Source organism: Pseudoalteromonas sp. APC 3691 (assembly GCF_030408135.1).
Lineage (GTDB): Bacteria > Pseudomonadota > Gammaproteobacteria > Enterobacterales > Alteromonadaceae > Pseudoalteromonas.
Map to the genome: position 1 here is coordinate 1 of NZ_JASDCB010000007.1, position 57,671 is coordinate 57,671.

Annotated in this window: 51 protein-coding genes and 2 pseudogenes (1 of these 53 running past the window's edge); 20 read left to right on the forward strand and 33 right to left on the reverse strand. The window is 39.9% G+C overall.

Annotation, left to right across the window (positions count from 1 at the left end; genetic code table 11):
* Window positions 1-341 precede the first annotated feature (341 nt).
* From gcvP to QL998_RS03680, 4 genes are all read right to left on the reverse strand, one after another.
* Complete coding sequence (gcvP, locus tag QL998_RS03665) at window positions 342-3,233, reverse strand: aminomethyl-transferring glycine dehydrogenase (protein WP_290192166.1); 2,892 nt, start codon at window positions 3,231-3,233, stop codon at window positions 342-344.
* A gap of 175 nt (window positions 3,234-3,408) precedes the next feature.
* Window positions 3,409-3,798 (reverse strand): glycine cleavage system protein GcvH, encoded by a 390-nt coding sequence (gene gcvH / locus QL998_RS03670; RefSeq protein WP_002958029.1) that lies wholly within the window; start codon window positions 3,796-3,798, stop codon window positions 3,409-3,411.
* Between the two features lie 73 nt (window positions 3,799-3,871).
* Window positions 3,872-4,954, reverse strand: coding sequence for a glycine cleavage system aminomethyltransferase GcvT (gene gcvT / locus QL998_RS03675; RefSeq protein ID WP_024604021.1), 1,083 nt, complete (start codon window positions 4,952-4,954; stop codon window positions 3,872-3,874).
* A 117-nt stretch (window positions 4,955-5,071) separates the two neighbouring features.
* A complete protein-coding gene (locus QL998_RS03680) occupies window positions 5,072-5,671 on the reverse strand; it encodes a hypothetical protein (RefSeq protein WP_024604022.1) in 600 nt (199 codons plus the stop codon).
* Between the two features lie 126 nt (window positions 5,672-5,797).
* Here QL998_RS03680 and QL998_RS03685 point away from each other — a divergent pair, with 126 nt between their 5' ends.
* Both QL998_RS03685 and QL998_RS03690 read left to right on the forward strand, forming a co-directional pair.
* The gene (locus tag QL998_RS03685; RefSeq protein ID WP_002958025.1) at window positions 5,798-6,643 is read left to right on the forward strand and encodes a LysR family transcriptional regulator; all 846 of its coding nucleotides are present in this window, start codon (window positions 5,798-5,800) and stop codon (window positions 6,641-6,643) included.
* 212 nt (window positions 6,644-6,855) lie between these two features.
* A pseudogene (locus QL998_RS03690) lies at window positions 6,856-9,011 on the forward strand (TonB-dependent receptor).
* A gap of 248 nt (window positions 9,012-9,259) precedes the next feature.
* Here the strand turns inward: QL998_RS03690 and rlmB are convergent.
* The 6 genes and pseudogenes from rlmB to QL998_RS03720 form a co-directional block, all read right to left on the reverse strand.
* Window positions 9,260-10,003, reverse strand: a complete 744-nt coding sequence (gene rlmB / locus QL998_RS03695) for a 23S rRNA (guanosine(2251)-2'-O)-methyltransferase RlmB (protein ID WP_002958023.1) — start codon at window positions 10,001-10,003, stop codon at window positions 9,260-9,262.
* Window positions 10,000-12,495 (reverse strand): ribonuclease R, encoded by a 2,496-nt coding sequence (rnr, locus tag QL998_RS03700; protein WP_290192167.1) that lies wholly within the window; start codon window positions 12,493-12,495, stop codon window positions 10,000-10,002. The genes rlmB and rnr overlap by 4 nt, the downstream gene beginning before the upstream one ends.
* Window positions 12,496-12,696: 201 nt before the next feature.
* The gene (locus QL998_RS03705; protein WP_290192168.1) at window positions 12,697-13,431 is read right to left on the reverse strand and encodes an enoyl-CoA hydratase/isomerase family protein; all 735 of its coding nucleotides are present in this window, start codon (window positions 13,429-13,431) and stop codon (window positions 12,697-12,699) included.
* Between the two features lie 98 nt (window positions 13,432-13,529).
* The gene (locus QL998_RS03710; protein ID WP_024599310.1) at window positions 13,530-14,144 is read right to left on the reverse strand and encodes a response regulator transcription factor; all 615 of its coding nucleotides are present in this window, start codon (window positions 14,142-14,144) and stop codon (window positions 13,530-13,532) included.
* Window positions 14,144-15,245, reverse strand: a pseudogene (locus tag QL998_RS03715) (sensor histidine kinase). The gene QL998_RS03710 and the pseudogene QL998_RS03715 overlap by 1 nt, the downstream one beginning before the upstream one ends.
* Entirely contained in the window at window positions 15,242-15,412 is a 171-nt protein-coding gene (locus QL998_RS03720; protein ID WP_164487629.1) for a hypothetical protein, read from the reverse strand. The pseudogene QL998_RS03715 and the gene QL998_RS03720 overlap by 4 nt, the downstream one beginning before the upstream one ends.
* Window positions 15,413-15,571: 159 nt before the next feature.
* Here QL998_RS03720 and QL998_RS03725 point away from each other — a divergent pair, with 159 nt between their 5' ends.
* The 4 genes from QL998_RS03725 (at window position 15,572) to queG (ending at window position 19,605) form a co-directional block, all read left to right on the forward strand.
* The gene (locus QL998_RS03725) at window positions 15,572-16,438 is read left to right on the forward strand and encodes a DMT family transporter (RefSeq protein WP_024594632.1); all 867 of its coding nucleotides are present in this window, start codon (window positions 15,572-15,574) and stop codon (window positions 16,436-16,438) included.
* A complete protein-coding gene (locus QL998_RS03730; protein WP_290192169.1) occupies window positions 16,435-17,139 on the forward strand; it encodes a glycerophosphodiester phosphodiesterase family protein in 705 nt (234 codons plus the stop codon). Before QL998_RS03725 ends, QL998_RS03730 begins: the two co-directional genes overlap by 4 nt.
* Before the next feature lie 45 nt (window positions 17,140-17,184).
* Window positions 17,185-18,405 (forward strand): methyl-accepting chemotaxis protein, encoded by a 1,221-nt coding sequence (locus QL998_RS03735; RefSeq protein WP_182194714.1) that lies wholly within the window; start codon window positions 17,185-17,187, stop codon window positions 18,403-18,405.
* A 66-nt stretch (window positions 18,406-18,471) separates the two neighbouring features.
* On the forward strand, window positions 18,472-19,605 hold the full coding sequence (gene queG, locus QL998_RS03740; protein ID WP_290192170.1) for a tRNA epoxyqueuosine(34) reductase QueG: 1,134 nt from the start codon (window positions 18,472-18,474) through the stop codon (window positions 19,603-19,605).
* Between the two features lie 46 nt (window positions 19,606-19,651).
* Here queG and QL998_RS03745 read toward each other — a convergent pair whose 3' ends face one another.
* The 3 genes from QL998_RS03745 to QL998_RS03755 all read right to left on the reverse strand — a co-directional run bounded on the left by QL998_RS03745 (window position 19,652) and on the right by QL998_RS03755 (window position 23,434).
* A complete protein-coding gene (locus tag QL998_RS03745) occupies window positions 19,652-20,779 on the reverse strand; it encodes a response regulator (protein ID WP_290192171.1) in 1,128 nt (375 codons plus the stop codon).
* Window positions 20,780-20,833: 54 nt separating this feature from the next.
* Complete coding sequence (locus QL998_RS03750; RefSeq protein ID WP_182194708.1) at window positions 20,834-22,828, reverse strand: ATP-binding protein; 1,995 nt, start codon at window positions 22,826-22,828, stop codon at window positions 20,834-20,836.
* 117 nt (window positions 22,829-22,945) lie between these two features.
* Window positions 22,946-23,434, reverse strand: coding sequence for a GNAT family N-acetyltransferase (locus QL998_RS03755; RefSeq protein WP_182194705.1), 489 nt, complete (start codon window positions 23,432-23,434; stop codon window positions 22,946-22,948).
* Window positions 23,435-23,515: 81 nt separating this feature from the next.
* Between QL998_RS03755 and QL998_RS03760 the strand changes: the two genes are divergently transcribed.
* The 6 genes from QL998_RS03760 to QL998_RS03785 all read left to right on the forward strand — a co-directional run bounded on the left by QL998_RS03760 (window position 23,516) and on the right by QL998_RS03785 (window position 28,973).
* A complete protein-coding gene (locus QL998_RS03760; protein WP_290192172.1) occupies window positions 23,516-24,091 on the forward strand; it encodes a glutathione peroxidase in 576 nt (191 codons plus the stop codon).
* 86 nt (window positions 24,092-24,177) lie between these two features.
* On the forward strand, window positions 24,178-24,459 hold the full coding sequence (locus QL998_RS03765; protein ID WP_002958009.1) for a peptidylprolyl isomerase: 282 nt from the start codon (window positions 24,178-24,180) through the stop codon (window positions 24,457-24,459).
* A 64-nt stretch (window positions 24,460-24,523) separates the two neighbouring features.
* Window positions 24,524-25,102: a glutathione S-transferase family protein gene (locus QL998_RS03770; protein WP_024605976.1), complete on the forward strand. Its 579-nt coding sequence runs from the start codon at window positions 24,524-24,526 to the stop codon at window positions 25,100-25,102.
* Between the two features lie 17 nt (window positions 25,103-25,119).
* Window positions 25,120-25,470, forward strand: a complete 351-nt coding sequence (locus QL998_RS03775) for a DUF2750 domain-containing protein (RefSeq protein ID WP_002958007.1) — start codon at window positions 25,120-25,122, stop codon at window positions 25,468-25,470.
* A gap of 99 nt (window positions 25,471-25,569) precedes the next feature.
* Entirely contained in the window at window positions 25,570-26,250 is a 681-nt protein-coding gene (locus QL998_RS03780) for a hypothetical protein (protein WP_138488564.1), read from the forward strand.
* Window positions 26,251-26,399: 149 nt separating this feature from the next.
* The gene (locus tag QL998_RS03785) at window positions 26,400-28,973 is read left to right on the forward strand and encodes a M1 family metallopeptidase (protein WP_290192173.1); all 2,574 of its coding nucleotides are present in this window, start codon (window positions 26,400-26,402) and stop codon (window positions 28,971-28,973) included.
* Window positions 28,974-29,055: 82 nt separating this feature from the next.
* On the opposite strand, the gene QL998_RS03790 is transcribed toward QL998_RS03785, so the two are convergent.
* The gene (locus QL998_RS03790) at window positions 29,056-29,421 is read right to left on the reverse strand and encodes a hypothetical protein (RefSeq protein ID WP_007376965.1); all 366 of its coding nucleotides are present in this window, start codon (window positions 29,419-29,421) and stop codon (window positions 29,056-29,058) included.
* 75 nt (window positions 29,422-29,496) lie between these two features.
* A complete protein-coding gene (locus tag QL998_RS03795; protein ID WP_290192174.1) occupies window positions 29,497-30,372 on the reverse strand; it encodes a hypothetical protein in 876 nt (291 codons plus the stop codon).
* Window positions 30,373-30,529: 157 nt separating this feature from the next.
* Here QL998_RS03795 and QL998_RS03800 point away from each other — a divergent pair, with 157 nt between their 5' ends.
* The 3 genes from QL998_RS03800 to yjjG all read left to right on the forward strand — a co-directional run bounded on the left by QL998_RS03800 (window position 30,530) and on the right by yjjG (window position 32,725).
* Window positions 30,530-31,429 carry a phosphoribulokinase gene (locus tag QL998_RS03800; RefSeq protein ID WP_290192175.1) on the forward strand — a complete coding sequence of 300 codons (900 nt, stop codon included), beginning with the start codon at window positions 30,530-30,532 and terminating at the stop codon, window positions 31,427-31,429.
* A gap of 62 nt (window positions 31,430-31,491) precedes the next feature.
* On the forward strand, window positions 31,492-32,037 hold the full coding sequence (yjjX, locus tag QL998_RS03805) for an inosine/xanthosine triphosphatase (protein WP_007579903.1): 546 nt from the start codon (window positions 31,492-31,494) through the stop codon (window positions 32,035-32,037).
* A gap of 13 nt (window positions 32,038-32,050) precedes the next feature.
* Window positions 32,051-32,725: a pyrimidine 5'-nucleotidase gene (yjjG, locus tag QL998_RS03810; protein WP_010554302.1), complete on the forward strand. Its 675-nt coding sequence runs from the start codon at window positions 32,051-32,053 to the stop codon at window positions 32,723-32,725.
* Between the two features lie 92 nt (window positions 32,726-32,817).
* On the opposite strand, the gene lpxC is transcribed toward yjjG, so the two are convergent.
* The 16 genes from lpxC to mraZ form a co-directional block, all read right to left on the reverse strand.
* On the reverse strand, window positions 32,818-33,729 hold the full coding sequence (gene lpxC, locus QL998_RS03815) for a UDP-3-O-acyl-N-acetylglucosamine deacetylase (RefSeq protein ID WP_182194697.1): 912 nt from the start codon (window positions 33,727-33,729) through the stop codon (window positions 32,818-32,820).
* 106 nt (window positions 33,730-33,835) lie between these two features.
* Window positions 33,836-35,080 (reverse strand): cell division protein FtsZ, encoded by a 1,245-nt coding sequence (ftsZ, locus tag QL998_RS03820; protein WP_010554300.1) that lies wholly within the window; start codon window positions 35,078-35,080, stop codon window positions 33,836-33,838.
* Between the two features lie 21 nt (window positions 35,081-35,101).
* A complete protein-coding gene (gene ftsA, locus QL998_RS03825) occupies window positions 35,102-36,334 on the reverse strand; it encodes a cell division protein FtsA (protein ID WP_007582937.1) in 1,233 nt (410 codons plus the stop codon).
* Window positions 36,331-37,116: a cell division protein FtsQ/DivIB gene (locus tag QL998_RS03830; protein WP_182194691.1), complete on the reverse strand. Its 786-nt coding sequence runs from the start codon at window positions 37,114-37,116 to the stop codon at window positions 36,331-36,333. Before QL998_RS03830 ends, ftsA begins: the two co-directional genes overlap by 4 nt.
* 1 nt (window position 37,117) lies before the next feature.
* Window positions 37,118-38,038, reverse strand: a complete 921-nt coding sequence (locus QL998_RS03835; RefSeq protein WP_290192176.1) for a D-alanine--D-alanine ligase — start codon at window positions 38,036-38,038, stop codon at window positions 37,118-37,120.
* Window positions 38,035-39,486, reverse strand: coding sequence for a UDP-N-acetylmuramate--L-alanine ligase (gene murC / locus QL998_RS03840; protein ID WP_290192177.1), 1,452 nt, complete (start codon window positions 39,484-39,486; stop codon window positions 38,035-38,037). Before murC ends, QL998_RS03835 begins: the two co-directional genes overlap by 4 nt.
* Window positions 39,487-40,563, reverse strand: coding sequence for an undecaprenyldiphospho-muramoylpentapeptide beta-N-acetylglucosaminyltransferase (murG, locus tag QL998_RS03845; RefSeq protein WP_290192178.1), 1,077 nt, complete (start codon window positions 40,561-40,563; stop codon window positions 39,487-39,489).
* On the reverse strand, window positions 40,560-41,735 hold the full coding sequence (gene ftsW / locus QL998_RS03850) for a cell division protein FtsW (protein ID WP_024599289.1): 1,176 nt from the start codon (window positions 41,733-41,735) through the stop codon (window positions 40,560-40,562). Before ftsW ends, murG begins: the two co-directional genes overlap by 4 nt.
* The gene (gene murD / locus QL998_RS03855; protein ID WP_290192179.1) at window positions 41,732-43,066 is read right to left on the reverse strand and encodes a UDP-N-acetylmuramoyl-L-alanine--D-glutamate ligase; all 1,335 of its coding nucleotides are present in this window, start codon (window positions 43,064-43,066) and stop codon (window positions 41,732-41,734) included. The genes ftsW and murD overlap by 4 nt, the downstream gene beginning before the upstream one ends.
* Window positions 43,067-44,149, reverse strand: a complete 1,083-nt coding sequence (gene mraY, locus QL998_RS03860; RefSeq protein ID WP_024599287.1) for a phospho-N-acetylmuramoyl-pentapeptide-transferase — start codon at window positions 44,147-44,149, stop codon at window positions 43,067-43,069.
* Entirely contained in the window at window positions 44,149-45,531 is a 1,383-nt protein-coding gene (gene murF / locus QL998_RS03865; RefSeq protein WP_290192180.1) for a UDP-N-acetylmuramoyl-tripeptide--D-alanyl-D-alanine ligase, read from the reverse strand. Before murF ends, mraY begins: the two co-directional genes overlap by 1 nt.
* Window positions 45,528-47,006, reverse strand: coding sequence for a UDP-N-acetylmuramoyl-L-alanyl-D-glutamate--2,6-diaminopimelate ligase (gene murE / locus QL998_RS03870; RefSeq protein ID WP_024606336.1), 1,479 nt, complete (start codon window positions 47,004-47,006; stop codon window positions 45,528-45,530). Before murE ends, murF begins: the two co-directional genes overlap by 4 nt.
* Window positions 46,999-48,816 carry a penicillin-binding transpeptidase domain-containing protein gene (locus tag QL998_RS03875; RefSeq protein ID WP_290192181.1) on the reverse strand — a complete coding sequence of 606 codons (1,818 nt, stop codon included), beginning with the start codon at window positions 48,814-48,816 and terminating at the stop codon, window positions 46,999-47,001. The genes murE and QL998_RS03875 overlap by 8 nt, the downstream gene beginning before the upstream one ends.
* Complete coding sequence (gene ftsL / locus QL998_RS03880) at window positions 48,813-49,139, reverse strand: cell division protein FtsL (RefSeq protein WP_002957986.1); 327 nt, start codon at window positions 49,137-49,139, stop codon at window positions 48,813-48,815. Before ftsL ends, QL998_RS03875 begins: the two co-directional genes overlap by 4 nt.
* Window positions 49,136-50,074 (reverse strand): 16S rRNA (cytosine(1402)-N(4))-methyltransferase RsmH, encoded by a 939-nt coding sequence (gene rsmH / locus QL998_RS03885; protein ID WP_024606338.1) that lies wholly within the window; start codon window positions 50,072-50,074, stop codon window positions 49,136-49,138. Before rsmH ends, ftsL begins: the two co-directional genes overlap by 4 nt.
* A gap of 28 nt (window positions 50,075-50,102) precedes the next feature.
* Window positions 50,103-50,561, reverse strand: a complete 459-nt coding sequence (gene mraZ, locus QL998_RS03890) for a division/cell wall cluster transcriptional repressor MraZ (RefSeq protein ID WP_007582904.1) — start codon at window positions 50,559-50,561, stop codon at window positions 50,103-50,105.
* Window positions 50,562-51,060: 499 nt separating this feature from the next.
* Here mraZ and QL998_RS03895 point away from each other — a divergent pair, with 499 nt between their 5' ends.
* Genes QL998_RS03895 through QL998_RS03905 form a run of 3 tightly spaced genes read left to right on the forward strand, consistent with a single transcriptional unit; the run spans window position 51,061 to window position 52,105 of the window.
* The gene (locus tag QL998_RS03895) at window positions 51,061-51,399 is read left to right on the forward strand and encodes a DUF883 domain-containing protein (RefSeq protein ID WP_182194673.1); all 339 of its coding nucleotides are present in this window, start codon (window positions 51,061-51,063) and stop codon (window positions 51,397-51,399) included.
* A 6-nt stretch (window positions 51,400-51,405) separates the two neighbouring features.
* Window positions 51,406-51,852, forward strand: a complete 447-nt coding sequence (locus QL998_RS03900; RefSeq protein WP_182194670.1) for a hypothetical protein — start codon at window positions 51,406-51,408, stop codon at window positions 51,850-51,852.
* A 10-nt stretch (window positions 51,853-51,862) separates the two neighbouring features.
* The gene (locus QL998_RS03905; RefSeq protein WP_024596383.1) at window positions 51,863-52,105 is read left to right on the forward strand and encodes a hypothetical protein; all 243 of its coding nucleotides are present in this window, start codon (window positions 51,863-51,865) and stop codon (window positions 52,103-52,105) included.
* Window positions 52,106-52,108: 3 nt separating this feature from the next.
* Here the strand turns inward: QL998_RS03905 and QL998_RS03910 are convergent, their stop codons facing one another.
* Both QL998_RS03910 and QL998_RS03915 read right to left on the reverse strand, forming a co-directional pair.
* Window positions 52,109-53,083 (reverse strand): glutathione S-transferase family protein, encoded by a 975-nt coding sequence (locus tag QL998_RS03910; RefSeq protein WP_182711431.1) that lies wholly within the window; start codon window positions 53,081-53,083, stop codon window positions 52,109-52,111.
* Window positions 53,084-53,104: 21 nt separating this feature from the next.
* Window positions 53,105-53,947: a pirin family protein gene (locus QL998_RS03915; RefSeq protein WP_290192182.1), complete on the reverse strand. Its 843-nt coding sequence runs from the start codon at window positions 53,945-53,947 to the stop codon at window positions 53,105-53,107.
* Between the two features lie 201 nt (window positions 53,948-54,148).
* Here QL998_RS03915 and QL998_RS03920 point away from each other — a divergent pair, with 201 nt between their 5' ends.
* Window positions 54,149-57,253 carry an EAL domain-containing protein gene (locus QL998_RS03920; RefSeq protein ID WP_290192183.1) on the forward strand — a complete coding sequence of 1,035 codons (3,105 nt, stop codon included), beginning with the start codon at window positions 54,149-54,151 and terminating at the stop codon, window positions 57,251-57,253.
* Between the two features lie 89 nt (window positions 57,254-57,342).
* Window positions 57,343-57,671, forward strand: the 5' end (the start) of a protein-coding gene (locus tag QL998_RS03925) for a LysR family transcriptional regulator (RefSeq protein ID WP_290192184.1). It continues 559 nt past the right edge of the window; 329 of the gene's 888 nt are visible here — the first part of the coding sequence; the start codon lies at window positions 57,343-57,345; its stop codon lies off the right edge, out of view.

Sequence of the window (57,671 nt, forward strand, 5' to 3'; positions counted from 1 at the left end):
CCCACCCTCAAGCACAGTATTGGTCTGACTAAGTATAGGGCGTTGCGCTATTTTGCACGCTGACCCACCAATACTGCCGAAACAGGTTACGGTTAGTTGTGTACCTCTAACTTCTTATGGCTTCCTTCAGACCCCACCGTTGGCCAGTGACGCCCTTGCCATTCAGATTATCTTCCCCTTAGTCAGGGTAATAAGGCATCTTTCAGCCTATCGGGTTTGCCAGCTTCGCTGGGCAAACAAAAAAGCCGTTGCATTGCTGCAACGGCTTTTATAATTTTGATAAATTTTCAAACTATAATGGAACTTACTACCCATTAAAGTTCAAAAATTAGTCGCGGTTCTTAGTCGCGATAAGTCTCTACCGCTGGGCATGAACATACTAAGTTACGGTCGCCGTATACGTCATCAATTCGTGTAACGGTTGGCCAAAACTTGTTTTTAGTCACTGCAGGCACTGGGAATGCAGCGTAAAAACGGTCGTACGCGCGGTCCCATTCGTTACCTAACACGTCGCCTTGTGTATGCGGTGCAAACACTAGCGGGTTGTTTTCGATTGACCATTCGCCAGAGATTACTTTTTCAATTTCGCCTTTAATTGACACCATTGCTTCGATAAAGCGGTCAATCTCACCTTTTGATTCAGACTCAGTTGGCTCAATCATTAGTGTGCCAGCTACTGGGAACGACATAGTTGGTGAATGGAAGCCATAATCTTGCAAGCGCTTAGCTACGTCCATTTCAGTAATGCCTGATAGCTCTTTAAGCGGGCGTAAGTCAACAATACATTCGTGGGCAACACGGTTGTTACGACCACGGTATAAAATTGGAAAGTGCTTGCTTAGCTCATGCGTTAAGTAGTTAGCATTAACAATTGCCATTTCAGTGGCTTGCTTTAAGCCCTCGCTGCCCATCATGGTGATGTAAGCCCATGAAATAGGTAAAATAGCGGCTGAGCCGTAAGGCGCTGCCGATACCGCACCGTTACCGATGTTAGTACCTGGTACGTTAATTACGCTGTGGTTTGGCATAAATGGCGCTAGGTGCGATTTAACACCAATTGGGCCAACACCTGGACCACCGCCACCGTGTGGAATACAAAACGTTTTATGCAAGTTTAAGTGCGATACGTCTGAGCCAATAAAGCCTGGGCTTGTTACGCCAACTTGCGCGTTCATGTTTGCGCCGTCCATGTAAACTTGGCCGCCGTGCTCATGAATAATGTCACAAATTTCGCGAATTGTTTCTTCGTATACGCCATGCGTAGATGGGTATGTGATCATGATACACGATAAGTTTTCAGACACTTCCTCAGCTTTTGCTTTAAGGTCTGCCATGTCTACGTTACCGTTTTTATCGCAGTTAACTACCACAATTTTCATGCTCGCCATTTGCGCTGATGCCGGATTAGTACCGTGCGCAGAGCTTGGGATTAAACATACATTACGGTGTGCGTCGCCGCGTGACTCGTGGTATTTACGAATCGCGATTAAGCCTGCGTATTCACCTTGCGCGCCAGAGTTTGGCTGTAGTGATACTGCATCGTAACCGGTAATGTTTACTAGCCAGTCGTGAAGCTCGCCAATCATTATTTGGTAACCCTCTGCTTGATCAAGCGGGCAGAATGGGTGAAGGTTTGCAAACTCAGGCCACGTAATTGGGATCATCTCTGCGGTCGCGTTTAGTTTCATGGTACATGAGCCTAACGAGATCATTGAGTGATTAAGCGATAAGTCTTTGCTTTCTAGTCGCTTAATGTAGCGAAGCATGTCTGTTTCACTGTGGTAGCTGTTAAAGTTTGGATGCGTTAGTACTTCGTCATCACGTACTAAACTTGCAGGGATAGACTCGCTGCCATTTGCTTCAACGTCTGCTGCAATAGCGTCAACACTTAGGCCATGGCCTTCGCCTAAAATAATATCAAATAACTCAGTAATATCGGCACGTGTTGTAGTCTCTGATACCGAAATTGAGTACTCGCCTTCGTGGTTTGTTGCAAAGTTTACGCCTTTTGCAATTGCACGCGCTATTACGTCATCTTTGTTGTCGCTTACTACTGTAAGGGTATCAAACCAAGTGCTGTGCTTAAGTGCGATGCCTTTAGCTTTAAGGCCACTTGCTAAAATATCAGCAAAGCGATGTATACGCTGCGCGATAGTTTTTAAGCCTTGTGGGCCGTGGTACACCGCGTAAAACGCTGCCATGTTGGCAAGTAATACTTGTGCTGTACAAATGTTTGAGTTGGCCTTGTCGCGGCGAATGTGTTGTTCGCGCGTTTGCATTGCCATACGTAGTGCGTCGTTACCTAAACGGTCTTTAGATACACCAATAATACGACCTGGTAATGAACGTTTGTATGCGTCACGTGTTGCAAAAAATGCAGCGTGTGGACCGCCGTAACCCATAGGTACGCCAAAACGTTGAGCCGAACCAAGTACTACGTCTGCGCCTAGTTTACCCGGTGCTTTTAATAGTAATAAACTCATTATGTCGGCAGCAACACAGGCAATGGCCTTTTTGCTTTGTACGCCAGCAATTAAGTCAGTTATGTCTACCACTTCGCCTGATGTAGTTGGGTATTGGAACAATGCGCCAAAAATGTCGTGGTTTACGGCATCTTCTGCTTTACCTACAATTATTTCAAAACCAAACTGCTCAGCACGCGTTGTTACTACGTCGATTGTTTGTGTGTGTACGTCGTCGGCAATAAAAAAGGCATTGGCTTTTTTAGCTTTTGATACGCGTTTTGCAAGGCCCATAGCCTCTGCAGCCGCTGTTGATTCGTCAAGTAGTGATGCACTTGCTAAATCAAGACCGGTTAAATCTAGGGTCATAGTTTGGAAGTTTAATAATGATTCTAAACGCCCTTGAGCAATCTCTGGCTGATACGGTGTGTACGCTGTATACCAACCTGGATTTTCTAGTACGTTACGTAAAATTACGTGCGGTACGTTAGTTGGGTGGTAGCCTTGGCCAATGTACGATTTGAAAACTTTATTTTTGCTTGCTACTGATTTTAAGTAGCTTAGTGTTTCAACTTCAGTACGGCTTTGTCCAACTGTTAGCGGTTGCTCTAGACGAATGCTAGCCGGTACAGTTTGGTCAATGAGCTCTTGCACACTCGATACTTCTAAAGCACTTAGCATATCGCTTACTTGTGCTGGGCTTGGCCCAATATGGCGGCGAATAAAATCTTGCTTTTGCTCTAGTTCTTCAAGAGATTTGGCGTTTGACATGTGTCCAGATTCCTATGATCCAAAAAATGTGGCTACTGCTGATGGGTAAACAGCAATAACTTAAAATTCTTATGATTTAACAGCCTACTTTGTATGGAAAAGTTAACTGTAAAATCATAAAAGCCCCGATATCTAAATAAAACACGCGGGGCTTTTAGTTATCTACAAAGAATAATTATTCTTCGTCGATAGTGTGCGAGTAACCTTCAGCGTCTAATAAGTTGTCTAGCTCAGACTCGTCAGATGCTTTAATACGGAATAACCAACCGTCACCGTAAGCGTCGTTGTTTACTGTTTCTGGTGAGTCTTCAAGTTCTTCGTTAATAGCAACAATTTCGCCACTGATAGGTGCGTAAATGTCTGATGCTGCTTTAACTGACTCTGCTACTGCACAGTCTTCGCCAGCGTCTACTTCGTCGCCAACTTCTGGTAATTCAACAAATACCATGTCGCCAAGAAGTTCTTGTGCATGCTCAGAAATACCAACAGTAAATGTACCGTCGCCTTCGTTACGAACCCACTCGTGTGAAGGTGCGTATTTTAACTCGCTAGGAATGTTGCTCATTTTATTTGTCCTTTGGTTCATATTGGGAGGATATCAATCACTGTAATTACACTGATTGATATAACCAAATTATTTAAATTATTGATTTACCGTTACGTACAAAGCTAGGCTTTACTACTTTAACGTTTACTAATTTTTTACGCATTTCTACTTGAGCTGTATCGCCTGTTGAACGTGGTACACGTGCAAGGGCTACACTAAAACCAAGTGTTGGGGAGAAAGTACCAGAAGTAATAATACCTTCACCACCATCAACAATTACTTTTGAACCGCTACGCAAAACGCCTTTTTCTTCAAACACTAAGCCAACTAGTTTGTCAGTGCTTTTTTCTGCGCGTTGCTTAACAAGTACGTCACGGCCAATAAAGTCGCGATCTTCTGGTTCCCATGCAATGGTCCATGCCATGTTAGCTGCAAGTGGTGATACGCTTTCGTCCATATCTAGGCCGTAAAGGTTCATACCTGCTTCTAAACGTAGCGTGTCGCGTGCACCTAAACCAGCAGGCTTAACACCTGCGTCTAGCAGTTGTTGCCATAAATCGGCTGCTTGGTCGTTCGGTACTACTATTTCGTAACCGTCTTCGCCAGTATAACCCGTTGTGGCAATAAATAAATCACCTACTTGAACACCAAAAAATGGCTTCATACCTTCAACAGCTGCTTGTTGCTCAGCATTTAAAAGAGTGGCTGTTTTTGCTTTAGCGTTAGGGCCTTGTACTGCAATCATTGCAAACTCAGGGCGCTCTGTAACAGTTACGTCAAAGTCGCTCGATACGTTAGCTAAATGCGCTAGGTCTTTTTCGCGCGTTGCTGAGTTAACAACTAGGCGGTAAAAGGTTTCGCTAAAGAAATAAATAATTAAGTCGTCTATTACACCGCCTTGCTCGTTAAGCATGCCTGTGTAAAGCGCTTTACCTGGTACGGTTAATTTTGCAACGTCGTTAGCTACTAGCTTACGTAAAAATGCTTGTGCTTGAGGCCCTTTAATATCAACAATAGTCATGTGTGATACGTCAAACATACCTGCGTCGGTACGCACGCTATTGTGTTCTTCTATTTGTGAGCCGTAGTTGATTGGCATTTCCCAGCCATGAAAATCAACCATTTTAGCGCCCGCTTCTAGGTGCTTAGCATGTAGTACAGTTTTAGAAGTCATAACATTCCTTCACGTTTAAATTAACCCTGTTTAGGGCGTGGCTTAAATAGACTTTAATTGCTTAATCGCAATTAAAAACAGGTAAACATTGTTATGTTCACCTGTTGTTTGTATTCGTTATGCGGCTTCACTATGCATAAGTGCAAAACCTTGCGCTTGCATGTAGCTTTGCCATTTTTGTAATTCTTGTTGTTTAGCGACTAATACAAAGTGTTGTTCGTCGTTTTTATCAATGGCGGTAATAAATACATCACCACTTTGCGCACCGTAGCATAGTTGCGCATTTGATAAGCGCAAACCGGGTGTTAATTTAAAAGCATTTACTAGAGTATCAAACGCGTTGTCGCCACTTAAAATAAAGCTTGCTAGGTCGGTGCGTACTACATAATCAATATCAAAACGTAATTGCTGCTCGTTTATAAGCGCTTGTAGTTGAAGGCTTGCGTTGTGTGGTAGTACGAATCTAAAGGCAGTTTCGCTAAAGTAATAAACAGCAAAACTGTAGTCAGAATTATAGTCGCCATCAAGCGTGCCTTTTAAGCCTAAACCGCTGGCGGTAAGCTTAGTTAAATCAAGGCCTAAAATAGTGCTTAAAAATACACTGGTTTCGGTTCCGCTAAAATCCATTACAACGTGATTGTTGTTAGTTTGCAAAGCGTTAGTAACCGCACTACTTGCGTTGCTGTGGCGGGCAAACATTATTGGGTTAAAAGTCATAACAAACACCTGTGTATTTTCGATTATAAAAGTATATTGCCCACGTCTATCAACAACAAATTGTAATTATTTATCAATTGATAAATAATACTTATATATATGGCTATATAAATTGTAATTTTAAATATGAAAAACATATCAACAGACGGTTTACGTACTTTTGTAATGGTAGTTGAAATAGGTGGCTTTGCTAAAGCAGGCGATTTACTTGGCCTGTCGCAACCTGCTGTAAGTTTGCAAATCAAGCGCTTAGAAGACGTGCTTGGCTATAAACTATTTAAAAAACAAGGGCAGCGCCAAGTATTAAACCAGTACGGCGAGCTATTATTGCCTATGGCAAAACAAATGATGCAACACAACGATGCTATTTTGCAGCAGTTCACCTCAGAAAACATCGCAGGTAAAGTGCGCTTGGGTATTCCTAGCGAATTTGCAGCGCGCATACTACCTTCTATTATTGGCGACTTTGTGGCGCTCTACCCTGAGGTGTCGTTAGAGGTTAAGTCGCGTTTAAGTAAGCATTTGCTTTCGGCTTCTCGCCAAGATCAGTTTGATTTAGTACTTGCGCTAAATGAGCGACTCAACTCTGATAAGTTTCCTATTTTTATGCAAGACGAACTTGTGTGGGTGGGCGACCTGTCACTTGCGCATAATGAGGTGGTTACCCTAGTTACCGCACCAGAGGGGTGTATTTATCGTCGCCGTGCTACTGATGCATTAAAAAGTGCAGGCATTAAATACCGAATAGTTTATAGCAACGCCGATTTAACCGGCCTTATTGCTGCATTAAAAGAAGGCTTAGGTATTACGGTACTTGCCAAAAGTACAGTACCGAGTGAGCTTAACTATCAGGTTCAAACCAAGCATTTACCAGCTCTTGGTAATATTGGTATTAGCTTGGTTAAAAGTTCGGGTGAGTCGGAAAATGCGGTAGATAAACTCGCTGAATTTATAGCTCTACGCTTGGGCTAGCGCTTACGTAGCACATATAATTCGTTCAGCCTTTATAGTTAGTAAAGCAATTACAAAATAATACAAAAGAAACAATTTAGTTAATTAAGTTGCATAAGCAGGTGTTTTTAGTTCTATTAAACTGAATAATTAAATAGTTAATAACATTGATTCGTATTCGTTAACGTGTTCAAATTGCGCCAATTAAGATAATTGACATGATTAGGAACACAATGACCCCTAAGTTTTTAGTATCTACTTTGGCAACTGCGGTTGCTTTGTCTTTTAGTGCTACTGCAATAGCAAAAGACACCAGCAATAAAGAACAACGCTTTGAACAAATTACTGTTATTGGCTCTCAGCAAGCAATTAACGATATTCCTGGTTCGGCTACGTTTATTTCTGAAGAAGAACTTCAAAAATTCCAGTTTACCGATATTTCTCGCGTTTTAGCGTCTGTTCCGGGCGTTTACGTGCAAGAAGAAGACGGTTATGGCCTTCGTCCTAATATTGGTATGCGCGGTACAGGTACTGGCCGTAACGATAAAATATCAGTAATGGAAGACGGTGTATTAGTTGCACCAGCACCATATTCAGCACCTTCTGCATACTACTTCCCTACTATGGGTCGTATGGAATCTATTGAAGTATTAAAAGGCGCAGCCTCAGTTAAGTACGGCCCGCGTACTACAGGTGGTGTTTTAAACTTACTTTCGCGCAGCTTACCAACTGAGCCGATAGCTCAAAAGGTATGGTAGATGCAGCCCTTGGTAGCGACGGTTACTACAAAGGCCACGCTTACTTTGGTAAAGAAAAAAATAACACAGCGGGTTTAATTGAAGTATTTACTTACGGCGCAGACGGCTTTAAAGAGCTGCCAGTAGGCAATGACAACACCGGCTTTGAAAAAACAGATTTACTATTAAAGTTTGGCCATACGTTTGGTCAAAACGATGCGCATAATCTTGAGCTAAAAATTAAGTACTCTGACGAAACATCAGACGAAACATACATGGGCTTAACTGACGAAGACTATCAAGAAAGTCCTTACCGTCGTTATGCTGCATCGCAAAACGATGAAATGAATACGCGCCACAACGCATACCAACTTAACTACGCGTACCGTTTTGGTGATGGCTATGAGTTTTTAGCTACGGCTTACTTAAACGATTTTCATCGTAACTGGTATAAAGCCAGCAGCGTAGGCTTAAGTACTCTTGAGCAGTACAGCGATTTTGAAGCAAACCCTACAAGCGAAGGTATTGAAGGTATTGGCGTTAAAGCTAATAACCGCGACTACCAAGCTAAAGGTATTCAGTCTGAATTACATATTCCTGCAGGCGATCACTATGTGACTGTTGGCGTACGTTACCACGAAGACGAAATGGATCGTTTTCAGTGGGAAGACAAATACACACTTAATCAAGACCTAAGCTTAACGCTTACAGAGCAAGGCGCTCCGGGCTCTGATAGCAACCGCGTAGATAGTGCAGAAGCAAGCACCTTGTTTATTCAAGACGAGTGGACAATTGACGCATTAGTAGTAAGTGCAGGTCTTCGTTATGAAGACATTACTATTACTCGTGAAGAGTGGTCTAAATCAGATCCAACACGCAGCAACGGTTTAACTAAAGATGTGTCGAACGACACTGAAATTTTAGTGCCGTCACTAGGTGCTACTTACACACTTAACGAAAGCGTAACGCTACTTGCGGGCATTCAAAAAGGGTATGCACCAGCAGCACCTGGTAATGCTGACCAAGAAGAAGAAGAAAGTGTAAACATTGAGTTTGGCTCTCGCTTTAATATGGATGGCTTTAGCGGTGAAGTAATTGCCTTTTACTCAGACTACGACAACATGCACGGTAACTGTACTGCAGCGGTTGGTTGTAGCAACGACAACATTGGCGACCAATACAACTACGGTGAAGTAGAAGTAGAGGGCTTTGAATTTAGTGCAGCACGTACGTTTGCAACTGATACAGCTATGTTCCCAGTTAAATTAACGTACACCTACACAGACTCTGAGTTTAAAAACGATTTTGATTCAGAAATTTGGGGCGCGGTAGAAAAAGGCGATGCAATGCCTTACGTACCAGAAAACCAAGTAGCGTTATCGTTAGGTGCTGAGTTTTCTGCGTTTGTAGTTAACAGCCAAATACGTTACGTATCTGATGCGCATGCTAACTTAACGCAGTCAGGCTTAAACGCAATTGATAGCCGCGTAGTATGGGATTTAGCCGCTAAATACTTAATCGATGAAAATCAAAAAGTATACCTAAACGTTGATAACTTGTTTGATAAAACATACGTTGCTAACCGTTCAAACGGTGGCATTCAGCCAGGTAAGCCACGTACGGTGCAGATGGGCTACACTTATAGCTTTTAAGCTTAAAGCACTACACATCTAAATTATTGCCTTGTTATTAAACCGTTTACCTGCGCTTTGTATAGGAGAATGTTTCACTAACAGCGTTGATAATTTTTTATGTAAGATCACTACACATCTAAATTATTGCCTTGTTTTAAACCGTTTACCAAAGCTTACAAAGTTAAAGCGTAAATTACAGACACAAAAAAGCCGAGATTGAATTTCAATCTCGGCTTTTTAATACATAAAACTTATCGTTTTATATATTAGTTATTTGCGTTACGTTGGCGTAATACTTCAAACAAACAAATACCCGTGGCTACCGATACGTTTAAGCTTGAAACAGTACCCGCCATTGGGATTTTAACAAGCATATCGCAATGCTCACGCGTTAAGCGTCGCATGCCCTCGCCTTCTGCGCCCATAACAATAGCCATTGGCCCTGTTAAGCTTGCGTCAAATACGTGGTTATCAGTTTCGCCAGCGGTACCTACAACCCATACGCCTGCATCTTTAATTTCGCGAAGCGTACGCGCAAGGTTAGTCACTTGAATAAGCGGAACTGTTTCGGCTGCGCCACAGGCCACTTTACGTGCGGTACCGTTAAGCTTAGCCGACTTATCTTTAGGTACAATCACAGCGTGAACACCTGCCGCGTCTGCACTACGTAGGCATGCGCCTAAGTTATGCGGATCGGTAATACCATCAAGCACAAGTAAAAACGGTGTGTCTTCACGAGCGATTATCGCATCAAGATCTTTTTCATTAAACGTTGGCGCTGCTTTTACGTTAGCAATAATACCTTGATGCTGCTCACCTTTTGATTTGCTATCAAGGGCTTTACGCTGCATAAACTGTACTGAAATACCAAATTTACGTGCTTCATCAATAATCGGAGTTGAGCGTTTGTCGTCACGACCTTTAAGGGCGTAAATTTCTACAAAGCGCTCTGGTTCGCTTTCTAAAATTGCTTCAACAGAATGAAAGCCAAAAATTAATTCATTACTCACGTATTGTCTGCTCCTGGGCTAGTACGTTTGCGGGCATTTTTGCCTGCTCTTTTAGGCTTTTTAACGGCCTTCTTCTTTGGTTTTTTCTTTACGGCAGAGTCTGCTGCTTTTTTATCTGCAGGTTTTGTTGCAGACTTATTTGCAGGCTTGCCTTTATCTTTATTTGCTGGCTTTTTTTTACCTTTTGGTTTGTCATCGCTGTGCGACTTTTTACCTGGTACTTTGCCTGCTTTTAATTGCGAACGCACACTTGCTGGCGCATGCTCAGACTTACCTGAACCTTTTTTTGGTGCACGACGACGTGAGTATCTGTCTTGTGCAACATCGCCTTTAAGCGTTAAGTTTATACGGCGATCGTCTAAACTAACCGACGCAACTTCAACTGTTACTTTATCGCCAAGGCGATAAACTTTGTGAGAGTGCTCACCTATTAGGGTGTGTTTTGCAGCATCATGCGCAAAAAACTCGTCGCCTAAATTAGTAACGTGTATAAGCCCATCAATTTGTAAATCGTCTAAACGAATAAACAAACCAAAATTGGTAACCGATGAAATAACACCATCAAACTCTTCACCTACATGGTCTTGCATAAACTCACATTTAAGCCAATCAGCTACTTCGCGAGTTGCATCATCGGCGCGGCGCTCTGTTGTAGAACACTGCTCACCTAGTTGATCAACTTCATCGTCGGTGTAAGCATATTCGCCAGACGTTTGCTGACCTTGTGCTTTTATTACTGCTTTAATAGCACGATGCACTACTAAATCTGGGTAACGGCGTATTGGCGATGTAAAATGCGCGTAAGCCGATAACGCTAAACCAAAGTGACCAATGTTATCTGGCTGATATACAGCTTGTTTCATTGAACGCAGTAACATAGTTTGAATAAGTTCAGCTTCTGGGCGGTCACCTAGTCGCGCTAATACTTGCGTTATTTCTTTTGGTGTTGGCTCGTCGCTTAATGTGCTTTCAATACCTAACTCGCCTAAAAACTTAGTAAAGTTACCTAGTTTTTCTTGGTCTGGTTCGTCATGCACACGATAAAGCGCGCTTGCTTCGTGCTTTTCAAGAATTTTAGCCGCTGATACGTTGGCTAAAATCATACATTCTTCAATGAGTTTGTGCGCGTCGTTACGAATAACAGGCACTATTGATTCTATTTTACGCTGAGCGTTAAATACAAAACGTGTTTCTAGGGTTTCAAACTCTATGGCACCACGGTCTTGGCGTGCTGCTTTAAGTGCCATGTACATTTGCTGTAAATCAGTTAAATGTGGCACAACGGCTGAGTATTCTTCGCGTAGTTTTTCGTCGTTTTGTAAGATGGCATTTACTTTGGTGTAAGTTAAACGTGCATGCGAGTTCATTATCGCTTCGTAAAACTTATAACCCAAAAGTTTACCCGCGCTCGACACGGTCATTTCGGCAACCATACATAAGCGATCTACTTTTGGATTAAGTGAACATAATCCGTTAGAAAGCACTTTTGGTAGCATCGGAATTACTTGCTCAGGAAAATACACTGAGTTACCACGCAAAATTGCTTCTTTGTTAAGCGGCGTGTTCATTCCTACGTAATGCGATACATCGGCAATAGCAACCCATAAGCGCCAGCCACCTGATTTTTTAGGTTCACAATATACGGCGTCATCAAAGTCGCGTGCATCTTCGCCATCAATAGTTACAAGTGGTAAATCACGTAAATCTACGCGACCTTGTTTGTCAGCTTCTTCAACAAATTCACCTAGATGAGCAACTTGTGCTTCAACTTCTTCTGGCCATACATGTGGAATATCGTGATTGCGCAGTGCAACTTCAATTTCCATACCTGGGGCTAAATGCTCACCAAGTACATCTATAACTTTGCCTACCGCGTTCATGTTACGGCTTGGGTTTTGCGTAATTTTAACCTGCACCATTTGGTTATGGCGGGCACCGTTTTCGTTGCCTGGTAAAATCATTATATCTTGCGTTATGCGCGGGTCTTCAGCGACTACAACAGCAACACCGTGCTCAACAAAGTAACGGCCAACAATTGGCGCGCGCTCGTTAGTAAGCACTTTTATAATACGTGCATCGCATTTTGAGCCAGAACCACGTTTAGTGCCTTTAGCTAGTACAATGTCGCCATGTAACACCATATTCATTTGGTGCTTAGCAATAAACCAATCTTTACTCTCGCCTTCAACTTCTAAAAAGCCGAAACCGTCTCTGTGGCCTATTACTTTGCCTTTGGTTAAACCGGCTTCGTCAATTAGGGCGTAGCATTTAAATTTATTGAAATACAGCTGTCCGTCACGCTCCATAGCGCGAAGGCGGCGTTTAAATGCTATTTGGCGTTCGTCATCGTTTACTGCTAGTTCTTCACATAATTGCGCGTAGTTAGCAGGCTTTGAACGCTCTTGAAGGTGAGTAAGTATAAACTCACGACTAGGGACTGGGTTTTCGTACTTTTCTTGTTCTCGACTGAGATTTGGATCTTGGTTTGACATTCACTATCTTGTTAGTTGGTTATGTAGGTATTTTAACCCATATAGTTATAATGAGACAGGTAAAAGCTATTAAACTTTTAAGAAAGCACTTTTACCTTGCTGTTTACCTTGCTGTATAGTTTAAAAATCTAGCGCAATGAGGCTTAACGATCCCTTAACTGCAAGGTGTTTAGTCATCTCGTAGCAATGCTAAAACCTATACTATTTTTTTTGTAGGTTTTTCCACAGCAGTTTACTTATATTATCAATAAAGCTTGGGTCTTCTTCTTTCATCGTAAGTAAAATCTGCTTATTCATTTGTGTTTTATTTTGAGCGTAAATCCAACGATTTTTATTAAACTGCTGGGCAAACTCAAGTACACCCGCTTGTAGTTCGTCGTTATTTGCAAACACAGCTTCAACTACTTTGTTCTCTAGCAACTGCTGTGCACCAACCCGCTCTCCTGACATAGCTAGACGATTAAAGAAGGTTTGCGAAATAGCCTTATTAATTATAGGAAACATCGACGGAAAAAATGGCACCATTACATCCACTTCAGGAAAACAAAAAAAGCCTTTGTCTGATTTTATAAATCTAAAGTCGCACGCACACGCAAGTACAGAACCATTACCATAGGTATGCCCGTTTAACGCAGCAATAATAGGCATAGGAAAAGTAACTATGCGTTTAAATAAGTCACTTATTTGAATCATAAAGTCTGAAATTGCTGCAGGTAAAATACTTGGATTAGACATCCATTGGAGGTCGATACCCAATGACCAGTTTTTATCACTTGAAGACGTTAAAATAACTGACTTAATATTTTGTTCTGCTTCAATGTGGTCTAGGTGTAAATTAAACTCAGCCAAAAACGCTGGGTTGTGGCGGTTTTCAGCGGTATTCATGGTGAGTATAGCGATATTATTTTTAGTTGTTAGTTCTATTAAATTTGCCATTAAAACCTCTTTTAGCGCTTTTTAAGCTAATTTTAAGCGCTGTTCGTTACTTTTACATATCATAGTAATACTTTGCTTATAATTTATAAACCCACTAATTAAAGCCACCCTTTTTGTTTAGCTATACGCGCAGCATCTATGCGGTTAGTGGCGTTTAATTTTGCAATGGCGTCCGATAGGTAGTTACGCGTAGTCCCTTCGCTAATAAATAGCTGCTTGGCTATGTCGCTTGTTTTAAGGCCATCGCTTGCAAGTTTAAGGGCTTTTCGTTCTTTATCCGTAAGTGGATCTGCGTCGTCTAATGCATTAATAGCAAGCTCTGGGTCAATTACCTTTTGTCCCTGCATTACTTTTTTAAGCGCATTTATTAACTCTTCACTTGGTGCTTCTTTTAAAATAAAACCTTTTACGCCAGTCGTAAGCGCTCGCCTAATATAACCCGCACGAGAAAATGTAGTCATAATAACCATTTTTATAGCAGGAAATTTAGCGGCTATTTTTTCGCTAAGCTCTATACCATTCATGGTTGGCATTTCTATATCGGTTAAAATTATATCGGGATGCAAATCACTATCAAGCGCCTCAATTGCATTAAGTGCATCTTGCCCGTTACTTGCTTGACCAATAATCTCAATATTAAAATCAAGCCCTAACAATGCTGCTACTGCGTCGCGTACAAGCGCCTGATCTTCCACTAAATATACTCTGATCATTATAAATCCTTAGCTGTAATTGGAAGCACTACTTTTAAAGTAAAATTATCGCCACAGGCAAATACTGCACTGCCATTTAGTTGCTCTGCTCGCTCTTTAATACCATTTAGGCCATTGCCCGAATTCAATGTACTGCACGGACCATGGTCAATTACGGTTATAAGTAACTGCTGCGCTGTTTGTTCTATATTTATTTCGCAATTTTTTGTATTGCTATGGCGTAATAAGTTAGTAACTGCCTCTTTAATTACAAGGCCTGCTATACCCTCTACTTTAGCGGGCAGAGCATTTAAAACCACATTAAATGAAACGTTAAATCCTTGCTCTATTAACCTTTGCTTTAACTGTGCTACTTGGCTGACAAGATTAAGCTGTTTTAAATCACTTACGGCGCTTCTTACATCGCTAAGTAACTGCCTTGCCAAATCGGCCACTTGTGCAATTTCGCTATTTGCTTGAGCGTAGCGCTCTCCTTGGTTTAATTTATTAGCAAGCTCAGCTTTTAAAGCAATAGATGAAAGTGAATGACCTAAAATATCATGCAAGTCGCGAGCTATTCGTTCTCGCTCTGCAATAGCTGCTAATTGCTCTAGTTGGTTAGCGCTTTCTTGTTCGCGCTTTTTGTATAAGCTTTCTCTTTTTTGCTGCAATACCGTAACTAAATAATGTGGCGCATAGAATCAAAGCAACGCCTAAAAAGTATTGAACCTTACCTATATCTCCAATATATGTGCTTAATAAAACCGTGAATATAATTGCGATCGCAGCATAAATCCTTTGACGGGAGCTGTAAGAGTAGCCTGCTATATAGGCTACGAAACCAAATAAAGTAGGCGTACCTGTGGTGTAAAAAGTAGCGCAAAAACAAATTAAGAGCATGGCTACAAATAACTTAGTCACCCCTGCGCTTTTACAGTTTATTGCTTTTACATACAAAAGAATAAAAGCAATATAGAAGGCTAAAGACATAACAATTTGGTTAACTGTAAAGCTCGAAAAATTAATTATTAGCGGGAGTAAATAAAAGCCGGTAAAAATTAAATGTCCATATTTCCAAAAACCTTTATCGCTTTGTTGAGAAAAGCTGCTTAACGAGCTCATACTAATACCTCTGGCATATTATTTTTACTTATAGCACTATTTTTATTAATAAATATAAATAACATAAAAATGCATACCAGCATAAAGCAATCTGCGTACGTAATAGTAAAACTTAACGCCTCTAGCACTTCATTAATAGTTAAGCTGATTAAAATTAAAGAATTCATAATTACCTCCTGTTGAGTAAGGTAACTATGCCCGCGTACAAAAATAATAAGAGTGTGAAGTGTCATCAACTTTAATGACTTTTGTCATGCGGTAAAAAATTCATCTTAAGAATTTTTAAGCAATGTTAATATATTCAAAAAGTACAACAAGGAAACTAAATGCAGCCTCAGCAACAAAGTTTAATTTATTTACACATAGCGGTATTACTTTTTGGCGGGACCGCTCTATTTGCCAAACTTATTGGTTTAAATGCTTTAGATATTACCGTTTACAGAACTGCAATTGCAGGAATGGCTATTTTAGCCATGCTTTATTTTCAAAAAAAACAAATTAAACTAAACAAGCCTAAAGACTACCTTATTGCATTATTTTTAGGTGTTGCTGTGGGTATTCACTGGGTTACCTATTTTGCTGGTATGCAAATGGCCGGTATAACTATTGGAATGCTGGCATTTTTTAGCTATCCCGTAATGACAGTGTTTTTAGAACCCTTATTTAATAAAAGCAGGCCAAAAGCAAAAGATATAATAAGTGCAGCGGTGGTTGTTTTAGGTATTTACTTATTAGTACCAAGTGCAAACTTAGGCGACGATGTAACCTTGGGTGTAATAACTGGTGTGATATCGGCATTGTTTTTTTCAATAAGAAACATTACTCATAAGCGCTACTTTAGCCAATATGGCGGGCCGCAAACGATGTTTTATCAAACCTTAGTGGCAAGCATTATGTTGTGTGCATTTATAGAAGTACCAGTGTATGAGGTTAGTAATCACGACCTGATTTTAATTGCTGTAGCGGGTGTTATATTTACAGCTACACCGCACTCGTTATTTGCAGCAAGTTTAAAGCATTTATCAGCGGCAACTGCGGGGTTAATTTCTTGCTTGCAGCCACTTTATGGCACCATACTGGCTATAGTAATTATTCATGAACGTCCTACTGTTATGACGTTAGTTGGTGGAGCACTCATAGTGAGTGCCGCTTGTTTTGAAACGTGGTCAATCACTAAAAAGGCTCGACAATGAAAGTATTTGCACACCGTGGTGCCAGTGGGGATTTTCCTGAAAACACCAAAAGCGCTATTTTAGAAGCGTTAAAAGTAGGTGTTGATGGTATTGAAGTAGATATTCAAAGTTCCTTAGATGATTACATGGTAATACACGACTCATGGCTTGATAGAACCACCAGCGGTAAAGGTAGGGTGAGTAACTTTACCGCTCATGAGCTCTCTAAGCTTGATGCTGGAAATGGTGAAAAAATCCCTACTCTTCAGCAGCTGTTTGATTGGAATAACAATAAATCTTTATTAAATATTGAGCTTAAACACACGTTTGCACTAGAAAGGTTTGTGGCTCAATTAGAACAAAACATTGAAGCTAAAAAAATATCGAAAGCCAATATTTTAGTATCATCGTTTGATCATCATCAACTACAGTGGCTTAAAAACAAGCTACCATGGCTTAAAATAGGCGCCCTTACTTCTTCTATTCCAATTAACTATGCAAAGTTTGCTAGTGATTTAAACGCTTATAGCGTACATGCAGATAAAACCTTTATAAATAAGGCCTTTGCAGAGGATGCAAAAAAAAGAGGCCTAAAGATTTATGCTTATACGGTCGATAGAGAACAAGATATAGCGCTAATGCTTGAGTATGGCATAGACGGAATTTTTACAAATTACCCAGCGCGAACCAAAGCTTACTTGTTGTCGTTACAAAAAGGCTAACTTACATTCCCCTCACTTAAATAACAATCGTAGGGCTTGAGCATAATGAGTGGTTTCATGAAAATTTATAACTATATAGAGCAAACATTCTTTTTTACGTTAACCCGTAAAATAGTCGGTAATTTAAGTTTTGTATTATTGTTCCAAGCAATTACGTTACTTTGGCTGCATCAGAGTTTAAGCGAACAACAGCAAAGTACAGGGCTATTTTGGCTGCTTACGCTTGTGATTATATCTGGTTTTATTTTTACTCTTTTTTATATGCGTTTTTTAATTGTTCGCCCTGTTACTGCTATGCGCGATACTTTGATAGAAATAAACCAACAAGATGCAAATTTAGCAGCAAAACTTCCCCACTTTTCGTATGACGAATTTAAAGATTTAAGTTCACAATACAATATATTTACTGCCCATTTAAGTGAGTTACTCAGCACAACATATAACAGTGCTCAAGCGAGTGCACACAGCAATACACAAGTCACTGAATCAATGAAAAATACTGAGCAATCAAGTGAGCAACAAATACAGTTAAGCCACAGTATTATTAATGCCAGTATGCAAATAACCCAAAGCTTACAAGACATAGTAAATAATACAGATAGCGTACATAACGTTAATAATGAACACCTTAACTTTGTAAAACTATCTGCGTCAGAACTCGCTGCTTTAGTAGAGCAGGTAAAACTGATTACTAATATGCTAGGTAGCTTTTCAAATACAATTGCGGGACTAAAAGAGAACAGTGAAAACATTCGTAGTATTTTAAAAATGGTTGAAGAGTTTTCTGATCAAACTAATTTGTTAGCCCTCAACGCCGCAATAGAAGCAGCTAGAGCGGGTGAAGCTGGCAGAGGATTTGCCGTAGTTGCAGACGAAGTACGCACGCTTTCAATAAAAGTGAGTGGCGCAACTAGGCAAATAAGTGACTTTATTACTCAAATGAATGATTTAGTAAACGAGACGAATAAAGAGTCAGAGCAATTAATTACCCACTCCAATAATGCACAAAGCTCAATTAGTGCAACCTGTGATGGCTTTACTAAAATGCTGAGTGAATTTGAGCACAACCAACAACAGTTACAACAAATAGCTAACGCGGTGCATATGCTTGAAGATACTCAAACCGATACTCACCAATCGGTAGAACAAATTGTAGCGCTAGGTGAGCAAGCTAAACAGCAAATAGATACAGCCCTTAGCGATTGCCAACAATCTCAACAGTTAAGCTTACAAACCCAACAACAGTTAAAGCGCTTTGTCCGCTAAGAAGCGTTTTCGGGCTCAGAGAAATATGGTAAATTACGCAGCTATTAATTTAAGTGTGTGAAGTGTGTGAGCAACCCTACCCCAGACTATGAAAAATTAGCCCTGCAAATAAAAACCTGGGGGCAAGAGCTTGGTTTTAGCGAAGTAGGTATTACTGATATTGACCTATCTAAGCACGAAGCCCAACTGCAACGCTGGCTTGATGCTGGCTACCACGGCTCGATGGGTTACATGGCTACTCACGGCATGAAACGCGCTCGCCCTGCTGAATTAGTACCTGGTACACAGCGTGTTATATCTGTAAAAATGAACTATCTCCCTCCCGATGCTGGCTTTGCAAAAACCTTAAAAAATAAAGAAAAAGCATACATCAGCCGCTATGCACTGGGTCGTGATTACCATAAATTAATGCGTAATCGTTTAAAAAAACTAGGTCAAAAAATAGAACAAGAAATTGGCGAATATGGCTTTAGGCCCTTTGTAGATTCAGCTCCTGTACTTGAACGTCAACTCGCCGAAAAAGCCGGTTTAGGTTGGCGTGGTAAGCATTCTTTATTAATTAATCAAGAAGCAGGATCGTGGTTTTTTTTAGGCGAGCTATTTATTGATTTACCCCTACCAATAGATGCAGAGAACACCTTTGAGGGATGCGGTAAATGCGTTGCTTGTATTACGCTTTGCCCAACAGGTGCAATTGTAGAGCCTTACGTTGTTGATGCACGTAAATGCATATCGTACTTAACGATAGAACACCAAGGACCCATACCCGAACAATACCGAACTTTATTAGGCAACCGCATTTATGGCTGTGATGATTGCCAGTTGGTATGCCCTTGGAATCGTTATGGACAAATAACGGATGAAAATGACTTTCATCCCCGTACTCAATTAAAAAATAAAGATTTACTTGCGCTGTTTGCTTGGGATGAGCCTACATTTTTAAAAAATACCGAAGGCAGCCCTATTCGTCGCATAGGTCACGAACGTTGGTTACGTAATATAGCGGTCGGTTTAGGTAATGCAGAGTTTAGTCCGGCTATTATTCATGCCTTACAGGATAAAAGCCAAATATGCAGCGAGCTTGTTTTAGAACATATTGAATGGGCGCTTACTCAACAAAACGATAAGCAACGATTACAAGTTCGTAAAACAGCCAGATTAATCAGAATAGTAGAAAAAGGCTTACCCAGAGATGCATAATGCAGTTGGTGTAAGCCTTAAAGTAACATTATTTAATTAAGTATATTTAGCTCTTTAAAAGCAATGACAGATCTTGCTCAATTTCAGCAAAAGCTGCTTTTACCTGTACAACAGACTCCTCTCTGGCTACTGAGTTTTGGATAGTTTCATCTACTTTTTTATAAATAAACACCTCCTGGTCTTCATCTAATCCCATTGTTGGGATACGCTCTTCAAGCTCTTCTTGTAACTGTTTAAACACTTTTTCGTTGTTTTGACGGTTGTCATTCAATAAGCTAATTAAGCCATGAAACTTACTATGGACTGTACTTGCTACGGCATTAAGTTTTGCTTGTTGTGCTTCAAGCATTTTCTTAGTCGTGATGGCGCGTAGCTGCTGCTCGGTTACACTAACAATAAAACACACGTGATCGCGTATACGCCCGTGCTTATCAGGGTCGTGATCAGGCATATTTAAAATAAGTAAGCTAATCAATTCATAGTTAACTAAAATTCGATGCGAAAATTCATGTAAGCGACCTTTGTTTTTAAGCATTTCAAATAGCTCCACCACAATAGGTGAGCACAAGCCATTTAGCGCAAAATGACTAATTTCATTACTTTCTCTAAACTCAACATTACTTTGTAAATCAAAAGACTGCAGGCAATCAATCAACGCTTTGCCTAGTTCTTGAGGGTCATTAATAAAGCCTATATTTTCAACGTAGTTAACTATTTGCCCCATCTCACTGCTGTTAGCCATGGCATTAAATGCAGTAGATGTAGCATCTTCAACTTGCTTTTCAAGGCTTTGTTTTTCAACGAGTACTTGGTTTAAATTTTTAAGCTTTGACTTGAGTTCATCATGGCCAAAGGGTTTTACAATATAGTCTTCTGCACCAACCGAGTAGCCTTCCATTCGCTCTTCAACTGTGCCCCGAGCCGATACAAACACAACAATTATGTGTGCTGTATTTTGATTTGCTTTAAGTGCCTTACATACTTCATAGCCGTTCATTTGCGGCATACTTACGTCGAGCAATATAACCTGAGGCATATAGCCTTCAACCATGTTTAAACACTCAGGACCACTCGTTGCTACTTGTAATTCAAAATCAAGCTCCTCTAAAATTTCTTCAATTATCTCAAGGTTAAAAGGCTCGTCATCGACGGCAAGAATTTTAGTTAAGGCCATAATTTATCATCCATTCAAATTCTCAAAAAAGTTACTTGGCTTGCCAAAAAACAATTAATTACTGTGCTGTATTAGCTGTTCTTCAGCTAAACGCTCGTCTAGATTTATTTCTAATGGCACTTGTATAAATATAGTTGCACCACCATTTTCGTTGTTACGTGCAGTGATCTCACCTTGGTGTAAAGATACAAACTCTCGACACAAAGCAAGACCGAGCCCTGTACCACCAGCACCGCTATTTGTTTTACTGCTTTGTACAAACTTAGTAAAAATATGCTCTAGTTCATCTTCTGGTATACCGACCCCATTATCGGTAACCTTTATGGTGGCAAGTTTATTATCTGACTCTAAATTTACCTGTATTTTACTTTTTGGTTCACTAAATTTAAGTGCATTACCCAATACGTTTCGAAGTAGCTGGTTTATTTGCTCTTCATCACATTGCGCAATTACAGGTAATAGCTGTGCGGTAAATACAATCTCAATTTCTTTTTCCATTGCCGTACCAGATACATCATCAATACTTGTTTTAATGATGTTAGCTAGATTATACGGACGAGGATTAAATGGAAACTTACCCACATCTAACTTAGATAGATCGAGTAAATTATTTAGTAACGACAGTAAACGCTCACCACTACTCTCTATTCGCGATAGATACTTAATGAGTTTTTCTTTTGCAAAATCTCCAGCTTCTAATTTAGTTAAACCAAAACGCGAAAAGCTTAAAATAGAGTGCATAGGTGTTCGAAGTTCATGCGACATGTTTGCTAAAAATTCTGATTTACTTAAGTTTGCAGCCTCAGCCACATTTTTAGCATGCTCGAGTTGTGAAGTACGCGCTCTTACTTGCTCTTCAAGAACATCTTTTGCTTCAAGTAATAAATCCTCTTTTTGCTTAAGATGGGTTACATTTTTAAATATGACCGCAAGTGCTATTTCGCCATGGTGATCTATCTCATTAAAAGAGCCAACTAAAGGTATATAACCTCCTGCTGTTTTAGATAAACGTAAATCGCAGCTAAATTGTCGATTACTATTTAATGTCGAAATCTTATCTTTAATACCTAAAATTGAATCATCATCTAAAAAATCAAATACTGATTTACCTTCGAGTTCATTAAACGGTAAGTTAAATAGTCTCAAGCAAGCATCATTAGCTTCTATCACTCTACCGCACTTTTCAAATAACATAATTGCATCGGGCGTATGTTTATAAATAACCTGAAGTAGGCTGTCTTTTTCAATCAGTGCATCAACCGTATCTTGTAGCCTTTCTACAAGCTCTGCGTTATGACGTTTTAATAACTCTGTTTGCCATAATTTATGTATTGATTGTAATAATGAGCTATCGTTTAAAGGTTTAATAAGTACGTCTTCTACGCCTTGACGAATTGCGTCGATCATTGAAACTTGATCAGGGCGTGAGGTAAATAACAAACAACGACAATGCGGTTGGGTTACTTTTAAATTTGAAAAAATTCCTAAACCTGTTCCGTCATCTAAAATAAAATCGCTTATCAGTATATCTATTTGCTTTTCTTTACTAATTTCTAAAGCTTCTGCGGAGGTTGTTGCAGTATGAGTCTCGATATGAGCACCGATTAAGCTATTTTTCATTTTTTCGAGACGTTCAGGAACATGATCGACGAGTAAAATAGTAGGTAATTGCAAAATATGGTTAGAGCCTAATTCTAATAGGCTCTCTAAAAGAGAAGTCATTTCTTTATTAGAAAAAAATGGGTAGACCACGGTTGCGTCAGGCGCAATATGATTTAGCTCGCTAAACGCAGTTAGTTGTTCACCGCTTTGTGCTTTTGGCGCAAGCAGCATAAAGCGCTCTTGCGCTACTTCGCTTACAAGCGGTTTTATAGAATCAACAGGCACACCATGGGCAACAACAACTAAGTCGTAATCGCCTATATTGGTATACATGTCTAGCATGCTGAAATGAATTAATTCGACCTCACACCCTATTAATTCTAAAAGCACTTTCACACGCATCGCGATGACACTACTACTATCAATAATTAATATTTTTCGAATCATCAAGCCACACTTCAAATTAATAAACTTAATATCCTAACAGCGTAGTCTATTTTTATTTAATTGACATAAAGCCCTATTTTTTTTGTAAAAAAATATTACAAGGTTTCATAAAACAGTTTATTTAAGATGCTTTCCAAAAATAGTCAGGCTGTAGGGCTTGTTATCCATTATGGCAACGCTTGGTAGCTCGCCCCATATTTCAAAATCAAAATGCTTAAACAATTTAACACTGGGTAAATTATGACTAAAAATAAAACCAAGCAATACTTTAATATTTAATTGCTTAGCTTGTGTTTGAGCAAATATCATTAGCTTTTTACCAAGCCCTTTACCTTGTGCTTTACGGGTAATGTAAATGCTCATCTCTACTGTGCCATCGTAAGCAGGACGCCCATAAAACGATTTATAACTTACCCAAGCAAGTACTTGGTTATTTTCGCAGTAAACATAAATAGGCCTTTTATCGTTATGGCTATTAAACCAGTCACGCTTTTCGTCAACAGTAACTTCTTCGGTATCTGCAGTTACCATTCGACCTGCAATGGTTTCGTTATAAATGGCTACAATTTCATTAAGATCATTAATAGTTGCTAAACGGATTGTCATAGGTCATTTGGGGGTTGATCAATTTGTTCCATATTAGCGTATGATTATCCAATCAAACAATCGTAAATTTTAGGTAATGTAATGCTAAAAAAAATTATAATAGGATTAATGGCTTTATTTATTAATACTTCACTCCAAGCTGAAACATCATCAACTATTAACCAAACTTCTGCCCAAAACTGTCAAGATTTTACTAATGTAGATATGCGAAAGCTTCGCTCAAAAGAATCTATTAACTTGTGCAAATTCAAAAATAAGCCTTTATTAATAGTAAACACGGCGAGTAATTGTGGGTTTACACCTCAATTTAAAGGCCTTGAGGCATTATATCAACAATACAAAGATCAAGGTTTAGTCGTATTAGGGTTCCCATCTGATGACTTTTTTCAAGAAGAAGATAATGAAAAAGAAACAGCAAAAGTATGCTTTGTAAATTATGGTGTAACTTTTCCTATGTTTGCTACCAGCAAAGTTCGTGGTAGCGAAGCAAATCCAATTTTTAAATATTTGAATGAGCAAACTAGCTCTCCAAATTGGAACTTTTATAAATACTTAGTGTCTGCTGATCGTAAAACAATTTTACGGTTTAACAGTAAAGTGGCACCTAATTCAGAGCAAATGATTACTGCAATTGAAACTGTGTTTTCTAATAAATAAGTTTATACTGGTACAATTAGTTGAAACTAACTAGAATGACATTTCAATTCGGTTAAAAAAACACCACATTATATTCGGGAGATTTTATGACAGTAGCAAGCGCACGACACATACTTGTAGACAGTGAAGCACAATGCTTAGACTTAAAAACAAAAATTGAGCAAGGCGAAGACTTTGCTGAATTAGCAAAAGCACATTCTAATTGTCCTTCAGGTCAGGATGGCGGTGCTCTTGGTGAGTTTGGTCCTGGTATGATGGTTCCAGAGTTTGATAAAGTTGTGTTTTCAGCTCCAATTAACCAAGTACAAGGCCCTGTGCAAACTCAATTTGGTTATCATTTACTTGAAGTTACTAGCCGTTCAGAATAAATTTAACTGTATCGTAAGTAACGTTTTATAAAAGCCGCTTATGCGGCTTTTTTATGGAGTAATTATGCAATTAATTGGTTCTGTACCTTCACCTTACGTGCGCCGAATTAGAATTTGGGCACAACAAAACAACTGTAAACTAGAGCTTGTGAGTCTTGATATATTTTCTGAGCAAGATCGCCCTACTATGGCCAGTAAAAATCCAGCTCGAAAGATTCCTATTCTGGTAGATGGCGACTTAACACTTAGTGACTCTAATTCTATATTGCGCTATTTACTTGAAAAAACAGGTCAACCAAAACTAACGTGGCCGCAAGAGCACTTACTTACGACTATAAATGCCTGTAACGATTCGCTAGTAGAAATGCTGCTATGTGAACGCTCTGGATTTGACACCAAAAGCGATAAACTCTTTTTTAATTTGCAAAACGAACGAATTGAACAAACATTAAGCTTTTTAAATACCCATTTAAGCGATGAAGAATTTAAAAGCTGTGAATACCTCAACATCAGTTTATACTGCCTGCTTGATTGGATTTGCTTTCGTGAATTAACTGACTTTAGTCAGTATTCAGAGCTTGTTGCTTTTCATAAGCAATATGGCAAGCGTCAAGCAGCAATAGATACTAATCCTCGTCACTAATTTAAAAAGGTAAACACATGAGCGATATCGAAATTGAATCACAACTAGTTAACTTTGTAGAAAAAGTACGTGTTAGCGAAGTAATTTGGGCACTTGGTGCAGAAGATAATGGCTTTGTAGTGTGCGATTCTAACCAATTTGACGAAACTGACGTACTACTGCTTTGGGAAAGTGAAGAAGCAGCTAAAGCGCAATGTAAAGAAGAGTGGAAAGACTACAGCCCTGTAGAAATAAATCTTGATGAATTTTTAGATGCATGGGTTGAAGATTTAAATGAAGATAACGCACTTGTTGGCATTAACTGGAATGATGACCAAGTATGTACAGAGATTGAACCTACTGGTTTAGCTCGCGCATTAAGTGAATAATACTTTATACGCTTTATTTTAAGAGCGGATAAAACCCGACTAGCATCTACTGCTAGTTGGGTATAAAATAAAACACATCATTATTTTCAAGGTATTACGTTGAAAACCCATCTTGGTCGCCGGCCCTTTTCAGCCATGGAACTGCACACTCTTTATAATGGATATATATACGGTGATTTTAAAGTTGCACGTGAGCAACCAAAACACTGGCATTTTTGGCTTCCTCTAATTGCATACTACAGTGGTGCATATAGCGATGAAATTGGCTATCTAACGCTTGATGATCTGTCCCTTGAAAAAGATGTCTTATGTTTTAATTTTCATACTCACGGTAAGATAAAACCTCGCTTAGTTCCAGTGCATCAGGCACTTATAGATGCCGGGTTTAATGAATATTTAGCATTCATAAAATCACAAAATCAACAACGATTAATGTTCGACTTACCCGCTAAAACTGGCAGATACAGTGAAAAAGTCCGTATTTGGTTTTCAGGTGAAGGTGAGCGAGCCGGCTATTTACAAAAGTGTGATATACCAAACGTTGATCAACTCGGTATGAAAACAGCCATAAGCAGCCTTCGTCTTAACTTTGAGCAACAAGTGCGTATACATGCTCTGCAAGCCAACTCTAAAGACGCCTTTAATTATCTCATGGGATTTAACGAATACCCACATAATGAATTTAAGGACGTGCTTTTATTAAATAACGTGATCCAAAAAATACGTATTATTAACTCACACCTGCATTGGCAGCGTTTTATAACACGCGAAAGCCACTGACAAACTTTGTTACTATTTCCCCTTAAAGTCATCGTTATAATCAATTACTCTATTAAAAAAAACTGTTAGGATATCTAACCCCCCTAATAATATGAGCATAAAAAAGCCTATTTAGGGTAGTTTCTAACAACAACAATCTAGGGATCACTATGTTTCTTAAAAGCCTCTTAACAGTGAGCGTTGCTTTGGCAATGGGTACTGCAAACGCTAACGAATTCGTTATTGAAAAACTCGCAAAACCAAGTTCACAACAGGTATCGTTAACACTCGATCCGAGCCAAGATACATTCACAGGGATGACTGAGATTTCCCTAGAAGTACTAAAACCAACAAAATACATTGAATTAAATGGCGTAGCTTACGCTGTTAAAATGGCGCAACTGCTTGGCGACGAAAACTGTGACTTAAACAACGAAATGCTTAAAACAGGTAAAGTTAAATTTAGCTGTGATGAGCAAATTCAACCAGGTAAATACACCCTTAAAGTTGATTTTTCAGCGCCATATAACCGTCAAAGTGTTGGTTTATACAAAACGTTAGACCAAGGCACACCTTACTTATTTACTCAATTTGAAATGAGTGATGCACGCCGTGCATTTCCTGTTTTTGATGAGCCAAGTTACAAAATTCCATTTCAGTTAACGATTACCGCGCCTACATCACAAAAAGTATATTCAAATACGCCAGAACTAAAAACAACGGTTGATGGCGATATGACCACACACTTTTTTGATAAAACGCCGCCAATTCCTTCATACTTAGTCGCGATGGCTGTTGGCCCATTTGAAGAATTAGATATTAAAGGCATGCCAATTCCTGGTCGTGTAATTACCCCTCAAGGTAAAATTCACTTAGCCCAATACGCAAAAGAAAACATGCCAAAAGTACTGGGCGCACTTGAAGCGTATTTTGGTATTCCTTACGTTTACAAAAAATTAGACTCAGTAGCGGTACCAGAGTTTCCATTTGGCGCAATGGAAAACTCAGGCTTAGTAACCTACCGAGAAGATATTTTATTAGTTGATTTAGCTGCAGCAACACGCAGTAAAAAACAGCGTAATGTATCAATTATTGCTCATGAACTTGCTCACCAATGGTACGGTAATTTAGTAACCATGAAATGGTGGAACGACTTATGGTTAAACGAAGCATTTGCTAGCTGGATGGCTGCAAAAATTACTAAACAGCTTAACCCTGAGTTTGAATCGCACTTAGACCTGCCACAAAACAACGTAATGGCACTTGATGCACGCCTAAGCACCAAGCCTATTCGTAAGCCAATTAAAACTGAAGCCGACATTATGGACGGTTTAGGTCTTGCTTACAGTAAAGGCAGCTCAGTACTTGCTATGGTTGAAAACTGGATTGGCGAAGATGCATTTCAAAAAGGTATTCAAAGTTATTTAAAAGAGTTTTCATATAAAAATGCAGAAGCGGCCGACTTATGGGAAGCACTTGGTAAAGCATCAAATAAAGACGTAGCGAGTGTTTTAAAATCGTTTATTGAGCAATCTTCTTTCCCACTAGTTAAAGTAACTCAACAAGGTAGCAAAGTAACTATTTCACAAAGCCGCTTTGTAAACGCAGGCGTTGATGCGCCAGAGCAGCTATGGAATGTACCTGTTGCAATTAAATATGGTGCTGGCGATAAAGTAAAAACAGCAAACGTATTACTTAATAAACAAAGCCAAACACTAGATTTAGACTTTGAACCAGAGTGGATTTATCCTGACCAAGGTGCATTAGGCTACTACCGCTGGGTAATGGATGATGCACAATTTAGCGCACTTGTTAAAAAGGCGCCAAGCGTACTGAGTGACCGTGAACGCTTAGCGTTACTATCTGCTACTGATGCGCTACTTGATGCTGGTGTTATATCTGCTACTAAGTTAATGCAAACACTTGAAGTGTTCGTAAGCGATAGCCACCCTCGCGTAGCAAATACCGCACTAGGTTACTTAGTGTCGCAACAGCGCACTTTTAAAGACGATAGCAATAAAGACCTATGGCCTGAATTTATTCGCGGTGCAGTAACGCCTGCTGCTAAAAAATATGGTTTAGAAGCAAAAGCGGGTGAAGATGGTGCTATTGCACAACTTCGTGCAGCCGTTGTATCACGCTTAGGTTTTGATGGTGAAGATCAAAACGTCATCAATAAAGCCAAAGAACAAACGCAGGTTTATTTAAATGATCCACAAAAAGTAGACCCATACTTAGCGGGTACGTACTTAACTCTTGCTGCTTTTCATGGTGACAAAGCGCTGCTTGATCAATTCATGACAACGTTTAAAACGACTAAAGATCCGCAAGTACGCACAAACATGCTTGCAGCTATGGGCTTTTTTGGTAAACCTGAGTTACAAAAAGCGGTATTAGCTTATAGCTTAACGGATAAAGTAACGGCATCTGACATGCGTACTATTTTGTCAGGTCAAAGTTACACAGATGAGCGCCAAGCATTATTTATTGATTGGGTTTACAGTAACTACGATAAAGTAACAGCAAGCTTACCGCCGTTCTTTATACCTAACTTGCCGTACTTTACAACTGCAAGCTGTGATGCAGAAAGTTTAGCGACAACAAAAACCTTCTTTAACGAAAAAGTAGCTGATGTAGCTGGTTACGCTCGTACATTAAGTAAGCTTGAAGAAAGCACAAACGATTGTATCGCGCTTAAAACACGTGAACTTGAATCGGTTAATAGCTTTTTAAAAAGTAAGTAATTATTAGGTTTATTGAGCTATAAAAATACAAAAGCCGCTGAAAATAAATTCAGCGGCTTTTTACGTTTATATTTTTGCTTTATTAATTACCAATAATCATAGTTAGCTTGGCTATAAAATCTTTGGCTGCTTGCTCAGAATTTATTTTAAACGCAACACCGTAGTGAATAGGTTGAGCGCTTTTAAAAATGCGCGTAGGAAAGCGTGTCATCTCACTGCTATGGAAGTACCCTTGCGCACGCGTCACGCCATCAATATCATTAAAATCATCGCTAAACACTTCAAATGCTGGGCGAATTACTATTTTACCCTTGCCGCTTTCGCTGTGGGTATAAAATGCTTCTTTAGAGTTTACTAACATGTACTCTGCAATATTTTTAATCTTAAAATTACTTCTGCACTGTAATTTAATGAGCTGTTCTGTCAGCTCGTCTGCACTATAAGCCACGTGTAATCCCTATTAGTTAATTTGCGTATTAGATTAACGCATACACACAATAAAATCTGAATTTATTTGTCTGCTTCACTTTGTTATATCACATACAAAAGCGAGTTTTTCATTGTTGTAACTCATTCTTGTTATATTTGTTTCGCAGTAGGTGCTTAAATTAAGCCATTGCGATACTTCATCACTTCCATCAAGTTTACGCTGATAAACGCGGTTTTTAATAGCATAAGCAATGGTCGCATTATCTTTTAAAATAAAATCTTGAACTTGAGCCGGTAACCTTAATAGGTCTTCAACTTGTTTATCTTGTGGATTAAAACTCGCTAAAATGTGTTGCTCGTTTTTAGTGTAACTAAATAAAAATGCAGCCATTGAGTTGTTATAAATAAACGTTCGGCCAATATTACTGGCAGCTATTTCCCCCTTCGCTTGTGCAACAGAAGTATATTGAAGCGTGTGAGGCTTTCCTAAAATAAACATCACTAAATCATTTTGGACACCCCATGCATGGTATCCAACAGGTTCAATCCAATCAAAAATACGACGTGGCGCATCTTCATTTTTGAGTGGGTATTGCCACAATTTTTGCTTACCGTCAGCTTCTACAACAATCGCTGATATCGCATCACCACTTGGCATAACTGTTGGTGAGTATTCGCTTACGGGAGAGTTAGTTATATTGGTAACTTTTTTTGACGTGAAATCATAATAAGCAATATCAGTTTGGCTTTGCCCTTTATTAATTACTTCATGAGTAAAGTATAAACCTGTACTTGTTAAGTGCGGTTGGTTGTTATAACTATTTTTATCGCTCACAATACTAACTTGTACCCCGAAAGGTGTATTTAAATCAGCAAGTAATACTTGGCTTTTTGGCATGCTAGCCTGCACCACTATTGGGCTCAGCGCTGCTATAGAAAATAATCCAAGTAATGGTTTAATAAGTTTCATGCTTTCTCTCGTTTTAATTTTAAGCACCTCATGATAACGTTATTTGCTGATGGCGTCACTTGAGCTAAGTCAGTCAACTCTTAAGATACCCAAACGACTTAAAATAATGTTAAGTTTAGTCTGGTTATAAAACCTGGTCCTAAAAAAGAGAATTAACATGTCAGCTAAAAATCCTATTATTGCGATTACGGGTTCATCTGGTGCGGGTACAACCACCACAACGAATGCAATTAAACATATTTTCCGTAGCCTTAATATTCAAGCGGCTTTTGTCGAAGGAGATAGCTTTCATCGTTACACTCGCCCCGAAATGGATAAAAAAGTTCGAGAAGCACAACAAGAAGGTAAACATATTAGTTACTTTGGCCGAGAGGCCAATGACTTTGGCGCTTTAAAAACGTTGTTTGATAACTATAGCGAAACAGGTCAAGGAAAGTTACGCCGCTACTTACATACCTTTGATGAAGCCGTTCCGTACAATCAATTACCAGGTACATTTACACCTTGGCAAGATCTTGACCATAATACTGACATTTTGTTTTATGAAGGGTTACACGGTGGTGTAGTTGATCAAGATGTAGACGTTGCAAAGCATGTCGATTTATTAATAGGCATGGTTCCAATTATTAACCTTGAATGGATTCAAAAATTAATACGCGATACATCCGAACGAGGCCATTCTCGCGAAGCGGTTATGGGCTCTATTGTGCGCAGTATGGATGATTATATAAATCATATTACCCCACAGTTTTCTCGTACCCATATTAATTTTCAACGCGTGCCTACTGTTGATACATCAAACCCATTTAGCGCCAAAGATATTCCATCTCTTGATGAAAGCTTTGTAGTTATTCGCTTTAGGGGGATTGATGATGTTGATTTTCCTTATTATTTACGGATGATCGAAGGCAGTTTTATGTCTCGTATAAATACACTTGTAGTACCGGGGGGTAAAATGGGCTTAGCTATGGAACTTGTGCTTACCCCATTAATTAAAGATATTATTTTGAAAAAGCGTGCACTGGAAAACCTAGCACCACTCGATTTACCTATTTAACTCCTCTTCTAAGATTGGGCTCTCTCACGTACACTGCTGATTTTGCTCAAGGTGAGATCAGCATGTCACAACAATTAAAAATTATTGTCGGTTCTAAAAATCCTGTAAAAATAAATGCCGCTAAACATATTTTTACTATGTATTTTCCAGAATGTATCATTGACTGTGAAGGTGTGAATGCTCCCTCAGGCGTGCCCGATCAGCCTATTGGCGAAGACGAAACACGTATTGGCGCGCAAAACCGTGTTAATTATTGCAAAAAGCACCACCAAGCTCACTATTACGTTGCAATGGAAGGCGGTGCAGAGCAATTTAGCTATGGTGCAGCAACCTTTGCTTACGTTGTTATTGATAATGCCTTAAATCAAGTTGTAGGGCGTAGCAGCAACCTTCCTCTACCCCAAGTACTTTATAATGCATTACTTAAAGGTGAAGAACTTGGCGATGTAATGGACAAAGCATTTAATACCACCAACGTTAAACAAAAAGGGGGCGCTATTGGGTTACTTACCAACAATCATGCCACGCGCGAAAGTACCTATACACAAGCACTCACTTTAGCTATGGCGCCTTTTTTACACCCTGAGCTATACGGCCAAACAAATTAATTTAGGAAGTTTAATGAAGTACAACTATGTATTGTTTGATGCAGACGAAACCTTATTTAGGTTTGATATTTTAGCGGGCATGACTCGCATGTTTAAAGCTTACAATGTAGATTTTAGCCAAGACGATTATATTCATTATCAAAAAACCAATAAGCAGCTGTGGGTTGATTATCAAAATGGCACTATTAGCGCGGATTACTTACAAGTAACACGCTTTAATGAGTGGGCTTCAAAACTTAATGTGCCAGCAAAAGAACTAAACGATGCTTTTTTAGATTCTATGGCGCAAATTTGCGAGCCATTACCTGGTGCTATTGAGCTTTTAAATAAACTTAAGCCAAATGCTAGATTAGGTATTATTACTAACGGATTTGCCCGCTTACAAACCGTACGCCTTGAGCATACTGGTTTAAAAGATATGTTTGAATGGTTAGTTATATCTGAACTTGTAGGTATAGCAAAACCAAATAAAGCTATTTTTGAGCACACATTTGAGCTAATGGGTAACCCAGATAAAAGCGAGATACTTATGGTGGGTGATACTGCTGCAAGTGACATACTTGGCGGCAACAATGCAGGTATTGATACTTGCTGGTTACAACACCCTGGTGAACAATTAGCCGACGGAATAAAGCCAACCTATACCGTAGCTAGTTTAAATCAGTTACAAGCTCTTTTGGAGTTATAATAAAGTATAGAGCTATTAAATTTCACGCAAAAAAATGACGCTAAATAGCGTCATTTTTTATAACTGTTTTTCGAGCTGCTCTTTTACTGCTTTTAGGCTGGAGCTAACTCAAGACCGGGTGCAGGCATCGTCACAGGTGTTTCAAATGTTGCCCACTCCCATGCTGACTCCGTAGCCATAATTTTACGAAGTAATTTATTATTTAAATCATGACCTGACTTAAATGCAGTTACTTTGCCTAAAAGGTTATGGCCTGTCATAAACATGTCACCAACACAGTCTAATATCTTGTGCTTAACGAACTCGTCGCTATAACGTAAACCGTTAGGATTTAGAACTTTGAACTCATCAAGTACCACAGCACTATCCATGCTACCACCTAGCGCTAGGTTGTTTGCATGCATGTATTCAATATCTTTCATAAATCCAAAAGTACGCGCACGGCTAATTTCTTCAATAAAGCTTTGCGTTGTTATGTCCAACCCAATACGTTGGCGACTTTCATTGATAGCTGGGTGGTTAAATGCAATCTCAAAGTCGATATGAAAACCATCATATGGTTCAACTTCAGCCCACTTACCATCTTCTTCAATGCGTACTTTTTCTTTAATACGGATAAAGCGTTTAGCAACGTTTTGCTCTTCAATTCCGCCTTTTTGTAACAGATATATGAATGGTAATGCACTACCATCCATAATAGGCACTTCTGAGCTATCTAATTCTACAATTAGATTATCAATTCCCATTGCAGCAACGGCTGCAATAAGATGCTCAGTAGTCGATAAGCGAACACCATCTTTGTTAATTAAACAGGTACACAGCTGCGTATCACCAACGGCTTCAGGTGTTGTTTCAAAATCAACAACCGGATCAAGGTCGACACGACGAAATACAATCCCAGTATTTGCGCTCGCAGGTCGGAGAGTTATTGTGACCTTCTCACCTTTATGAAGTCCAATTCCTATGGCTTTGACTACTTCTGCAATCGTACGCTGTTTAATCATAGGTATGCTCACTTTTAAATCAGTTACAGTTATATGGCGGAGTTTAACATAAATCCTTTTGCCTTTCAATATTTGTACGTATTTCAAACAAAAGTATTATTAAATGTTAATCTGCCTGCTTACGTAAAAAAGCGGGGATATCAAAATAATCACCACCTTCTGATTTATCCGCTTTTTTACTGTTTTGCGCTGAAGAACTTGAACTGCTTGAACTAGTTGAAGGCGCTTTTTCTTTGCTTTCAGCTTGTGCTTTTGCAGTGTTTTCTTCAGTGTTTGTATCTTGGCTTGCAAAGCTTGGTACGTACATACTGCTCGTTTGGTTTGATGTGCTTGCAACATCAGAACCTGATGCTTTTTTAAAGCCGTTATCAACGATACCAAACTGTGGACGACGATCGCCGCCTAAGCCAGTTGCAACAACCGTTACACGTAGCTCATCAGTCATTTCAGGGTCGATTACCGCACCAACAACAACCGTTGCGTTTTCTGACGCAAGTGCTTTAACGTGATTACCAACAATTTCAAATTCTTCAATCGCAATGTCCATACCTGCGGTGATATTAACTAAGATACCTTTAGCACCTGTTAAATCAACGTCTTCTAGTAGTGGGCTTGAGATAGCCGCTTCTGCTGCTTCTTGTGCACGATCAGGACCTGACGCAGACGCCGTTCCCATCATGGCTGTACCCATTGCAGACATTACAGTTCTAACATCGGCGAAATCCACGTTAATTAAACCAGAACGTGTAATTAGCTCTGCTATACCTTGTACCGCACCAAATAATACGTCATTAGCTTTAGCGAAGGCATCTAGAAGTGTAGTCCCTTTTCCTAAAACTTTAAGCAATTTATTGTTAGGAATTGTAATAAGTGAATCTACAATTTCTGACAATTCATTAATGCCTTGTTCAGCGGCTGCTGCACGTTTTTTACCTTCAAAATCAAAAGGACGTGTTACAACTGCAACGGTTAAAATACCGAGCTCTTTAGCAATTTTAGCAACTACAGGTGCTGCACCAGTACCTGTACCACCGCCCATACCGGCTGCAATAAATACCATATCGGCGCCTTCAAGGCTGGCACGAATTGTATCTGCATCTTCTTCAGCCGACTTACGGCCTACTTCAGGGTTTGCGCCCGCACCCAACCCAGAGGTTATTTGCGTACCTAGTTGAACTGTAATATCGGCAGCAGAGTTACGTAATGCTTGCGCATCGGTATTAGCGGCTATAAAACGCACGCCTTCTATTTGTTGTTTTACCATGTGCTCAACAGCGTTACCGCCACCACCGCCCACGCCAATTACTTTTATTACAGCTTCTTCGCTGTGTTGTTCCATTATATCAAACATGTTTACTCTCCGACTTGAGTCTTAAAACTCGCCTTGGAACCATTTAGTAATGCGGTTCCACCAATTATTGTTATCCTCTGCTTTCGACTTTTGTGCATTCATCGATTGCATGGTACGTCCGTATTGTAACAAACCAACAGCGGTTGCGTACGAAGGATCGTCTACGTAGTCTGTCAAACCAACCATCCCGATTGGTTTGCCTATTCTTACTGGCATTTGGAAGATGTCTTCTGCCACTTCCATCGCGCCAGTCATTTTAGCAGTTCCGCCTGTAATAACGAGACCTGCCGCAATTTGGTCTTCTAAGCCTGAACGACGAATTTCTTCCATCGCAAGCTCAAATAATTCTCTAAAACGAGGCTCTACCACCTCAGACAATGTATGGCGCGACATTAACCTTGCTGGTCGCCCGCCTACACTTGGTACTTCAATTGTGTCTTCGCTACTTGCCATTTGGCTACTAGCACATGCGTATTGTACTTTGAGTGACTCTGCATGTGATATAGGTGTACGAAATATTTTTGCAATATCACCAGTAACTTGGTTACCAGCTACAGGTATAACGGCAGAGTGACGAAGCGCACCATTAATATAAATGGTTATATCCATAGTGCCGCCGCCAATATCAAGTACAGCTACACCTAGCTCTTTTTCATCATCTGTAAGCACTGAATAACAAGACGCTAATGCAGTGAAGATAAGCTGATCGACTTCAAGACCACAGCGCTCTACACATTTTTCGATATTTTTTGCCATATCGTTTGAGCACGTAATAATGTGTGCACGCGCTTCCATACGAACACCACTCATACCAAGTGGGTTTTTAATGCCCTCTTGCATGTCGATACTGTATTCTTGCGGCAATGCATGCAGCATTTTACGCTCTGCCGAAATAGGCACAGAACGCGCAATATGAATTACATTTTCAATGTCTTCGTCAGTGACTTCGGTATTATTAATTGCCACCACGCCACTTTCGTTTTGGCACTGTATATGTTTGCCAGAAATACCCAAATACACAGAGCTAATACGACAATCAGCCATTAACTCAGCTTCGTCTATTGCTCGGCGAATAGACTCAGACACTAAGTTTAAATCGTTAACGCCGCCTTTATCCATACCATGAGATACTTGGCTGCCCACACCAACAATGCTGAGCTTGTTATCTGCGGTGATTTCACCTACCGTGGCAACCACTTTCGAGGTGCCAACGTCTAACCCTATTACTAGGTTTCTTTCTGCTGACTTAGTCATGCCTTACTCTTATTTTGTAATTGTTCTTCTTGCACTGGCTTAAAGCTTACTGCAAGGCCGGTATCATACCGTAAATCTATTGTATCTACTTGTGCATCTGCACGTTGTTCCATTCGTGGGTAGACGTCTATAAAACGTTGTACACGCTTGGCTTTATCTTTACGTCCTAAATTTAAACGTATTCCGTTATCTAGCCATAATTGCCACGAAAAGCGCTCCGACAATGCCAAACTTGTTAACGTTAAACCGTTAACTTTTAGCATTTCATCAAATTGCTTAAAAGCAATCCACGCCTCTTCTTCGCTGCCTTCTGGGCCATATAACTGCGGTAAGTTATCATCTAACTTATCGCTGCTGGCTTGAAATGCTTGGCCACTTTGGTTGAGCAACAAGTCGCTATTCCAGTGAGCAACTACTTCATGTTCAACTACATACACCTGTATAGTATCAGGCCATTGTTTACGTACCGAAGCGGTAGCAACCCAAGGTAAATCTTGAACTAGTTGCTGCACGTGCTTAACATCAAGTTCAAAAAAACTACTTAAATCGGCTTTTTTAATTGCTTTTATAATTGCCGTTTCATCTGTGTATTTGGGATGTCCTTGCACTGTAAGGTGCTTAATTTGAGCATCTTTATTTTCAACTAACCAATCAGATACACCTGTGGTTATTTGTACTAAGCCTATAACCACAACCAGAAAAAAACTCACTCCAAAAATCAGCGACCAATTAAAGTTAAGTTGCTGTTTTAGTTGTTGAGCTTTTTCTAAAAGGGGATGCATATTAAAGCGTTTGCTCTAAAATGCGAACAACTAATTGCTCAAAAGTTGCCCCGTTCGCTTTTGCAGCCATCGGTACTAGTGACTTTTCAGTCATGCCTGGTACTGTATTTACTTCAAGGAGATAAAAATTACCTTGCTCGTCTTGCATCGCATCAACACGGCCCCAGCCGCTTGCGCCCACTAAATCAAAAGCATCTAGTGATATAGCCTGTAAGTACTTAGTATCTTGCTCTGACAAATCTGCAGGGCAATGATACTGCGTAGTATTTGATTGATACTTAGCTTGGTAGTCGTAAAAGCCATTTGGTGTAGTCATTTCAATGACTGGTTGTACTTCGTCGCCAAGCACTGTGATTGTAAACTCACGACCAGTGATCCACTGCTCTACAAGCACTTGGTTATCAAACTTAAATGCATTAGCTAATGCATCTTCAAGTTCTTGTACTGTATTCGCTTGTGCCATACCTATGCTTGAGCCTTCGTGCGATGGCTTAACCATTACCTTTTTAAACTCACCCATAATAGCTGCAGCATCAAAGCCTTTTTTGGCATCAACTACGGCATAAGGTGCGGTGCTTAATCCCGCTGATTTAAATAAGTGTTTACAACGTACTTTATCCATAGCAAGTGCTGAACCCAGTACATTACTGCCCGTGTAAGGCAAGTTCATAAATTCAAGCGCACCTTGTACAGTTCCGTCTTCGCCACCACGCCCATGCAAAGCAATAAAAACACGCTCTACATTTAATTCTTTTAATTCCCACAAAGAACGACTTTGTGGGTCAAATGCAATTGCATCAATACCACTATTTTGCAGTGCATTTAAAACAGCTTGACCCGATCGTAAAGACACTTCACGTTCTGCTGAGTTACCACCTAGCAGTACCGCTACTTTACCAAATTGTGTGCTTACCTGAGTCATACTTCACCTTGCTTAAGTTTTTCTATCGACATACCCGTTGCAGCTAATGTTTTAACTAACTGACCTATATTACCAGCGCCTTGAGTTAATACTAAATCATTATTTTGTAAATTTGCGGCCAAAACACCTGCAAGTTCTGCATTTGTTGCCACATGCAGCGGCTCTTTACCACGTTGACGAAGGCTACGGCATAAGCTTTTGCTGTCTGCGCCAACAATTGGCTCTTCACCAGCGCTATACACATCAAGCAATAGCAACTGATCTACATCAGCAAGTACTTTTACAAAATCTTCGTATAAATCGCGTGTACGAGAAAATCTATGAGGTTGATATACCATTACTAAACGCTTATCCGGCCAACCTTCACGTACTGCTGCAATTGTTGCTGCAACTTCTGAAGGGTGATGCCCGTAATCATCAACTAACATCACATTGCCACGCTCGTTTTCAAATTCACCATAGTGTTGAAAACGACGACCAATACCTTCAAACTTCTGCAGCGCTTCTAAAATTGCATGGTTCGCAATGTTTTGATCTTTTGCCACAGCAATTGCAGCGGTTGCATTAAGTGCGTTATGTCTACCTGGCATATTCAACGTGGCAGTTAAACACTCACCTTGCTTGTTAGTTACTGTAAATGTGCATGTATTAGCTGATTGGCTAAAGTCGCTCATGCGGTAATCAGCATCCTTCGATTCACCATACGTGATAACTGGGCGACCAAAGCGCGGAATAAGTTCAGCAGCAACTTCAGAGTCAATACATACAACGGCTAAACCATAAAACGGCAAGTTATGAATAAAATCCACATAGGTGTCTTTCATCTTTTCAAGACTGCCACCATAAGTATCCATGTGATCTTCTTCAATATTTGTGATGACCGAGACCATTGGCTGCAAGTGTAAAAACGACGCATCGCTTTCATCAGCTTCTGCTATTAAAAAATCACTTTTACCTACTTTTGCATTACTACCTGCGCTATTTAACAAGCCACCAATAATAAAAGTTGGATCGAGCCCTGCTTGTCCATAAATACTTGCAATTAGGCTTGTTGTCGTTGTTTTACCATGCGTTCCCGCAATCGCTATACCGTGGCGAAAACGCATTAGCTCTGCGAGCATTTCTGCGCGGCGCACAACAGGGATTCTTGCGGCTTTAGCTGCAATAATTTCAGGATTTGTTTCATCAATCGCGCTTGAAACAACCACTACATTGGCATCTTTCACGTTATTTTCATGATGGCCAATAAATACCTCAGCACCGGCTTTAATTAAGCGATCTGTCATAGCGCTATGAGCAATGTCAGAACCTGTAATACGGTAGCCTTCAAAAGCGAGTACTTCAGCAATACCGCCCATACCGGCTCCACCAATACCAATAAAGTGAATGGTTTCTATTCGGCGCATTGCTGGGCGCGTGTGTTTTTCTTGTACTGACGTTTCTTTCACTTATTTTCTCTTATTTGTTACTTGCTCACAGTGCGTTGCTACGCTTGCTGTGGCATCTAAAATGGCTTGTTTTTTTGCATTTGTAGCCATTTCAGTAATTAATGAAGGTTGGGCTAAATATGGGCTTAATAGTTCAACAATTGATTGTTTATTAAACTGCCCTTGTGGCATTAATAATGCGCCATTAGCCATCACTAAATATTGTGCGTTTGCTGTTTGATGGTCGTCCACGGCATGTGGAAAAGGAACAAAAACAGCCATTTTACCTGCTGCTGCAATTTCGCTAACAGTTAATGCACCAGCGCGGCAAACAACAATATCAGCCCAGCTATACGCCGCGTCCATATCATCAATAAATTCAGCTATTTTTGTATTACCATCCGCAAAGCCATGCATTTTATAAGCTGTTTCTACAGTGGGTAAATGACCTTTACCTGTTTGATGCCACACATTTATTGGAGCTGTATTACTAAGGCCTTTAAATGCTTCTGGTAACGTCTGATTAAGCACTTGTGCACCAAGCGACCCACCAACCACTAAAATATTAATAGGGCTTGATACATCGCGTTTGACTATATCCATAACACTTTGACGTACTGGATTACCTACTAGCTCAGCTTGGCCTTGTGCAAACGCACTTGGAAATGCTGCTAATACGCGTGTAGCAAACTTAGCAAGCCATTTATTGCTCATACCGGCTACAGCATTTTGCTCGTGAATAACCAGCGGGATACCTAAACTTTTTGCTGCAATTCCCGTTGGACCCGTAACATAACCGCCCATTGCAAGTACTACATCCGGGCGCTGTTCTTTCAATACCTTACGCGCCTGCAATATTGCATTAAGTACCATGAATGGGGCTTTAATGAGACGCTTTAACCCATTGCCACGAACACCTTTAACATTAATGAAATCAATATCAATGCCATGCTTAGGAACAACACTTGCTTCCATTCGATCTGGAGTGCCAATCCAGCTGACTTGCCAGCCCTGCTGCTTTAAATAATCGGCCACTGCAATGCCAGGAAAAATATGCCCGCCAGTCCCACCAGCCACTACTACTAATTTTTTACTCATCGCTTACCTCCGCGTGAGGTGGCTTGTTTCGTTGCCATTTTGGTTTCAAAATCTACGCGCAATAAAATACCCGTGGCAATCGTCATAATTAATAAGCTTGAGCCGCCATAAGAAATAAACGGCAGGGTTAAACCCTTCGTTGGTAAAATACCCGCGCTTGCACCTACATTCACCATGGTTTGAAATGCAAACCAAATACCAATGGCAAATGAAAAGTAGCCTTCGTATTCCTTACCGCATTTAAGCGCTTGTTGACCTATTAATAAGGCTCTAAATACTAAAGTAGCTAATACCGTTAAAATACTTACAACGCCTATTAAGCCAAGTTCTTCACCTATAACGGCAAAAATAAAATCGTTATGCGCTTCAGGTAAATATTGTAGTTTTTGTACACTGTTACCTAAGCCTTGACCAAACCAACCACCTTGGCTATACGCCATTAGTGATTGCACCAACTGATAACCTTTACCAAAAGGATCATCCCAAGGGTCTAAAAAGCCTACAACACGCGCCATTCGATATGGTTCAACAATAATTAGTAATACAACCAGACCCACGCCAGTTAAAATAAGTACAAAAAACTGCCATAACTTAGCACCAGCTAAAAACAGCAAGCCAACCGTTGTTACAAACATAACAACTACTGTGCCTAAATCGGGCTGTAGTAAAATAAGCAATGCATACACTGCAAATACTGCTATTGGCTTTGCAAAGCCTTTAATATTTTCTTGTACTTCTTCACGTTTTCTTACTAAGTAGCCAGCTATATAACTAAAAAAGTATAACTTAGCGGCCTCAGCAACCTGAAAACCAACAGGTCCAATAGGTATCCATCGTTTAGCGCCGTTAACTTCACGACCAATAATCAATACTGCTATTAATAGCACCATACCCAGTATTAATAGGTAAGGGTTTGAACGTTTCCACCACTCCATTGGCACGCAAACGCTTATCCAAAAAAGCACAAAAGCCATCGCCAAAAACATGCTGTGGCGAATGGTAATATGGTACGGGTCATCAAATAGTCGCTCTGCGGTGGGCATTGATGCACTGGTTACCATGATAAAACCAACACCAATTAGCATTATTACGCAGTATAATAGCGGCACATCGTATAACTGCCCTGAAGGCTTAGGTGTTAACGCATCTCTTATATCGGCAAAAGCAATCATGATTGCCCTGCCATTACACACTGAACGAAGTCATCACCGCGTTGCATATAGTTGTTATACATATCAATGCTGGCACATGCGGGTGCTAATAAAACAATATTGCCAGGACTACTAAGCACTTTGGCCAAAGTAACTGCTTCTTCCATATTGTTAGTTAAATAACTCTTGTTGGTAATCGCAGCTAAATCACTTGCATCTTTGCCAAAACAAATTAATGCTTTTACATGCTGTTTTATGTAAGGTTTAAGCGCATTTAAATCAGCGCCTTTGGCATCGCCACCAGCAATCACAATCAGGTTTTCACCGTCACTTGCTAAACTATCTATTGCAGCAATGCTTGCTCCAACGTTGGTAGCCTTTGAATCGTTAAAATACTTTACACCGTTAAGCTCAGCTATAAATTGGCAGCGATGAGCCAACCCATTAAATTGACCTAACGCATTTTTATATTGCTCTTTGCTTACTTCAAACGGACTTAAGAGCGCCATTACTGCAAGCGTATTTAAATAATTGTGCTTACCCACTACCGCAAGTGTATCAACAGGTAAAAAGGCATCGCCTTTAACCATAAAGTGAGTTTCGCCATTGTGCTGCGCTAAATGGTAATCACCTTGTTGAGCACCAAAGCTAATTAAGGGAGCCGTACCGCGCTCAACAGGACGTGTTTGAATGTCGTCTGCATTGACAACAATAAGCTCTGCGAACTTATAAATACTAAGCTTTGAGTCTATATAAGCTTGGTAACTGTCATAGCGGTCAAGATGATCTTCAGACACATTTAATACCGTTGCACTTACTGGTTTTAAACTCGTTGTGGTATCTAACTGAAAACTCGATAACTCAAGTACATACACATCAAAATCATCATTGAGTAAATCAAGTACCGCTGTGCCAATATTCCCACCCAAAGCAACTTTATAGCCGGCTTCTTTTAACACTTCATAAGCGAGCGTAACCACGGTTGACTTACCGTTAGAGCCCGTTACTGCAATGACAGGTTTTGTATTAATGCGTGCAAATAACTCAACGTCACCAATCACTTCAACACCTGCGTTAATTGCATTTGCAACAGCTGGTATTTTTAAGCTAAGCCCAGGGCTTATAATAATCATATCGCTTGAACAAGGCTCTGCGTCATCCAAATTACCAAAGTGGGTATCTAGAGTTGGCGCGTGCTCTTTTAACCAATCAATCCCCGGCGGGGTTGCTCGGCTATCAACGACCTTGGGGGCAAGGCCATGAGACAATAGAAAACGCACAATGCCCAGACCGGTTACACCGAGTCCGAGCACTGTTATTTGTTTGTTTTTTATCTCGTTTAAATACTGCATTTATCGAATCTTTAAAGTAGCTAAGCCAGTAAGCACTAGCACAACAGAAATAATCCAAAAGCGCACAATAACGCGAGGCTCTGGCCAACCTTTTAATTCGTAATGATGGTGAATTGGCGCCATTCTAAAAATGCGTTGTCCCCGTAATTTATACGACCCCACTTGTAATATTACCGATAGCGCTTCCATTACAAATACACCGCCCATAATAATAAGCAGTAACTCTTGGCGTACTAAAACAGCAATAATACCTAATGCGCCACCAAGTGCTAATGAGCCAACATCGCCCATAAATACTTGTGCTGGGTAAGTGTTAAACCATAAAAAGCCAAGCCCTGCGCCCACAATGGCAGTGCACACAACCACAAGCTCACTCGCTAGCGGTAAATGTGGAATATGTAAGTAAGCCGAAAAGTTAATATTACCTGTTAAGTAAGCAATAATTGCCAATGCCGCAGCCACCAAAATAATTGGCACAATCGCCAAGCCATCTAAGCCATCGGTCAGGTTTACAGCGTTTGATGTACCTACTATCGCAAAATACGTAAGTACGATATAAAACAAACCTAATTGCGGTAACACGTCTTTAAAAAATGGAACAACGAGTGATGTTTCAGATGCTTGTGCACTGGTAAAGTACAAAGCAGTAGCAACAACTAATGCAATCACCGATTGCCAAAAGTACTTCCACTTAGCAATTAAACCTTTTGGATCTTTACGAATAACTTTACGGTAATCATCAACAAAGCCAACAATACCTAAAGAGCCAATTACAAACAGTGTTGCCCACACGTATTTATTTGATAAGTCGGCCCAAAGTAGCGTGCTGGTAAAAATAGCCGCTAAAATAAGTAAGCCACCCATAGTCGGTGTACCCGACTTAGACAAATGCGATTGCGGACCATCGTCTCGAACTGTTTGGCCTATTTGCATACGTTGCAAACCACGAATTAACTTAGGCCCTAAATAAAGAGACATAATTAGCGCAGTTAAAATACCTAAAATGGCACGTAGCGTTAAATACGAAAAAACATGAAAACCACTAAAATACTGTGTTAAATACTCTGCCAGCCAAACTAACATTATGATACTCCATTGATGGCTTGTTGCTGGCCATTAACTAAATCGGTTACTAATAATTCCATGCGAGAACTGCGCGATCCTTTCACTACTATTGTTGTTTTAGTATTCACTTTATTAATACTTTCTTGAATTTTTTGCTGCATCTGTTCGCGACTCGAAAAGTGACGATTAGGGAGTTCAAACACATCACTTGCGTATTTACTTAACACACCTAATGTAAATAACTCATCAATCCCTTGCTCAAGTGCATACTCGCCAACTTCTTGATGGTACTTACGTGCATCTTCACCTAGCTCACCCATGTCTCCGAGTGCTAAAATGCGGTGACCTTGCATATCACTTAACAAGTCAATCGCAGCCTTTACCGACTTAACATTGGCATTATAGGTATCATCAACCACGGTGAGTAAATCAGACACTTCAATTAAATTAACGCGCCCTTTTACATCACCCATAGTGGCAAGTGCATTGGCTATTTCTTCAAGGGTTACATCAAATTCACTGGTCAGCGCCGCAGCGATAAGTGCATTACTAATATTATGCTTACCAGGTAGTGCCAAAGTAACAGGCACTTGCTTGTTTTTAGTGCAAAGCGTAAAGCTTGCACGTGCATTGGCATCAAGCGTGATGTTCTCTGCCCAAATGTCTAGTTTTTCGGTTGTAGAAAAGCGTTTAACATTACGCCCTTCAAGTTTATCTAACCAATACTGACTAAATTCACTATCGCAATTAACAATGGCAACACCGTCATCTTTTAGGCCATCAAAAATCTCACCTTTAGCTTTTGCAACCCCCATTAAACTACCAAAACCTTCTAAGTGAGCTGCTGCAACATTACATACAACGGCCACATCTGGTTTTGTCATTGCCGTTGTGTAAGCAATTTCACCTAAGTGATTTGCACCTAGCTCAATTACTGCAAAACGATGTTGAGGCTCTAAGCGCAATAACGTAAGAGGGACGCCAATATCGTTGTTAAAATTACCTTTAGTAGCTAATACATCACCGTGAACCGACAAAATTGCCGCACACATTTCTTTTACGGTGGTTTTGCCTACACTCCCTGTAATTGCAATTGTTTTAGGCGCCACTTGGGCCATAACAGCGGTGCCAATTGTACCTAGTGCAATACGTGTATCGCTTACTATAAATTGTGGAATATCTACATCAACTTTGTGCTGAACAATAACGCCTATAGCGCCTTTTTGTTTAGCCTCAGCTATAAATTTATGGCCATCAAAATTTGGCCCTTTCAGTGCTAAAAACACTTCGCCATCGCACACTGTGCGAGTATCAGTATTTATATTTAGCACGTGTTGATTATCACCTTGATAATCAGTTGTTAGCACATTAGCTAACCAATCAAAATCCATTGGGATCATTGTGTTATCCCTCTTACTGCTTTTTTTAGTTGTTCTTGTACATAGCGGCGATCGCAAAAGTCGATGCGCTTATCGCCTATAATTTGATAATCTTCGTGGCCTTTACCTGCAATCAAAATAACATCATCAGCTGTAGCATTTTCTATAGCAAAACGAATTGCAGTTGCTCTATCAGCCTCTAAATGTGCATTTTGAGGATGGGTTAGACCGCCTGCTACATCTGCAATAATGTCATCAGGATTTTCAGATCGAGGGTTATCGCTGGTAATAATCACTTTATTAGCGTTTTGCTCTGCAGCTTGCGCCATTAATGCGCGCTTACCTTTGTCTCTGTCGCCACCGCAACCAAATACACAACTTACACCACCTGGCACATGCAACTGCAATGCTTGTAATGCAAGTGCAAGTGCATCGGGTGTATGGGCGTAATCAACAACACACGTTGGCATGCCAGCTTGACTAAAAGCTTGCATTCGACCAGCAACTGGCTGTAACTGCGCACAACCTGCAACTAGTTGCTCAAGCGGATAACCTAGCCCTAGTAATGTAGCGAGCGCTGCCGTTAAGTTATATAAGTTGAATTCGCCAAACAGAGGCGATTTAATTGAAATATCACCCCAACTTGTCGACAGCTGCGCCGAAATACCTTCACTTGAATATTCAACATCAGAAAAATAAACGTATCGGGCATTCTTAGGAGCTAAGTTTTTGCGGCCATAACAAATTAGGTTATTAAAATCATACTTTTCAAGCCATTGCTCAGCTTGAAAGTCATCTTGATTGAGCACTACAACTTGCGGCTCAAAATCACGGAAAAGCATTAATTTCGCATCACCGTAACTTGCCATATCACCATGGTAATCTAAGTGATCGCGCGAAAGATTAGTAAACACAGCCGCTTTAAACTGACATTTAGCAACGCGTTGTTGCACTAACCCATGAGATGATACTTCCATGGCTACCAGCTTTTTATGCTGCGAATTTAAATCGCTCAAAATATGCTGTAAATCAACTGTTGAAGGCGTTGTGTTTATCAGTGGAATTAAGTTATCAGGATGGCCATAACCTAAAGTACCTATAATAGCCGACTCAGTACTACAAAACTGTGCTAAGTGGGCAATCATTGCTGTGGTGGTCGATTTACCATTTGTACCTGTCACACCAATTAAATCAAGAGTCTGACTTGGTTGGCTATAAAAGCGACTAGCTAATTCTGGAAGCTTTTTATCAAGCTCTGAGACTAAATACAGTGGCTCAAAACTGCTTTCAAATTCACATAATCTGTCAGCAATGATAGCTATTGCGCCATTTTCAATTGCTTTATTAATAAATTGTCCGCCATCAAGTGTATGGCCTTTAATAGCAACAAATACATCACCTGGCGTTACTTCACGGCTATCAAGGCGTAAATGCTTAACCAGTTGCGAGGGCGCATCTATTTCGATGTATTTTAAAATATCCTTTAAATCACGCATCGTTATCTTTACCTTGTACGTACGCAACCTCTTCCTTGTCAGGCGCTACGTTTAATATTCTTAATGCGTTAGAGATGATTTCTGCAAATGCAGGGCCAGCGGTGGCACCTCCATAGTACACATCACCACCTGGTTCATTAATCATAACTACCACGGCTAAACGAGGATTACTTGCCGGTGCTACACCTGCAAAGTAACCTACATATTCATCACCATAACCACCTGCTACGGCTTTTTTAGATGTACCTGTTTTACCGGCAGCACGATACCCATCAACTTTTATGTTGCGAGCAGTACCGTCTTTTTCAAATACACTTTCCATCATGTGGACTACGGCTTCTACGTCTTTTTGTTTAAAAATACGTTCGCCTTCAGGTATATTATCTTGCTTTAAAATAGTCAGTGGTCGATTAACTCCACCAGCGCCTAACATGGTATAAAAGCGCGCCATTTGCGCAGTACTTACCGAAATTGCATAACCAAATGATAAAGTTGCAATTTCAAAGTCAGACCAACGACGATTTGGATAAAACAAACCGCTGCTTTCACCTACCATTCCAGTACCGGTGTCACTGCCAAAGCCTACTTTTTGATATAAGCCAACAAGGTAATCTTTAGGCACTAACTGAGTAACCTTCGCAACCCCCATATTTGAGGAGTACTTTAGTATTTCGCGCAGTGTTAGTTCGCCATGATTACGAGTATCTCTAACTAAACTACCACCTAAACGCATCCAACCTGGGTAGGTATCAATCGTGTCATCTGCCTGAATGGCGCCGTAGTCTAGCCCAGCCAAAATGGCTAGAGGCTTAACAGTTGAGCCTGGTTCAAACAAATCTGTAATTGCGCGATTACGACGCTTATGAGGTGCAGCATCGCTTAAGTTATTTGGATTAAATGAAGGACTATTTACCATTGCCAGCACTTCACCGGTTTTAACATCAACTACCATAGCTGAGCCCGATGTGGCTTTGTAAGTCAGTACAGCTGATTTTACAGCTTTGTAGGCAATAGCTTGAATTCGTTGGTCAATACTTAGTTCTATACTTTCTGGCTCTACGCGCTCACGCTCGTCAAGCACTTCTACTTCACGCCCTTGTGCGTCTTTACGTATAGTGCGGCGGCCTTCCTCGCCCGTTAAAGCGTTTTCGTATAGCTTTTCAATACCTTCAATGCCTTTACCGTCTATATTAGTAAAACCAATAACATGCGCGCTAACCTCACCGGCGGGGTAATAGCGTTTAGATTCATCTAGTAAATGAATACCTGGTAGGCGTAAATCGCCAATATAATTTGCTACAGCAGGAGTAACTTGGCGCTTTAAATAAACAAAGCGACGCGAGGGATCGTTTAATAGTCGAGAGTTAATCTTCTTAGGATCAATGCGCAATACATCAGCAAGCTCACGCCAGCGTAAATCGTTTTTATAATAAAGTGCAGTACGCTTATCAAGCTCAGCGGTATTTTCAGCTAAAGATAAATGATCTTCGCCGCTTTTACGTGCTTGTTTAATTACTTTAGAGACTAGCGACTTGTGCAATGCTTTAGGATCAGCATATACACTTACCACAGGCACACTTACCGCTAACTCTTTACCATTACGGTCAAAAATCATCCCGCGTTGCACATGTAGTTTTTCAACGCGCACGGTACGTTTGTCACTTTCTGAACGTGCTTTATCAGGTTCTATTACTTGTAAATAAGCAGCGCGAGATACGAGTGTTACAAACACCATAAACACAACTGCACACACCAGCATAAAGCGCCATGTGATTAAATTAGTGACTGGTTTTTTGCCTCTATTTCTCATTGTACTATTATTACCTGCTCATCTTGACTCGTAGGTCTTTTCATTTTCAATTGTGATGTAGCTACTTCTTCAATGCGTGCATGTTGCGAATAAAATTCTTCTTCAACAAGTAAGTAGCGCCACTCTAAATCGAGCTCATCGCGTTCTTGTAATAATTGATCTTGCTGTATAAGTTGGCCACGAGCTAAGTGGGTTGTTTGCACAACAGCTAAACTAGAAGCGAATATCACAACCAACAAGGCCGAGGTTAGCTTATTAGCTCCTAGGCCTTTTAATATTTCAAAGAATAAATTAGGTTGCCGATAGCTCGCTTTTTTACTCATCCCAACCTCTGTGCAATCCTAAGTACAGAACTACGAGAACGTGGATTACGCTCTACTTCTGCAGCACTTGGCTTAATAGCTTTACCCACTGCTTTTAACGTCAGATTTTTATTTATTTGTGCATCAGTTAAAGGCAGACCTCTGGGTAATGCTTCTCCCTTACTCTGTTTTCTAATAAACTGTTTTACAATACGGTCTTCTAAAGAATGAAACGAAATCACCACTAAACGTCCGCCTGGCTTTAGCACTTTAACTGCAGACTGAAGCGCAGTTTGAATTTCTTCAAGCTCACTATTAATGTAAATACGAATAGCCTGAAAAGTACGGGTAGCTGGGTGCTTAAACTTATCTTTTACCGGTACAGCTTCATCAACAAGGTCAGCAAGCTGCTTGGTAGTTGTGATTGGCGTGTGCTCACGAACTTCAAGTACTTTGTGTGCAATGCGTTTACCAAACTTTTCTTCGCCCAATTTTTTAATTACGTGGGTAATATCATCCAACTCAGCCTCTGCTAACCACTGTGCTGCACTGCGACCTGTTGTAGGGTCCATACGCATATCGAGTGGGCCGTCTTTCATAAAACTAAAGCCACGCTCAGCGTCATCTAGTTGTGGTGACGAAACACCAATGTCTAATAAAATGCCATCGACTTTACCAATTAGATCGTTTTGCTGTGCTACTTCGTATAAGTTTGAAAAGCGAGTGTGTGCAATTGCAAAACGTGGGTCATCAGCAAATTTTTCAGCTGATTGTATTGCTTGTGGATCTTGGTCAATTGCTTGCAGGCGACCTTCATCACCAAGGCGTGCTAAAATTTGCCCAGAGTGGCCACCACGTCCAAATGTACCATCCATGTATATACCGTCTGGCTTAATTGCAAGAGCATCGATGGTCTCATCCATTAATACGGATACGTGTTCAAATTGCGCTGTCATTAGCTATTGTGTGCCTTTTTTTGTGCCGTTAGAGTGTAAAATTATCTAAATCTTGGTTAGGTTCAAAATCACCAAGCCTTTCAAGCTCAGTATCTTGCTGCATTTGTTCGTGCCAACGCGCCTCATCCCAAATTTCAAATTTATTCATCAAACCAACTAGCATGATTTTTTTGCCAAGTGATGCATGAGCCCGCAGTGACGGCGCAAGCAAAATTCGACCATTTTTATCAAGTTGATATTCAGTAGCATTCCCGAGCAACATACGCTGCATTCGACGGGCTCGTGGGTTCATATTGGAGATTTTAGCTAAACGGCTTTCTATTTCGAGCCACTCAGCCAGCGGATACAACCATAAACACGGCTCATTTAATGCGACGGTACAAATAACCGTTCCCTGATCTTCAGACAATAGAGATTCTCGGTACTTAGTCGGTACCGCAAAACGCCCCTTATCATCCAAACTCAGTGAACTCGCGCCACGAAACATAAAAAACCTACTTTAAAATTGTTTTATTCAACTTTTGTTTATTTTTATCCAGTGTGATCCACTAAAAACCACTTTTTACCACAGTGCTCCAGTTTAGGGCTTGACAAGCCATTTTGTCAAGTAAGCTGACCAGCTTTAGTGAGTCCCAAAGCTAGAAAAAATAAGGGCTCAAGCGAAGCGTTTGAATTATGTGGGAAAAAGTGGGATTGTGATGAAAAAAATATCTATTCTGTTTTTTATAACTTTCTGTTTACACGCTTTGCTTACTGAATAACCAATGAATATTTACAACTTTTTAAGCATTTTTACTCCCTTTGTAAAATTTACCTAACCGTGTAGTAATAGTTACTGTTTGCTTTAAATTATCAAATGTGAAAAAGCTACACAAAAACAACAAAAACCAATACATTCAACACATTAAAACTAAAAAACAGTTTTGGTTTAATCATTGCATTATCTAAATCACTATTTAAATTTTTTAACTTATTAAGGATTGATTATGGCTACTGCAACAAATACGAAACCAAACACAACTTCAGATGTTAAGCCTGACGTTAAACTAACAAATACTGAATCACCTCTTACAGAGAAAGCAACATCAGCGGCGCACGATGCTGTAGATGCACTTTCTAGCAAAGCTGCAACAGCTGAAAGCAGTGTGCGTAAAGGAGCTTCTAGCTCAGCAGATGCATTGAACGAAAAACAACTTATTGCACGTGAAAAACTAAGCGAATGTACTGCAAAAACTCGTGCTTTTGCTTCTGAAAATCCATTAGCAACTGCGGGTATTGCTTTTGCTGCGGGTATGCTAATCACATCACTACTTCGTCGTAAGTAATTAGTGATGAATAACCCACAAACAACAGCAACCAAGGATGGTAATGCGCAAGACCAAACTACTGAGCAACATAGCCAAAAGGATGATTGGCAAGATCATGTTGCAATGCTTTTAGAGTATTCTAAGCAGCTCAAGGATGATTACCAAACTCAAGGAAAGATCACCCACCAGCTTGCTAAAGCTGAATGGCGGTTATCGCTTAGATCGCTTGCATTGATCACTATATTTTTAGGATGCTTTGCCAGTGGTTTGGTTTTGTTGTGGGCAGGATTTCTAGGTGCTGTTGGATACGGTGTATACGATGTTTTTGGGTCAGTATGGCTGAGTATTGCAACAGCTACTTTGCTGCAAGTTGCTTGTTTAGCATGGCTTTGGAAAAATACGGTTTACCTAAGCAATAAAATTGGCTTTAGTAAAACACTTAAAAGCTTAAAACAGCTGTTTAACTTATAAGGAAATTACTATGTTAGTTAACTACTTAATTAAAGCACCTAATGAAAACGTTGATGCTCTGAGTAAGCAAATGGATACGCGCAGTGAATTGAAACGCCAACATCATGCAGCGTTCCAATATAGACTAAAGCGTTTTGCCGTAACCAAAGTTGGGCTTTCAAGTGCCTTTATCGCAGGTGCAGCAGTACAAGCGGGTAAAAGCGAAACCAGCTTCGTAAGAAAATACGGCTGGCTAGTGAACTTGATAGCTTAAGCGCTAAACATTTCTACCGTGATCAGATAAGTAATCAATACTTGGACCACTTGGCACAACTTGTGTTGGGTTGATCATTGTGTGACTAAAATAGTAGTGACGCTTAATATGATAAAAATCAACTGTTTCAGCCACTCCTTTAACTTGATATAGCTCCCTAAGGTATCCACTTAATGCAGGATAGCTTTCAATTGTGCGTAAATTACATTTAAAATGGCCAACGTACACACTATCAAACCGAATGAGTGTAGTGAATAATCGCCAATCTGCCTCGGTGAGCCTATTACCTGTTAAATAACGCTGCTTGCTCAGTATCCCTTCTACTTTATCGAGTGCTTTGAATAAATCGTTAAACGCCTCTTCGTATGCATCTTGAGTTGTTGCGAATCCCGTACGATAAACACCATTATTTATATTTGGATAAATCAACGCATTTAATTCATCAATTTTTGGTCGTAGTGCCTCCGGATAGTAGTCATCGTTATTACCTGTTAACTCATTAAACGCACTATTGAACATACGTATAATATCGGCAGACTCATTACTGACAATTTTATTTAGCTTTTTATCCCACAATACGGGTACTGTAACTCGCCCGGAATACTTAGGATTATTTTTTGTATACACTTGATGTAAGTAGTTACTATTAAATAAAGCATCACCAGTACTGTGGTTTTGCGTATCAAAAGCCCAACCACTATCAAGCATATCAGGGCTAACAACCGACACCGTAATTAAATCGTGCAACCCTTTTAACGCTCTAAATATAAGCGTTCGATGCGCCCAAGGACACGCAAGTGACACATATAAATGATACCTGTTCGCTTGTGCTTTAAATCCGGCCTCGCCCGTTATTCCAGCGCTACCATCAACAGTTACCCAGTGACGTAACTGCGCCGTTTCGCGTTCAAACTTACCGTTACTTGAATCTGTGTCGTACCATTTATCTTGCCATTGGCCGTTAACTAATAATCCCATAAAACTCTCCTAAAAATACCGTTATATTTTGCCAAACTCACCGTTTTGATAATCACGCACTGCTTGCTGTACTTCTGCTTGCGTCGTCATTACAAACGGACCCATATGAGCAATTGGCTGATTAAGTGGATCGCCTGCTAAAACCAAAACGCCAGCGCCTTGTTCAGAGCTAATATTAATATCACTGCCTGGTTCTAAAATAAGTAACTTACCCGCTGGTATTGTTTGATTGTCGCTCATTATTAGTGAGCCGCTATGAATATAAAGCATTACTTTTTGTTGGCTAAGAGGCTCTAAATAAATGCTTTTACCAGCAGGTAATGTAATATCAGCGAGCGCCGCATTAGCAGCTAAACTTTGCAGCTCGCTTGCAAGCGTTTCACTTTCGAACTGCCACGATCCCGCAAGTGCTTTTAACGTCACGCCTTGCGTATTTGTAAAACTAGGAGCTGGGTTTTTAGTCGTATCTTGATAACGTGAATCACGCATTTTTTCTGCGCTTGGCATGTTTATCCAAATTTGAAAGCCATGCAAACCGTCAACAGCATCAGCGAGTGGCATTTCACTGTGCATGACGCCGCGCCCTGTGCTCATCCATTGCACATCACCTGCTTTAATTGCTTCTTTGTTACCCATTTGGTCACGATGCTCAAAGCCACCTTTTAGAATATAAGTAAACGTTTCAATTCCTCGGTGCGGATGCTCAGGAAAGCCTCCCATATAATCTTTTTTTTCATCTGACTTAAGTTCATCAATCATCAAAAATGGATCCAAATATTTACCATCAAACCCAGGTATACGGCTAATGCTCACGCCATCGCCATCTTGAGTTGCATAAGCTGTAAGTATTTTTGATATTTTCATTTTTTAATTCACTCTAAAGAATAAGTTTATGAGACTATTAAATCATTCATTAAACAAAACAACTATGTCTTTAAATCGAGCTTAAGGTTCTATAAAATAGAACGACATTGATTCATTGGTTACATTTTCAACCTTATAATTACTATGGTTATTTGGAGTGAATTTGGCTACAATTGTTATTGCAAAATACGCAACTAAGGAATGGTTATTTTTACTTATTCTCTCAAACATCAGCTTTATCGTTTGCTTATATTGCTAAGTATTCCGGGCACCGCTGTAATTATTTTTACTCTGCTGCTTGAACGCCACCACTCTATTGAGCAAAGTGAAAAAAAAGTAGAAAACATTGCTAAGCAATTAATTTTACAGCAAAAGCACTTAGTCGATGATATTGACCGTTTAGCGCGTTATTTGGCTAAAGAGGAAAGTAAGAAAGAAGATCTAGCTACGTCATGCCCTAATTATTTTAATCAATTTAGAGCTATTTATGCCCATGTTGCCAATATCGGGATTATAGATCCAAATGGCATTGTTATGTGTACAACAAGCGGATTAACCAAAACAATAAGTATTGCAGATCGTGCGTATTTTCAAAATGTCTTAAAAAGTAACCAATTGTCAGTAGGTTATTTTCAGCACGATAGAAACTTGCAAAAAAACACCCTTAGCTTTGCGTTACCTATCATTAATAAAAAAAATGTAATTCAGGGCGTTGTAGTTATCGTTGTTGCGCTTGACTGGTGGAACAATGCTTTTAATAATATTGAACTGCCACCTGGCTCTATTGCTGCAATCGCTGATTCTAATGGAAAAATTTTAGCGCGTTACCCACCAACAACTGCAGCCCTTGGCGATAATATTGCAAAGACTTTATTAGCAACTGATTCTTCGATTGATAATGAAGCATCAACAAAAATAAAATCTATTAAGGGTGAAGATCGAATGCTTCATCACTCTATTATTTATAAAGATCCGAGTAATAACAGCTTAAATATACATATTGCACTTCCTATTACACATGCTTTAAAGCAAATAAATAATAATTTTTTTATAGCGATTGGTATGTTTATTTTATCACTGCTAGTGCTATGTTTAATTGCACGTAAGCTGCTTAAAACCAGCATTATCGACCCAATTAATAATCTAACAAATGCAACAAACGTGTTGGCTAAGGGCGAAATGCCGTCACAAAAAATACAGCCAAATAATCCAGAGCTAAATACTCTCTATCAGCGCTTTAAATCAATGGCGCAAACCAGGTTAACAGCCGAGGCTAATTTAAAAAACAAGCACGATGAGCTTACCAGCTTGCTTAATACTCTACCCGACAGTTACGTTAGAATTAACATCCATGGCGATATTCTCAACATAACGGGGCAATTTAAGCCTCAAGTAAACCCAAACAGCACTGCAGCACCTCATTTATCATCAATACTTTCTCACAACAATGTGCAGCTTTTGTTATCGCAGTTATCTAAGCTTGATGTTTCGAGTAATTTAGAATTTACACTCGAAAAATCCAATCCTAAACGTAGCTTTGAAGCACGTATTAGTGCAATGCAAAGTAAAAATGAATACGTTGTTGTGCTAAGGGATATAACACAACGAAAAATAAATGAAGAAGCACTCCACCTTGCCTTGCTAGTGTATAACAACAGTAGTGAAGGCATGATAATCACCGATCCAGCGGGTATAATATTTGATGTAAACCCTGCGTTTTGCAAAACGACTTTATATAGTAAAGAAGAAGTTATTGGGCGCTCCTCTTCAATTCTTTCATCAGGAAAACATGATAAGAATTTTTACAATAAAATGTGGTCTGAATTACAGCAAACAGGCCGCTGGCAAGGCGAGGTTATTAACCGTAAAAAGAACGGGCAGCTTTACTCTGAGTGGCTCACAATCGATACGGTTTATGATACAAACAACGCACCTATTCGTCGAATCGCGATATTTACAGACCTTACTGAGAAAAAACAAGCCGATGAAACAATTTGGCGACAAGCTCACTATGATCACCTAACTGACTTACCAAATCGTTTAGAGTTAAAGGAGCGATTAAATCAACGATTTTCAAGCATTGTTACTCCCGACAATCAATTGGTTGTCATGCTTTTAGATATAGATCACTTTAAAGATATTAATGACACATTAGGCCATCACTATGGCGATAACTTATTAAAACTCGTATCGCAACGCATAGTTCAGTCGGCAAAAAATGCTGAGTTTGTGGCACGTATTGGTGGTGATGAGTTTGTTATTGTGTTTAATCGTATAAAAAGTACGCGTCATATTAATCAAATTGCCAGTAATATTTTGCTTAACCTATCGTCGGCTTTGCATCTTGAAAACGAAGAGTTATTTATTAGCGCCAGCATGGGCATAGCATGCGCCCCTAATGATGGTGAAAATACTGAACAGCTTTTAAAAGCAGCCGATCAGGCTATGTATAAAGCAAAAAGTAATGGTCGTAACTGTTTTGAGTTTTTCTCTGCTGACATGCGCGAATATGCACACGCGCGCATGGTGCTATTAAAAGACTTACGAAGTGCCATTGAACTTGAACAATTTGAATTGTTTTATCAGCCCATTGTTGCTTTGAATGATTTACATATTCATAAAGCTGAAGCACTTATTCGTTGGCAACATCCCGAAAAAGGCCTAATTAGCCCTGTCGCATTTATTTCACTTGCTGAAGAGACCAGGCAAATAAATGCAATTGGCCAATTTGTATTTGCTCAAACCTTGCAAACGCTTAACGATATAAAAACCCTAACCGATGATACTTTTCAAATAAGTGTAAACGTGTCGCCAGTGCAGTTATCCACGCCAGAGAGTGGTATAGATGAATGGTACGATATGCTAAAAGCTGCAAAATTACCTGCATCCTCAATTGTGGCAGAAATAACTGAAGGCCTAATGATTAACCCCGAAGCATTAACGCAACGTCGCTTAAAAGAAATAGTAAAATCAGGTATGCAGCTTGCCCTTGATGATTTTGGTACAGGATATTCGTCACTCGCTTACTTACAAGAAATGGATACCGATTATTTAAAAATAGATAAACGTTTTGTTGATAATATTCAAGTAGGCAGTCAAGAACTTGCACTGTGTGAAGCAATAATTGTTATGGCGCATCAACTGGGCTTAAAAGTAATCGCCGAAGGAATTGAAACTAAATTACAAATGCAGCTATTACTTGAAGCCGGATGTGATTACGGTCAAGGTTATTTATTTTCAAGACCTTTAAATAAAAGCAGTTTTATGGCACTTCTAGCTGATAAAAAAGTAGCTTTGTTAAAATAAATAGACAAAAAATCACTGTTACGCAATAAATAATGCGTCTGCGCGGTCAAGTTAAGCAATCAGATATAAAGTAGTAACAGGATTTAAAAATGGCAAAAGCAACATTAGAGCAATGGCGAATGTTTAAAGCGGTTGTGGATCATGGCGGGTTTGCAGGCGCAAGCGCAGCTGTACATAAAAGTCAGTCAACCGTACACCATGCTGTGCAAAAACTTGAAGCCGCCTTGCAAATTAAGTTGCTTGAAGTAAAAGGCCGTAAAACATTTTTAACCGATAGCGGTAAGCTGATTTTACGCAGAGCCGAGTTTTTAATTGAAGAAGCGACTAAAATAGAATCGGTAGCAAGTACGCTAAGCGAAGGCGTAGAAAGCACGTTAAAAATAGCTGTTGATGAGGTTTTTCCACACGCTATTTTATA

Bases quoted from the DNA above. Each gene is read 5' to 3' on its own strand.
- gcvP (WP_290192166.1), bottom strand. From the start codon at position 3,233: ATGTCAAACGCCAAATCTCTTGAAGAACTAGAGCAAAAGCAAGATTTT.
- gcvH (WP_002958029.1), bottom strand. From the start codon at position 3,798: ATGAGCAACATTCCTAGCGAGTTAAAATACGCACCTTCACACGAGTGG.
- gcvT (WP_024604021.1), bottom strand. From the start codon at position 4,954: ATGACTTCTAAAACTGTACTACATGCTAAGCACCTAGAAGCGGGCGCT.
- QL998_RS03680 (WP_024604022.1), bottom strand. From the start codon at position 5,671: ATGACTTTTAACCCAATAATGTTTGCCCGCCACAGCAACGCAAGTAGT.
- QL998_RS03685 (WP_002958025.1), top strand. From the start codon at position 5,798: ATGAAAAACATATCAACAGACGGTTTACGTACTTTTGTAATGGTAGTT.
- rnr (WP_290192167.1), bottom strand. From the start codon at position 12,495: ATGTCAAACCAAGATCCAAATCTCAGTCGAGAACAAGAAAAGTACGAA.
- QL998_RS03705 (WP_290192168.1), bottom strand. From the start codon at position 13,431: ATGGCAAATTTAATAGAACTAACAACTAAAAATAATATCGCTATACTC.
- QL998_RS03710 (WP_024599310.1), bottom strand. From the start codon at position 14,144: ATGATCAGAGTATATTTAGTGGAAGATCAGGCGCTTGTACGCGACGCA.
- QL998_RS03720 (WP_164487629.1), bottom strand. From the start codon at position 15,412: ATGAATTCTTTAATTTTAATCAGCTTAACTATTAATGAAGTGCTAGAG.
- QL998_RS03725 (WP_024594632.1), top strand. From the start codon at position 15,572: ATGCAGCCTCAGCAACAAAGTTTAATTTATTTACACATAGCGGTATTA.
- QL998_RS03730 (WP_290192169.1), top strand. From the start codon at position 16,435: ATGAAAGTATTTGCACACCGTGGTGCCAGTGGGGATTTTCCTGAAAAC.
- QL998_RS03735 (WP_182194714.1), top strand. From the start codon at position 17,185: ATGAGTGGTTTCATGAAAATTTATAACTATATAGAGCAAACATTCTTT.
- QL998_RS03745 (WP_290192171.1), bottom strand. From the start codon at position 20,779: ATGGCCTTAACTAAAATTCTTGCCGTCGATGACGAGCCTTTTAACCTT.
- QL998_RS03750 (WP_182194708.1), bottom strand. From the start codon at position 22,828: ATGATTCGAAAAATATTAATTATTGATAGTAGTAGTGTCATCGCGATG.
- QL998_RS03755 (WP_182194705.1), bottom strand. From the start codon at position 23,434: ATGACAATCCGTTTAGCAACTATTAATGATCTTAATGAAATTGTAGCC.
- QL998_RS03760 (WP_290192172.1), top strand. From the start codon at position 23,516: ATGCTAAAAAAAATTATAATAGGATTAATGGCTTTATTTATTAATACT.
- QL998_RS03765 (WP_002958009.1), top strand. From the start codon at position 24,178: ATGACAGTAGCAAGCGCACGACACATACTTGTAGACAGTGAAGCACAA.
- QL998_RS03770 (WP_024605976.1), top strand. From the start codon at position 24,524: ATGCAATTAATTGGTTCTGTACCTTCACCTTACGTGCGCCGAATTAGA.
- QL998_RS03775 (WP_002958007.1), top strand. From the start codon at position 25,120: ATGAGCGATATCGAAATTGAATCACAACTAGTTAACTTTGTAGAAAAA.
- QL998_RS03785 (WP_290192173.1), top strand. From the start codon at position 26,400: ATGTTTCTTAAAAGCCTCTTAACAGTGAGCGTTGCTTTGGCAATGGGT.
- QL998_RS03795 (WP_290192174.1), bottom strand. From the start codon at position 30,372: ATGAAACTTATTAAACCATTACTTGGATTATTTTCTATAGCAGCGCTG.
- QL998_RS03800 (WP_290192175.1), top strand. From the start codon at position 30,530: ATGTCAGCTAAAAATCCTATTATTGCGATTACGGGTTCATCTGGTGCG.
- yjjX (WP_007579903.1), top strand. From the start codon at position 31,492: ATGTCACAACAATTAAAAATTATTGTCGGTTCTAAAAATCCTGTAAAA.
- yjjG (WP_010554302.1), top strand. From the start codon at position 32,051: ATGAAGTACAACTATGTATTGTTTGATGCAGACGAAACCTTATTTAGG.
- lpxC (WP_182194697.1), bottom strand. From the start codon at position 33,729: ATGATTAAACAGCGTACGATTGCAGAAGTAGTCAAAGCCATAGGAATT.
- ftsZ (WP_010554300.1), bottom strand. From the start codon at position 35,080: ATGTTTGATATAATGGAACAACACAGCGAAGAAGCTGTAATAAAAGTA.
- ftsA (WP_007582937.1), bottom strand. From the start codon at position 36,334: ATGACTAAGTCAGCAGAAAGAAACCTAGTAATAGGGTTAGACGTTGGC.
- QL998_RS03830 (WP_182194691.1), bottom strand. From the start codon at position 37,116: ATGCATCCCCTTTTAGAAAAAGCTCAACAACTAAAACAGCAACTTAAC.
- QL998_RS03835 (WP_290192176.1), bottom strand. From the start codon at position 38,038: ATGACTCAGGTAAGCACACAATTTGGTAAAGTAGCGGTACTGCTAGGT.
- murG (WP_290192178.1), bottom strand. From the start codon at position 40,563: ATGAGTAAAAAATTAGTAGTAGTGGCTGGTGGGACTGGCGGGCATATT.
- ftsW (WP_024599289.1), bottom strand. From the start codon at position 41,735: ATGATTGCTTTTGCCGATATAAGAGATGCGTTAACACCTAAGCCTTCA.
- murD (WP_290192179.1), bottom strand. From the start codon at position 43,066: ATGCAGTATTTAAACGAGATAAAAAACAAACAAATAACAGTGCTCGGA.
- mraY (WP_024599287.1), bottom strand. From the start codon at position 44,149: ATGTTAGTTTGGCTGGCAGAGTATTTAACACAGTATTTTAGTGGTTTT.
- murF (WP_290192180.1), bottom strand. From the start codon at position 45,531: ATGATCCCAATGGATTTTGATTGGTTAGCTAATGTGCTAACAACTGAT.
- murE (WP_024606336.1), bottom strand. From the start codon at position 47,006: ATGCGTGATTTAAAGGATATTTTAAAATACATCGAAATAGATGCGCCC.
- QL998_RS03875 (WP_290192181.1), bottom strand. From the start codon at position 48,816: ATGAGAAATAGAGGCAAAAAACCAGTCACTAATTTAATCACATGGCGC.
- ftsL (WP_002957986.1), bottom strand. From the start codon at position 49,139: ATGAGTAAAAAAGCGAGCTATCGGCAACCTAATTTATTCTTTGAAATA.
- rsmH (WP_024606338.1), bottom strand. From the start codon at position 50,074: ATGACAGCGCAATTTGAACACGTATCCGTATTAATGGATGAGACCATC.
- mraZ (WP_007582904.1), bottom strand. From the start codon at position 50,561: ATGTTTCGTGGCGCGAGTTCACTGAGTTTGGATGATAAGGGGCGTTTT.
- QL998_RS03895 (WP_182194673.1), top strand. From the start codon at position 51,061: ATGGCTACTGCAACAAATACGAAACCAAACACAACTTCAGATGTTAAG.
- QL998_RS03900 (WP_182194670.1), top strand. From the start codon at position 51,406: ATGAATAACCCACAAACAACAGCAACCAAGGATGGTAATGCGCAAGAC.
- QL998_RS03905 (WP_024596383.1), top strand. From the start codon at position 51,863: ATGTTAGTTAACTACTTAATTAAAGCACCTAATGAAAACGTTGATGCT.
- QL998_RS03910 (WP_182711431.1), bottom strand. From the start codon at position 53,083: ATGGGATTATTAGTTAACGGCCAATGGCAAGATAAATGGTACGACACA.
- QL998_RS03915 (WP_290192182.1), bottom strand. From the start codon at position 53,947: ATGAAAATATCAAAAATACTTACAGCTTATGCAACTCAAGATGGCGAT.
- QL998_RS03920 (WP_290192183.1), top strand. From the start codon at position 54,149: ATGGTTATTTTTACTTATTCTCTCAAACATCAGCTTTATCGTTTGCTT.